This is a genomic window from Paraburkholderia sp. RL17-347-BIC-D, assembly GCF_046027915.1.
Classification (GTDB): Bacteria; Pseudomonadota; Gammaproteobacteria; order Burkholderiales; family Burkholderiaceae; genus Paraburkholderia.
The window spans coordinates 57,672-115,342 of the sequence record NZ_JARESS010000019.1 but is presented as its reverse complement, the minus strand read 5'-3'; the positions used below and the strand labels follow the sequence as shown (position 1 = coordinate 115,342).

Sequence of the window (57,671 nt, the reverse complement as noted above, 5' to 3'; positions counted from 1 at the left end):
CAGCGCTTACCTTGTCATCAATAACTTTTGAGATGCGAACGGCCATCGGTTCGTTTCCGCAGTCTCGCGCCATTCTCTCCGTCTGCATCTAACTGGCGGACATCTTCGCGGAAAGGACAACGAGCGTGAGCGTTACGGTTTGTGGAGGTGTCGGACGAGGACGCCGAGCTTGCGTTACGCGCTGCAGGGTTCGTTATCAGGGAGATTGGTTGGGCTCAATGATGGGCTTAGGCCCTGGCAGACGGTCGGATGGTTTGATGCCGAAACCTTTGCATTAAAGCTGAAGCGTTTGAAGTGGTGCGCTGTACTTTCCCGACTCGATGGCGCTCACGAGGCTCCTGCCGCTCCTCATCCGCTCCGCCGATTCCCATTGTTTCGGGCCCGCCTGCATTCGGAGAGTGCGGAATGGCGTTTGTTCGCCGGGGAGTTGTCCTCGAAACTAGCCGTCATTTTCTTTCAATCTCAGCACATCAAAGTATTTGTGATTTGCTGCAGTGTCGCGACGTTGCACCGTAGCGGCATTTGTATCGCCCAATTAGCGACGCGCGGCGGATTCGGCGTCGCTTAGTAATTTCGACGCGGGTACGCTCAACGCGTCAGCGATAGCGAACAACGAATCGAGCGCGATTTTGCTCTCCCCTCTCTCAACGAGAGAGATAAAGTTTCGATGGAGGTTAGCTTTCTCAGCCAACCCTTCCTGAGAAAGGCCCTTCGCGAGCCTCGCCTCCCGGACGGTTTGCCCAAAGGCGGCGATACGGTCCATCTGTCCCCCAGCGATTATCAATGGGGCAGTGTCCCGGCAGTGGGCCCAACAATCCACACAATATATTGTGCAGAGAGACGGAATCCTTTACAATTCACAATATATTGTGCAACCAATGCTGCCGAAGACACTTTCATTGCCGTCGAGCGGCTGGGAATGGCCATTACCCGCGAAGTCTTGCTCGCCTAGTTGTCAAATGGACTATGACGTGCTGTCCGGGTTTGGTGCGTACCGGGTTGCCAGGGAGGTTGCTACAAATGGAAGACGTTGAACCCGCTTGCGAAGACGCTGCGACGATGCCAAAGCAAACGTCAACATACTGTAAGAGTCGTCTAGCACTGGCCCAACTCGAGTGCAGGACTGTCTTTCTGGTCGACCTCGAACTAGCTGAGGCGGGCGACGACCTTCCATCATGGCGCCGAATTGCTACACATTCGCTACTCAATGTCGCGCACTTGGTTAACCAGCCTGAAGTCGTCAACAGCTTCGTAAGCATGCTGCCGTTTCGTGCTCACGAGCCCCAAGCATGCCTCCGAATCACTGAACTGCACGCCACCGAGGATGGCACATGGCACATCCGAACCGAAGACGGCGAGCAGTTTCTCAAGTTTGGATACTTAGAGCCGGTTCCTCTCCATCAGGTCGCCAGACAAAGTCATGGCTCTGAACTTGAGAACTCAACTTCTGCTACCGATGCGCTCCCGGAATGCTCGACAAATGGCATGACAGAGATGTCAGCAGAATGCAAATCGACTTAGACCTTGAGAACAATGAAGCTTGATGAACACGCGTCCTGCGACTGTCAAATTGGTGATTGCGGCGTCCTTTTCAACCTTCGCGAGAGGCCCAGCGATAAGCGAGCCCACACGGATGTTCCCTACGAAACCGCCTCGTGCATTCCGGCACCAATGATTGGGCTTAGCGACACAAGGAAAAAGTAATCATGCCGCTTTACATCTTAGACCCAGGTCATGTCGTGCTCGAAAGATGGTCAATTCGCGAGAGAGAAGATACCGGTGCACGTCATTTTGTCGGATTCGATACCGTTAACAACGACGGACGTGTTAGCAGTCCTATTCGCGTGTTTGACCCAGTCACCCGCACTGGGTCTACTGCTACCGGAAGCACCTATCAGCTCGTCGGACGCGCCGGTCGCGACAAGGATGCCGAGTATGTGTGGGCTCGCGTCGTGAGGGTTTGGGAATTAAAAAGTTGGCAAGACGTCACGCAAGTTTTGGTTCCCGATTGGCGACAGGGACTAGTGGTTGATAAGCCGGTTCGAGACGACTAAGCGACGCTCCGTCGACAGGGTTGACCCCGCGATTTGGCGTTTGGTCGGTCGTGCCGCAAGGAAGAACAGTGCTACAGAAGCATCCGAGGAGAGCGAACTGACCACGGCTGAGGAACGAACTCGCGCACTGTTGCGTGCGCGCGATTTGATGGTTGAGCTGTAGCTAGCCGAGTCGCCGACACAACTGGAGACTCTGCGTGACAAGGCCATAGCCGTGCTTAGGCATTACCCAGACCGGGGCGAGATTGAGCTAATCGCAAGGGACGCCCGATGGCTCGAATGGCCATGCTGATTGCATGGAAAGGGGTAATTGGCCCCGAGCGATGTTTGGTGGAAAGTGGATGGCAATGAGGCGTTGTTTACTAGGAGATAAGGGACTTGCACACGCAAGCGTTACGGCTGTGGCGGATGAGCCTCGTACCGACGTCCTCCAGTCGCATACCGTGAGGCAGATGGTGTTTAGGACATACCCTCTTCATATACTTCGGGTGATGTTCCCAATGCATCAAGGACCTTGACTGATTGCGCGCGATATCGAGCCCCAATAAAGGGGGGTTGCGATGCCGACGCGCGTACATTGGAAAACGGAATGAAAGTGCGTGAACTTCTCCTGATATTGCGCGAGGTCGACCCGGATAGTGTGGTGCTGTTTATGGACCCATACGCGGACGCGAACGAGTCGGACGAGATTCGGCATGTCTTTGCCCCCACGTTGCCGTGGATACTCGAGCGCGGGCACGAGTCGGGCATCGGATACGAATGTCGCTACCAAGAAGCCCGGCGATACGGGAGGAATCCTACGTAGATGTTAGTTTTTCTAATGAATGGTGGTCGTGCTTTCCCCCGCTCCTACGAACTTCCGGTATGGTCTACCCGATGAACGGCAGGGACGGAGTTGGGAGCGTAAATAGCCGAGGCTTGTCCATATGTCGCGAGTGAAGCGGGTCCGACTCAAGATTTTCGTCATCGATGAGCCGCGCGAGTTCAGGCGTTGGATAAGGGAGGGTCGACTGCTGACGGAGGACGAATTTCGGCATCGACGAGCAGTTACACCTGCGAGATTGGCGAGGTTAACGACGAGTGGCAGTGTATTTTCAGTAGTTGTGGATGGGCGCCCGTTCTATCCAACGTTCCTCGTTGACGCCGCTTACAATCGGCGACGCTTGGAATATGTATGTCGCATCCTCTGGCCCGCGCCCCCGAGCGAAAGACTCTTCTTTCTCACCCAACGCTACGGTTCACTCGGTGAGATTACGCCGCTGCAGGCATTAGCTGATGACAAGAATTTCAAACAGTTGCTGATAGTTGCGCGTGGCTGGGCGTCGGAATACTCGAGGACCGTCGTGAAAATCTGTGCGGGAGAATTTAGTCCGGGAACTGAGCTTCCGGTTGTGTGCACTGGAGTAGAGGAGATTGACCCGCGATTGAACCTATGGCGACGCGCGCGCGAAGCGCTGCACGACGGAGGTAATCTGCGGCCGGAAGGTCCGTATGCAAGGCTGTCTACGGCTACGGTGTTTATTACACGAGACACGGTGCCGGGACCGAGGGTGTTCGACGAAGCCAGGCTGGACATAGTAGTTGCCAGAGGCCATGCACATACAAGTGCAGTATTTGCGAACTATCCGCGCTGCGATATGCTGCCAGTGCGAGTGAGTAACAGTGACGACATAGTCACCGTCGTGCGCAAGGTTCTTGACGCGAACTAGCAGGCACCTCGCGGGCCAACGGTTTCAACTCAGATGGAATCGCCCTATGGGCCAGAAATGTCGACACCGCGTCATAGACCAAACGTGTTTGCCTCCGGCACGCAAGATTGTTCCAACTCAGCCACAGCAGCACTGCCGCTCATCCTTGAGCTTGACCGGCGAGACGTACGGCAGGGTAACTATCGCGACATAGAAGCGTTTCGGCGCGAGCTGGACCTAGAACGGTCCGATGAGCATGCGCGAGCCTTTGGGGAAAGGTGATGCGGCAACGACAAGTACTCTTCCTAGACATTGACGGCGTTTTGCACCGAGGCAATTCCTATATCGCGGGAAATCGCATCGTCAGCAGCGCGCCCGCCCGCATCCAGCTGTTCGAATATCTGCCCGTCCTTTGTGACCTGTTGGATTTGTACCCGCAGGTTGAAGTCGTCCTCTCATCCGATTGGGCGTATCGGTTCGGCATAGAGCCCACACGGAACATGTTGCCAGAATCATTGTTGCGTAACAGGGTAACTGAAGCGACGTACCAAGGCTGTGAATTTGATGAAATGCTTTGGCCGACTGTGACACGAGGGGCTCAGGTGCTTGATTACGTCCGACGTCACTCGCTGGACCAGTGGCTGGCCGTCGACGACCGCCGAGACGGTTTTGACGCCTGCCGCGACCGCTTAGTGCACTGCCAGACTGACGTAGGACTAGGCGACGCCGCTGTTGTCGCGTTGTTTCAGTCGCGCCTGCATGAACGATTTGGCAAGCCAACTACCTGAGTTTTGCGTCGGCCCACCCCATGCCCACAAACGACCCGACCGTACCGAATTCACCGGAATCGAAATGGATTGCCCGTTATTTCAAAATTCTCGATATCGTCGTCATATGAAAGATGTCGTCCATATGTGTTCAAAACGTCGACCGCTAGTTCTACAAAGTACTCCGCTTGGTCTGCTTCCGTGAAAAGAGGGAGAAGCAATTCGCGATTGGCTTTACATATCGATGCGGCATTTCTCACCGCACGGCCGCTTCGTTCCATCATGGCCTGGACTTTTTCCGAGGCTAGTTTCCCGTCGCTCGCCTGAACCTTGGAAGAACCTCTCGAATTCAGTTGAAAGCCGGCTGTGTTCAAAACGTCGACCAGAACTTCTGTGAATCTTTGCGGGCCTTCATCGGCATCTATGAACGCCGGTGATTTTTGCTTAAGGATGGCGACAAGCGCCCCTCGGTTGGAATCGCATATCGCCGCAGCCTGCTTCAAAACGAAGCCGTTCATAAGCCGCTGCTGTTCGATTTCTGCCGTGATTGGTTTTTGTTCGCTCATTTTTGCCCGCTCAATCGTAAGACCTGCGCCGTAAAAGCAGCGCGAATGTAGCATACCTACTGGCTGAACGGGAATGGATGCCATTGCAGTGTGTTCCATTGAAAGCGCACGGCATGGACGACGTGAGGCGCCGGCAAGGCGCTATCGAGCCGTTACTTGCAGCGACGCTATGCCGCGCATGTCCCGCACGCCGGATTCATTCACTTTCAGCCGTTCTTAACGTCGGAGCTGTAGAGCTCAGCCCCCTGAGAAATGGCAGCAAGCCCAGCCAACGCATCGCGAGCTCTAGCCTCTTGCTCGATGCGGTACGTTTCAATCGCTGCGGCCGCGATTCGCCGTTGCCCGTCTTCCCCTGTTTCCACTACACCCAACTTTCCGGAGTCAGCCAACATGACTGCGAACGGGCGAGAGACATTGAGAATATCTGCAATTTCCTGGATGGATAACATCCGGCAGGCCAAAATGGTGGGGTCAAAATCTCTTGTCATGGGGCCTCTGCGAATTCTGGAATCAAGCACCTATTGTGACGCAAAACGAACAATCCAAAGTGTGAGGAGAATTCAGTATCCCGTCGCAGCAGCACGCTTCAAATAGGTGGCAGTTGCTCGCGTTGAGTGCTTCCGGCGACACGACCACGCCCCGCACGGACCCGTTCAACATCGAATCGCGTTTTCTCGAGCAGCTTGTGCGACGTCGGGGTCCGGAACAGACTCTACGGCGGCAATCATACTGATGTATTCGCCGGGCAGTTTTGCGGCGACCGCGCCATCCAGGACGTGCTGCTTGTACCAGTCGTAAGGATGTAGTCCGTCTTTCTTGTTTGTTGCGATGTATGTCAGCGTGGTCACTGGCCCGGTCGTTGCGATGACCTCAATATTTATTGCATCATATCCATGGCCTTTTCCCTCGACGCGGTCGAGCGCGGCGCTATCACTGGTATGAATGGCAAAAACGACGCCGTACACGCGGTCGTTCAGGTCTCCGGTGTATTCACAATCGCATTTGGCAGACCCGTCTTTGCTTACTTTGTCGAATGTCAGTCGCCGACCTGTCGCGTATGCCGAACAGATAACCGTTGCGGATGGAGCTCTTCCGGGCGCGGTAAGCCGCCCGACACACATGTTCGACCCGTATGCGAAATACAGGAAATGGTCCGGTTTTGTGGTCAGAGGCATTTTTAATCGTCGAAATCAGTGTGGGTCATAGCGATTTGACCATACAGACAGCAGTTGCCGGACAAAGGTTTGCGAACTGTGAGCTCGTCTGAAGCTCAAGAGGGGCTAGACTGCGGTCCACTATCTCATATCCTTTTCGCTGGAAGAACTCGGCTGCCGTTGTTGTCAGCAGCCAGAGTTGCGTGATTCCGTTCGCGAATGCCATGCGTTCAACGTGAGCAACAAGCATGGCTCCGATACCAGCGTTTCGAGCTGGCTGCGCAACTGCCAATGACCGTAGCAATGAATTCTGCCCATACCGTTCCAAGCCGATGCTGCCGACTAATATTCCAGCGGTATTCTCGATAACCCAAAAATCGTTCAGCAGAGCTGCGCTAACATCGGTTGACGGTAGGCCATTCGCCACTAGCAGGTCTTTGATGACAACGAAGTCATTGCTTTGTGCAGCACGTATTCTCATGACTGACTCGAGAGCGGTGGACCAAGTCCGTCAGGCCACTTGTGTCGCCGCGTGGCGACCGGCGCGGACAGCGACAAAGAAGGCTATTGCGGACAGTATCGAGACCAGAAACACCGTCCATTCAACAGCGACGTAGCCGTGCGTAAAGCTCCAGATGCTCGCGGCGGCTATAGGCGCTATCCCCTTGGCGACATTCGAGGGAAACGAAAGCATTCCGCTTACCGCGCCATACCCCTCGGTCCACATGAGGTCCTGGACGATGGTACCTCGCAGGATTGTCATCATCCCGTTCGCGGCGCCATAACAGAGCGCGAACAACCAGAGCAGCGCAGCGGAGTGGCCTGCACATATGAGGACGATGGTCGACAGCGGGAACAGCGTCACGACAACGATGCCCACGGTGCTGAAGTGTAGCGTGCGGCCGAATGTGAACCACACCGCACGCGCGGCCACCTGGGCTGGACCGATAAGCGCCATGGTCGTGACGAGCACTGCATTCGACACGCCACGCTCGAACATCAGCGGCACCAGATGGAAAGTGAGCGCCGCGAACGTCGCATAGTAGGCAGTAAAGCAGACGGCAAGCGCCCAGAACGTCGGTGTACGCAGCGCGCGACGCGTGGCCGCATCGTTCGCAAGTTTCACAGCGCCATTATTCGGTCGGGAGCCCACGTCCACGCGCGAAGAGCGAATTGCCAGTATGTGAATTGGCAGGCAGATAATCAGGTTCAATGCCGCGAGAACCACCAGCGACGTGCGCCACCCGACCGAGCCCACCAGCAGCTGGGTCAACGGTATGAAGACCGTGCTGGCGAATCCAGCGACCAACGTGATGAGCGTGATTTTGGTTCGGAAGCTTCGTGGATAACGATGCGTGACGACGGCAAAGACGGGGTCGTAGAACGTGGCCGCCATGGAAATTCCCAGACCTATCCACGCGATGAAAAGCACTGTCAGCGACCCGGCGTCGGCCCAGAGCAGCAGCATGGATGCGGCGATGACTGAGCCGATAACCATCACGCGGCGTCCGAATCCATGGTCAATCCAGCGCCCAATGGGATAGGCCGCGAATCCGGAGACTAGCAGCCCCAACGAGAGCGCGGCATTTGTCGCCGTCCTGTTCCAACCCATGGTCTGTTCCATAGGTACGACCAGCAGTGAAAAAGAATAGTAGACGGAGCCCCATGAGACGAGTTGCGCCAGCGCCAAGGCCCACGTCACGAGCCTGTCGTGACTGTCCGCTGGTGTGCTCTTCTCGCTGGCGTTCTCGTCGCGACTCGACATCGTGCTCAATTTTTCAGCCTCTCATCTGGCTCAGTTTGTTGGCGGTGCTGTCACCGGTGCGAAAAGCGTTGCAACAAAAGAACGTTGTCGAAGCAAGTCTGTGCGCGATGACAGCGGCGACCCGCTCGTGAAGCGGGTCGATACCGCGTGTGCCTGTGGTTTGAGGTGCGACCTGTACGGACCCGAGAAAGCCAATTCCCTCCCGATTGCAATATCGCTGAACGCTTCCCGCAACTAGCCGCTCCCGCAGGCTTGCGAGTGGCTCGATGACGCCACTTGTCTCAGGATATGTGGTCAATGCGACAAATAACTTCGAGCCCTCGTCGGCGAGCCGATTGCGGACTCGCAGCAAAAGCGTTTTCCAGTTACGCGCCGGCCAGACGCGGCTCATGGCTTTCGTATCCATGAACAGGACAGCAGCCGACGAGCCATCTGCCGCCAAGAATTGCGCAAGCTCTAGTTTCTCGTCAACCGCATCTGTCAGCGCAATCGCCGAGGTCGCATACCCGGTCTCCATCTGAAACGCCCGCGCTACGTCTGCTGGGAGGGACGCACAGCCTGACTTCGTCGGAGCGCGCCCTCCGGCAGATTGCGTCGCTGACCCAGAAGTTCGCCCGTGTGCCATCAGCATGAGGAGTCCACGCGCAGAGCGGCATTGCCACCCTCCCGACACTGGCAACAGTGATTCAGTCGAAACTCGGTCTTCACTGTCCATAGCAGCCTCCAAACTTTCACATTTCCAGAATACCGGAAATGTCGTAGAATGCAAGTAACGAAGTAATGACAGTCGTGGTCCGCACGTGCTGCAAAGCGCCTTGAATCGACCAAACACCTCCATACAATTGGAAATGTCAAATAGCAGAGTAATGAGATGACAGTTCATGCAATCAATCGCGACCAGGGCCTCCCGGCCGCCAATACAGAATTTTTCGACACCGATATCGCGGCACGCCTCGGAATGGCGGGGCAGCCGCCGGTAAGGATTCTGCTGCTCTACGGTTCGCTGCGTGAGCGGTCGTATTCGCGGCTGCTCGTCGAGGAAGCCGCTCGCCTGTTGCAGACGTTCGGTGCGGAAACGCGGATTTTCGACCCGCGCGGTCTGCCGCACGCAGACGACGTCGACGTGAAGAATCATCCGAAGGTGAAGGAGCTGCTCGAGCTGTCGCTGTGGTCCGAGGGGCACGTCTGGTGCAGCCCGGAGCGGCACGGCACCATCACCGGTCTGATAAAGACGCAGATTGACCACTTGCCACTTGTCAGCGGCGGCATCCGCCCAACGCAGGGTCGAACGCTCGCTGTCATGCAGGTCAGCGGTGGTTCACAGTCGTTCAACTCGGTGAACCAGCTTCGTCAGCTCGGAAGGTGGATGCGGATGTTCACCATCCCCAACCAGTCGTCAGTAGCCAAGGCCTTTGAAGAATTCAAAGACGACGGCCGGATGAAACCGTCGTCCTACTACGACCGGCTGGTCGACGTCATGGAAGAACTCGTCAAATTCACGCTGCTGCTTCGAGGTCGTGCAGACTATCTCGTCGACCGCTACAGCGAGCGCGTGAAGGAAGAAAGGCCGCTCGACCTGGCGACTGACCTGGCCTCGCAGGCAATCGCTGACCATTCCCGGAAGGAAGCGCAGACGAATAACCAATAAAGGACAGTGATGGCAACCCTGGATTCGAAGTTAGCGGTCAAGGCGCTCGCAGCGCTCGCGCACGAGACGCGTCTCGCGGTGTTTCGCCTTCTGGTGACGGCCGGGCGTTCGGGTATGAGCCCTGGCGCCATCGCTGAAAAGCTGGGGCTCCCGGCGCCCACGCTGTCATTTCACCTGAAGGAGCTCGCCCACGCGGAACTCATTGAAGGCAAAAGTCAGGGGCGGTTCATCATCTACTGCGCCAGCTACGACCACATGCAGACGCTCATGGATTTCCTGATGGAAAACTGCTGCGCAGCGGAGCAAGCAGAACAATGCGGCTGCGCAACCAACGAAACGGAGGCATAAATGAAGCGATTTCATGTACACGTTATTGTCCCGACACTCGATGAAAGCGTGCGTTTTTATAGCAGCATGTTCGGCGCGCAGCCCACTGTACTCAAAGACGATTACGCGAAGTGGATGCTTGAAGACCCGCGCGTGAACTTCGCCATTTCGGCGCGTGGAGGTGAAGCAGGTGTCAATCACCTGGGCTTTCAGGTCGATACCGACGCGGAGCTAGCGGCTCTTCGCGAGCAGGTCGTCGCCGGCAGCGTCACGGTACAGGACCAACCCGGCGCGCAGTGCTGCTACGCAAGTTCGAACAAATACTGGACGCAGGACCCGGCCGGTGTGCCTTGGGAGACGTATCACACGCTCGGCGGCATCCCGATGTTCGGAGCGGACAGCCGGGAGTCGGCCGCTCCTGAATCGGGCGGGGCCTGCTGTGCCCCGGTTACCTCGATTCCAGCTGTAATTGAGAAAAAAGTCGGCTGCTGCTGATTTGCTCCGACAAAGGCAAAACGGCCGCCCAAGGTTACCAGGCGGCCGTTGCAGTTGGATACTGATGCGGATGATGGAAATGTGTTCCTTCGCGACCTACCGCGTTAAGCGCCTGTTCATGCGGTCACGGGCTTGCACTTCACTTTCTTGGCGGGCTTGCAAGCAGCGGAGTCCACTCCCTGGCAGCAGTTCTCGGTCAGAAAGCCGACCAGGTCGTTCATATGCTCGATTTCGGGCCCGTAGTACACGAAGCGCCCTTCTTGGCGAGACGTTACCAGGCCAGCATGCGTCAGCTCCTTGAGATGGAAGGAGAGCGTCGCGCTAGCGAGGTCCAGGTGCTCCTGGATGACACCGACGTTAAGACCGTCCGGCCCGGCTGTGACGAGCAGGCGAAAAATAGCCAGGCGCGTCGGCTGTGCCAGCGCGGCTAAAGCTTTAATGGCGTCTTTTTCCTTCATAAGGCTCTGTCTTCAAGGTTATGTGCTGATTCTAACGCGACGCCGCCGGCGCCGGGCGGAACTGGAGCCCACGAATGTTACGGCTGCTTGCGACGAACGCACATTGCGCCCGCGCTTGCTACGTCACAACAGTTCCATTATATTGGAGATATCGAGTTATACATTCCACCGCGACCAGATGTCGTCAGGAGAAGTCCGTGACAGAACACCGAAAGTACAACGTCTTATTCCTCTGTACCCACAATTCCGCGCGTTCCATTCTGGCGGAAGCGGCACTGAATGAACTCGCGAGCGACCGCTTCGTGGGTTATAGCGCCGGTAGCCATCCCGGGACGGCTCCGAATCCTTTTGCGCTTGACCTGCTGCGTTCGCAGGGGATTTCGACCGAAGGGCTGCGCAGCAAGAGCTGGGACGAATTCGCTGAAGATGGCGCACCGCAAATCGATTTCATTTTTACTGTCTGCGACAACGCAGCCGGCGATGTATGCCCGATTTGGCCCGGTCACCCTGCGAAAGCCCACTGGGGCGTACCTGACCCCTCGACGGTCGAAGGCTCTGACGACGCCAAGCGCAAGGCATTCCTGCAGGCCTACGTGCAGATGAAGAAGCGCATCGACCTCTTCGCGAATCTGCCGTTCGAAAAGCTGGACCGCGTTGCGGTCCAGCAGGAAATGCAGAACATCGGCACGTCGCTGCGTGAGAAGGGAGAGTAACGATGGCAGGCAGTCAAACAGTCGCGAAGGCAGCTCGGCGGCCGCCTGGCGGCATCGGTTTTTTCGAGCGCTATCTGTCCGTGTGGGTCGCGCTATGCATAGTGGTCGGCATCGTTCTCGGCAAGCTGTTGCCCGGCGCTGTCCACACCGTCTCCACGCTGGAGTTCGCCCACGTCAACATCCCCGTCGGGATTCTGATTTGGGTCATGATTATTCCGATGTTGTTGCGCATTGACTTCGCTTCGCTTGGCAAGGTGCGCACACAGCTGAAAGGCATTGGCGTGACGCTGGTCATCAACTGGGCGGTCAAGCCGTTCACGATGGCGTTTCTGGCATGGGTCTTTGTGCGGCACGTATTCGCGTCGCTGCTGCCCGCTGACCAGCTCGACAGCTACGTGGCCGGTCTAATTCTTCTGGCTGCGGCGCCTTGCACAGCGATGGTCTTCGTCTGGAGTCAACTGACGAAAGGTGACCCGTACTTCACACTGTCCCAGGTCGCGTTGAACGACCTGATTATGGTGTTCGCGTTTGCCCCGGTCGTGGGTCTGCTGCTCGGCATCTCGAACATTGCGGTGCCTTGGGATACATTGCTGACCTCGGTGGTGCTCTACATCGTCATCCCCGTCGTCATTGCGCAGGTTATTCGCAAGACTCTCCTGCGTCAGGGCGAGCAGGTGTTTCAGAAAGCGCTCTCGAAGATTGGCCCGTTCTCCATCGCTGCGCTGCTACTGACAATCGTGCTGCTCTTCGCTTTCCAGGGTGAGCAAATAATCGCGCAGCCCCTGGTCATTCTGCTGTTGGCCGTGCCCATCCTGATTCAGGTGATTATCAATTCGTCGCTCGCCTATCTGGCGAATCGTCAACTGGGCGTATCGCACGACGTTGCTGCACCGTCCTGCCTGATTGGCGCCTCCAACTTCTTTGAACTTGCTGTTGCAACGGCCATCAGCCTGTTCGGTCTGAAGTCCGGTGCGGCACTGGCAACAGTGGTCGGCGTGCTCATCGAAGTGCCAGTCATGCTGGTCGTAGTCAAGGTCGTTAACTCGTCCCGTAACTGGTATCAGCGGTCGTCGTGATTGAATCAGCCGCCTTCCGCTGCGAAGGCGGCGGTGCCGCGTGAATACGGAAAGACGCCCTTCTTTCGTCGGAGCGATTTGCTTGCCTTTACAGCGTGGGCAAACGCTCGAAGTTGTCAAAGCAGGCAAACGGCGGCGGCACCTCGGTTATCTCAAGCGCGTCGACAAGCGCTGCGGACATGCCCTCGCTCAGCCAGGCGCAAATGTCTGCCAGTTGCTCGGGCGAGCCCTGCAACATCGCCTCTACCGAACCATCCATGCGGTTGCAGACCCAGCCTGTGACGCTTAGCTCTCGAGCGCGGCGTACACAGGCTTCCCGATAGCCCACGCCCTGCACCTGGCCACGCACTTGCACCAGTCGGGTCTCGAGCGGCTCGTCCTTATCGTGAGATTCCATGGGTGTACTCCGGTTGCAGGTCCATGCGCCTGCGAGGGTGGTTCAATGAAGCGGTTCGGGCGTAATCGACTACTTGGGCACATCCTCCTGCAAGGATTTCAGTCGGATAGCAAGTCAGACGGGTACGCGAACCCTACAAAGGTCGTAGAACGTCCTCGAGGTCATCAAGCGACAGCGGCTCGATGAGATGGGCATCAAATATCCGTTCGTCAGTCTCGGGTTTGCTGGCGACATCGACGGAGCCTGTTAGGGCCACCAGCTTCGTCAACGAGCATTGCGCACGGAGACGAAACAACTGTGCCAACTCAGACCCGTCCATACCCGGCATCGAGATATCAATGAGGGCAACATCGGGTGCAAATGACTTGACTATCGAGAGCGCGTCAGTTCCACTCGTCGCCCGCTTTACGTCATGTCTTTGCCGCCGCTCGCCCCTAGGAAGTCCGGCGCCTCGGACGCGAATTGCTGCGAGACTACGCGGAAGATTCAAACCGAATCGCCCTCTAGCAGTCAATCGGTGAGAAAATACGTGTGATGAATGTGTTGCTGGGCCATCGATTTTGCCTTGCTATGGGCGATAGATAGATATCTTTCGTGCGTTCGTACGGTTCAGGCAAAATCGAGAATCCTTTGGGGGCTAGCACAGCTGGCCGTGCACACCCTGATAAGTACATTTGACGTCGAAACAAAAAACGGCCTCACCCACTTACATGTTTAGACTGAAAATGTACCCCGCCAAAAACGGCGATGCCTTCCTTGCCGACTTCGGCGGTACATACCTCCTCATTGATGCTGGCTTCGCGAGTACCTACCAAGACTTCGTTGCGGCGGACTTGGCGCAACTTGCAAAGGAGGGAGGACGGCTCGACCTGGTCGTCTGCACGCACATCGACGCCGACCACATCGGCGGCCTTCTAGAGTTCTTCTCGTGCAACGGCACTCCCGCCAAACGAGGCATTGAGGTCGACGCCGTCTGGCACAACAGCCTACGGTCGTTGCCTTCCCCGACTGCAGAACCTGACGGTTTTCATGACCGCATGGTTCTGGAAGCCATTCGCCGGCGCGGCTTTCAGGGAGCCCCGACATCGTCGCCGAACCCCATAAGCGCTCGACAAGGAAGTTCACTCGCCAAGCTCCTTCGACAGCATTGCTACACCTGGAACTCGGGGGACGGCTCGACCTGCATCAGTGAAGGTGGCTCACTTTCTTTGCCGCATGATGTGAGCGTCCACGTCATCGGGCCTACGACCACCCGTCTCGAAGAACTGCGCAACCTGTGGCTGAGAGAGGTCCGAAAGCTTGGCTACAAGGGTTCGTCTCAGCCAAGCGACCTCACGGACGATGCCTATGAGATGTGGTGCGCCAGAGCGCCGGACCCTTCCATTCCTCAGGCCACGCCCATAGCAGCCAACGGAGGTTTGCGACTCGCAGAAGTTTACACGCCAGACACCTCAATCTCGAATGGCAGCTCCATCACGCTCATCGTCTCCAACGGAAACAAACGAATTCTCTTCCTTGGAGATGCCTGGGCTGAAGATGTCGTAGCGAAGCTGCGGTCGCTTCACGCGCCGACTACGCCCATCATCTTTGATGCCATCAAGGTCTCACACCACGGGAGCCTCCACAACACAAGCGTAGACCTTCTATCGTTTGCAGACTCGCCCTGCTTCCTCATCTCATCCGACGGGACACGCCATGGCCATCCTGACTTTGAGGTACTAGCCGAAATCGTGGACCGACCGGCGCCATTCAAGAGGCATCTATTTTTCAATTACGAAACCGCTGCGTCCAAGCAGCTTGAATCACATACATCGAAGTCCGGCACAGCCTTCAGCGTCCATGTAGCTGAGAACGACTGGATTCAAGTGGGGGAGAACAACTATGACTGAGGACGAACTCAAGCAGGCCACCTGCCAAGTCATTGGCAACGACGAGTCCGGGACCGGGTGGCTTATCACGGCGGACCTCGTCCTCACGGCATATCACTGCGTCGAAACCGCAGTACGTGGTGGCGAACCCGTCATTGTTCGCTTTGGGGTTGGTTCATCTGCATCTGAGCACACGGTAGTTGTGGGTCCACATGACGAAGACCTCGATATTTGCCTGCTGCAGCTATCTACCCCCCTCGGCGTCGAACCCATACCCATTGACTCCGATGGTCTGCGTCCCGGCGAGAAGTGGTTCGCATTTGGATACCCGGCGGCAAAGCTACAACTGGGTCACGTCGTCAAAGGCGAAATTCAGCAAGTGTTGCCCGAGCGCGTGCATGGCGTAGACCTAGACCTGTCTGTAGAGCCAGGAACGCATCTGTCGGACTACCAGGGGCTCTCCGGCTCGGCGTTCATGGTCGGCAACGTCTGCAAAGGTCTGCTGCGACTCAACATAGACAGTGCCATCGGAGCCTTGAGTCTCTCGATGCTGAAGCCCTTCCTGGGGGCGAACGGCCTGCTACCTGACGAGCCGACGGACAGCGAAGACCCCGGACCAGTCGGAGCGCGGCCTGCCTTTGACGAACTCTTCGAGGCTGCCATCGTCAACAAGCGCGGTGGATACGTCTTTGTCGATGGCTCGCACGGCGTCGGCAAGTCTACGTATTGCCAAGAATTTAGGCCAGAGTCACCAGAGCTGGAGAAGCTCGGCGTGTATCAGCTTACTGAGCGCGTCCGTGGCTCAACGCCAGCGCACCAAGCCCAACCGGAGGTGTTCTTCGACTGGGCAAACTCCCTGCTCTCCATAAGGGCGACGGGCAAGCCAGCCAGGCTGATGGAGCTTTCGTACAGCCAACTCATTGAGAAGACAGACGAGGTACTTCAATCTTTGGCGAAGCGTTGTGCGAAGGCAGGAAAGGTGGGCGTGCTCTTCATCGACGGCATAAGTGAGGCTGCCGCTGCAGGCGAAGAAACCCTAAAACGATTCGTCAATCTGCTGCCGCAAAAGGTGCCTGACGGCTTGGTGGTGGTCATCACCGGCGTCGCACTAGATTCAATTGCCAGCAGCCTCGGGACAATCCTTCAGGGTGCGGAGCGTTTGACCCTTCCCAGCCTCGACCGCGACATCCAATACGGGGTTTGTGTCGAATTTCTCGACAGGGACAAGGCCACCACGGAAATCGTGGGGACCCTTTGCGACCGAGCAATGGGACACCCGCTCTACCTTCGATACCTCGCCGACTTGGTGAACAGCGGAGCCACCCAGGGTGACATTGCCGAGCTCCCAGTGTTCAGCGGCTCCATTCAGGATTACTACGAGACCATCTGGGCCAAGCTTGTGCCCAACGCTGACGTCGTCAACTTGCTTGGAATCATTGCCCGCCTGCGTTGGGGTATCCCGGCCAGAGATTTGACAAGCATGCTGACCTCTGCCGAATCGGGAGTGTTCCCTTCTACACTCCTACGCGTTCGGCATCTGCTGGCCAATCCGGAGAACACTGCGATTTATCACCCGTCGTTCTCAGAGTTCGTCGTTCACAAGACAGCACCCATCGGCGAATTGGTGGAGGCGCGTCTCGCAGGCTTTTGCAGCGCGACGGAGAGCGGCGACTACGGAGTTCTAAACAAGATCTACCACGGGCTCCGGGGGGGACGAGAGCCTCTGCTGCTGGCCATTCAAGGCTGCCAGCAGGCGTGGGTTGACGACTCTGTGCTACTCGGCGCAGAGCCAGACGTGCTGCTCGCGGATATTGATGAGACCCTCGCTGCGGCTACCAGTGTCGGGACAGCAACTGACATAATTCGCTTGCTGCTTCTTTCCCAGCGTCTGACCTTTCGGTACAACACCCTCTTCGTGCAGTCAGCTGAGCTCGTGGCTCTGGCGCTCATCTCACTCGGCAAAACTGAGAGCGCGCTTCGGCACGTCGTCCGAAACGGTCGCCTCGTCGTCTCGGCGGATGAAGCTTTTTCCGTGGCAAACGCCTTTACGCAGCAGGGCAGCCCTGGACAGGCAATAGAAGTTTTGGAGCTTGTTCAGCGTGAGATAAATGCAGTCTTTGAAAAACTGCACTCCGAGGACGGTGTCAGCGCTCAAGAACTCCTCAGTGCAGTGGACCTTCGGCTACATGCTTTTTCCCTTGCGCAAGCCGCAGGTGAAGACCCACCGTTCACCAGATTCCTTCGCGCCATCGTTGAAGGCATCCTGCGCCGCCCCGGTGGCAACTTCTCGCCAGATGAGGGGGACGAAGTTCTTCGGCAGTTGACCGGCGAGATGATGGGGGCGCGGCTTTGCCTCATAGGCAAGTATCAACCTTTCCTGAAGCTAGCCGTGCCGGCCGACGTGGATTTGCGCCACCAACTGCTTGTCTTTCTGCAGACCCTGGCGCATGGCGAAATGCACTCTGAGCACTACGGAGTCCCACTCAAGCGCGAGATGGTTGACCTCGTGCTCTCGGACGTCGAGAGAGCTATCGGCGCACCTCTGCGCCCCGAGGACCGGCGCTTCGTATTCACAGATACTTTGATTGAAGCGGGCGCAGCTCCCGGCCTCGTCGATACATACTCCGCGTGCGTAGATATGGGTGACGGGACGCTGCCCTTGTACGAGAAGAATCGAGCGGACTCTGACGAGGCCATCTTCGAGAGTGCAATGCTGCGTCTTAGAGCATCATCGTTCCTTGAGGATGGATATGCTGAGCCTTCTGTGCAAATGCCGCGCGCCGAGGATTGGGAAGGGGCCCTCGAGGTCATCGCACGAGCCGTTGCATGGTGCGACGGCAAGGGCCGGAGGGCCATGGCGGAAAAAGACCAAGCTGGCCTTGACGCAGTATGGTCGTTCGTGGCCGATGCTCTTCTTCCGTGCTTCGCGTTCGAGCTTGAATCGCGCATCCACTGGGAGTCAAGCTACTTCATTCCGGAGACCGTGGTTCCGCAGCTGTACCGGCGTGTCGCAAAGCTGGTGCTTGACTGTTTCCCGACGAAAGCAGTGGTCTTGCTCGACGCAATAGAGCGCAGGTTCGACGTGCAACTTGGCCTCTACAACGAAGGGTTTCGGCGGGCGCTCCAAGAGGTGCTGCGCCTCTTCATAGAGCGCGACCCTGAAGGACCGAACGCGGACAAGGTCTTCTCGCTCGCATTGCTCTGGAGGGACTACGTCGCAGCGAACGTGGAGAACAGATTTGAGCTCGTCCCAGAGCTTCTGCAAATTGTCCCGCTGCTGGCCAGGCTGAAAGCGCCCGAGGAGGCGCTTAGAACCTATAAATCGGTCCTGTCGTTCTCGATGGGGCCGAGCTGGTACAAGGAAGACCAGCTGTCCATGATGACCGGCACTTTGGAGACGCTACCCGCTACGTCGCCCGTTCAGGCTTCGTCGCTCGCCCAAATCGCAGGCCTCTTGGAGCGTGCCACGGGCGAGATGACGTTTCAACGTTTTGTCCGTGCCGACAAGGGCAATTTCATCGGGCAGCTCTGCCGCAGGTCGCTTTTCTCAGACGCAGTCCGATACTTCCAACATCAGAGCTGTGGAACCCTCGACGAGTTGTTCGCGCAGGCGACGAGTGGCAACCTCGACCGCGTTTCAACCCTTGTTGGTATGCGGTTCCCAGGGGTAGCACTGGAGGAGCAGGCTGCCTTGCTCGCTCTGTTGCACCACACCCGTGAACAGGCGAACTGGCAGTTGCGTTGGGCACTCCTCGAGGTGTACCAACATGGGGATGAACGGCACCTGTCCGAGTGGGGGAAAGAGTACGCGGCCATCATCTCGGAACTGGTGAATAGCCCTGACGACCTGGCGCGGGTGAAGGCTCGGGTCCTCTCGATTGCAAACTCATTGAACGCTGAGCGAGCCTGGCTGCTGTTAAAAGCCCTCGTCCCAAACCTACCGTCCGACCTTCGCCCCGATTTCGCGGGTCTCTTAGATGAGGTGAAGTCCAACCTTGACGAGCGCCAAATTGAACAGCTGACATCGAGTTTCGGTCTTCGATATGAGCAAGATGACGGAGACGAGACAGCGAAACTTGAAGCTGGCACCACGAAGCCGACCGATGACGTAGCCGAGGAGGATGCCGGGCATGACCGCTTGTTCATGCCCGGGACATTTGGCAAACGTTCAGCAATAAGGGATGCTCGTACGCAAATTGAAAGCGCACGCACACATCTGAACCGACGCAACTTCTCTGCGGCGACTCAAGAGTGCATCGGGGCACTGCAGACGCTGCAGGCAGGAGGATGGTCGGTCTGGTCGAACAACCATTCCGGCAGCGACGCCGACCGACTCATCAACGCTCAAGTCCAGAACGCCGATGAACTCGCCAGACTGTATGGACCATTGGCCCGCGAAGAGCGCCACACGCAACGCTGGGCGATTGCATCCCACCTCATATCTCTGGTTGGAAACAAGGTTAGCGCAGCCCAGCAGGCGGCATTGCTAGCGGTGGCCATTGACCACGTAAGGCAAATCGTGGGCGACGCCTCGCCGGCGCCGTTCGAATACATCGGTAGCTCTGCGGCTGGTGCTGCGTCTGAGGCCCTCCTTGAGCTACTGCTTTGGACATTAGACCATCCGGCTTGGGAACGCCGTGACAGCGGCGCGGCCATGGTGCTATGGCTTGCCCGTACAAACGGAGATTGGCTCTCAAAACTCGCCCAGCTTGCTGTCTCGATGGACAGACGAAACCGGGCAGATATCGCGTCTGCAACGCTGGACATCCTCTCCCGTGAAGACTCGGTTGGATTATGGCAACGCATTGAGCCGCACATTGAGCTTGCACGGGCTCTTGAGCAGTGTCGGCACGTGGGCCGGTTCGCAACGTTCATGCGAATTGCTGAGCGCGCGAGCAAGCGCGGTGTCGACTCGGCCACGACCGCGCTCAAGACGCTGCGGGACCGATTCCCCGAGGAAAATCCCATCTTTACTCCTGCTCAAGACAAAGGGCCGCCAAGTTTTGTGCCGCCGACGCTGCATGAGCTTTGGCGCGATTTATCGCAATTGGGATTCCTTACCGAAGACGACCTACGAGCGTTCTCCGCCCAGATGGTCGACTGCTGTTTGCCGCTGACAGTCGAAATGGCTTGTGCGTTGGAATCGCTCGTCGCGGAGGGGGGGCGAGAGGACCCGAGTTTCCCAACCGGCCGTTGGGCTTCAACCGTGCGCTTTGTGCTGAACACTGCGCTCTTTCAGCCCATGCCTGTCAGCAAGCTCAGAAGGGCTGAGGTCTTGCTCAGGGCTTACAACCCAGAGACGCTTCTAGAACCCGGGAACGGAGGGGACCTCCTGAAAAGCCTCGTCGCGTGCGTGGAAAGCGGCAGAGAACGAAACTACATGCCATCGTATGGAGACATGGTCTTCCTCGATTTTCAATGCATCCTAGAGATGGAACGGCGTACCGTTTACGTGGAGCTTACGTCGCATCTCGTGCCTCCTGGCCAGCCACAGCCAGTACCGCCTATTGCACCTACCTTCAAGGCAACCGAGCTGCCCCGGCCAGGCCCCGATGAACCCATCGCTATCTGCGGCAGAGCACTGCCGACCATCGCCTACTTCGGTTCCGTTAGTCCGGCTATCCCAACGCCTCGATTTCTGCAGCTCGTGGGGGCCCAAGCGTCGAACACCGTTCGGTACCATTGGAGAGATGGACGTACCGTGACGAGCTTGGCTTCAAGTCGTCGACATGAGACCACTTTACTTGCTGTTGAGCGGGACGCACTTGCATTGCCTGAAGGCTGGCAAATGCAATGGATTCTGCGAGTCAATGGTAAAGCCCGAGCGGTACTTCACAAATTCTAGAGAACAACTACGTATGCTTACGCCTATGCACACGCCCTACACTAGGGCCGAGTTTGAAGAGCGCATGAACTATGCGCGAGAACAACTGATAAACGGGAAGATGCATTTCGCCAAGGGCCTTCGAGGCCCAGATAGTCTGCTCAATGTGCGCTACCTTCCAAACGGTCGAATTGACCTTCTCAGTATCGACGAGTTGGCCCGGGTGAACGCAAACATGACCTATCAGATGCGCAACATGGACTTCGGCGAAATGCTCTTGGACGACAAGGGGCGGTGACGGGCCAACGGGTTTCCGAAATCAAGTCGAGCAGCGTATTGCCGCCGGTCGCAAGGATGCCCGCACGCTGAACACGTTGCTCGGGGAACTATCAAGACTTATCATTCAATAAGAATCTCAATAGATACTTCCCAAAATCTCAGGTTATGGTTCCCGCTACACCTGCGCCTTTCGCCTCAGGCGGTTTTTCTTTCGCTCGCCAACAACCCGACCGCCAATTTTGCAAGCCAGCGCCTGACTACTGTTCAGATTGGCACCTGCGGAGAATTGGCTCAATGAAGGGGGCCGGCTGCAATCGCATGCTTGCGCATCTTCTCCCAAAGACTCTTTCTGGAGATACCAAGGGCGTGGGCCGTCTCGGAAATGTGCCCTTGGTGCTGCAGCAGCGCCGCGCGGATGAACGCATTTTCGCACGCTGCCATGTAGCCATCGAGAGGAGCGTCCATATCCAGTGCCGCTGCGACCTGAGACCCGTCTTCCTCAAAAATATCTGACGAAAAGAGCATGTTGCGGGAGCACACGATGCATGCGCGCTCAAGACGATTCTGCAACTCCCGCACATTCCCGGGCCATCCATACGTCGCCAATCGCGCTTCGGCTGACGGATGAAACAGTTTCGTGGGTTCACCAAGCCGGCCCGCAATATCGCGTACGAACCGGTGCGCAAGCCACAGGACATCGTCGGGCCTGTCGCGAAGTGCCGGGACGCGTAGCTGAAGGATGTTGATGCGGTAGAAGAGGTCCTCCCGAAACTTTCCGACCCGGACCAGCTCCGCGAGGTCCCGGTTCGTTGCGCAGACCAGCCAAAAGTTGGTTTCGAACCCTCTCTCACCGCCCACTCGCGTAACGCGTCGCTCCTGCAGCGCCCGCAGCAACTTCACTTGCATCGACAGAGGCAAGTCGCCTATCTCATCGAGGAAGAGCGTGCCACCCTCGGCCTGCTCGAAGTAGCCTTTCTTTTGCCGTTCCGCACCGGTGAATGCGCCTCGTTCGTGGCCGAAAAATTCGGACTCGAGAAGCGTCTCTGGGACGGCGCCGCAATTAACTGCGACAAACGGTAACGCCTCACCAGGCGCATGCCGATGAATGAACCGTGCGAGCACTTCCTTGCCGACACCGGACTCGCCAGTAATCAGAATCGATTTGGCTCGACCCGCCACTCTCGGCACCAGTTCCGCAAGGCGCCGCATCGCCTCAGACACACCAAGCTCGCTCTGCGCGGGCATGGCCTGGTCAGGGATGCTCGTTCCTGTGAGAAGTCTGACCTTGTCGACCAGCGCGCCAATGTCGAACGGTTTGGTGATGTAGTCAGCCGCGCCGCTCTTCAGGAGAGAAACCGCCGTGTCGACTGAAGCGTAGGCTGTGATGAATACAAATGGCGGCACCGATACGTGCGTGGCCATTGAACGTGAAAACAGGTCCTCACCCGATATGTCGGGTAGCCGGATGTCGCTGATGACGGCCTGGTACGGCCGGTTCCGCAGGGCATCCAGGGCGGATTCGCCGTCGGTATGCCAGTCCACGTCGAAACCTTCCAGACGGAAGCGGTCGGCCAACGACTCCCCCATGATGGGGTCGTCCTCGACGACACAGATAAGCGTGGTCGACATGATGCTCTCCTGTTTCATGGAGAAGTAACCGGTAACAGCACTGCAAAACACGTTCGCCCCGGTGCGCTATCTACTGAAATTGTGCCACCAAGTTGCGTCGCGATTTGATAGCTTACCCACAGGCCAAGGCTGTACGAGCGTCGGCCCTCGGCTATCGCAACCGACCCGAACGGCTCGAATAGATGCTCCATGGCAACGCCGGATATGTGCTGACCCGTGTTCGATACCGTGATTTGTAGTCCAAGTCCGTTGACTGCGACCAGGCAGTCAACGCGTCCGCCAACCTCTACGGCCTTCACTGCGTTGAGCAGCAGATTGAGAACGAGCTGGCGCACCAGATGCGCTGGCAGTCCAATCGCCTCGTCCAGTTCAATTTCCCAATGAAACGCTGCCTGTTTTGCCTGTATTTGTGGCGCAATCAACAGCTTCAAATCCTGCCAGTCCGACAGGCTCATTGCCGGCGAGTCGAGGCGAGCCTCGAACAGTAACGCGCCGACCGTCGCGCGGATTTGTGCGAGACCGCGTTCGAGCAATCCCAACGTCTTTCTGGTTTGGGCGTCGGGTTCACCATGCGTGTTGAGTGTATCGATGGCGTTCAGCATGCCGCCCAGCGGGTTGTTGATTTCATGCGCGATGCCGGCCGCTACCTGGCCTACCGCCGCGAGTCTCTCGGAGACAACCACTTCGCGTTCCAATGCCTGTTTCTGCGCCAGTTCGGCGAGCATGGCCTGGAACTGCTGTTCCAGTTGACCTATCTCGTCGTTCCCTTGGGCTGTGATACCCGCGCCGACTTTTTCAGGGTGCTCCTTCCCAATGCGGCCCATTGCGGCTGCGAGGCGTAGGAGCGGTTTCGCCATCCGGTCGCCCCAGACCCAGCCCAACGGTATGAGCAGTAGCAAGGCCGGCACCGTAGCCACGGCTAGCTTGAGCAAGGTTGACCGTACACGGTCGTAAAAGGTGTTGGCGTCGTAGACCAGCACCACATAGCCGAGGCGGCTTCCGTCATCCGAATTCACCGGCATGCCGGCGGTGACGTCGCGGCTCGCGAGTAATCCCGGAAAGTCGAAAAAGAACGGGTCACCGGCGCCACCCAGATGGGAGATGACCGTACCGAACTGGGAAGGAAGCTGGGCGACCGGCCGCTGGACAGGTTCCTTTCGGGGAGAGGTCGAGGCGTACACCCGAGCCTTCGAGTCGAACAGAACGATTTCCTCCAGCGGATTCGAGGGCTCCCTGACCGCCACCGGCGTCCGAATCACTTCGAAGGCGCGCCACAGGTCGTCCTTGACCATTGGGTCGCGAACCGACAGTGCGAGAACTCGGCACAGATTCTGGGCGCTGCTTTCAAGGTCATTTCTGGCGTCCGAAACCGCTACGCTTACAAGCGCGAAGGTCACGAGTATTTCCGTTAGCAGGATAACTGCGCTCAGCGCAAGCGGAATCTTGTAGCGGTAGCTGAGATGGGACAGCATCTGCGCGGCCCTAAACCGGCCCGGAGTTCAGGATGGCAACCAGGCGGCGTATGCCGTCGAACACCTTGTCGTCGTCCGGCACGAAGCCATCAAGGTTCAATCGCTGCAGTACATCCCGAGCGGCAGGCCGGTCTTTCATCCCAAGCAATGCGCGCTGGATACGGAAAAACGATTCATCGTCGAGCGAGCGGCGCGCCACAATCGGTGGAAAACCATACTGGGGAGAACGCCACGCCACCCGGACGTCGCGAGTGCGTTCCGGGTACTGCTTCTCGATGGTGTCGTAGACGTACCCATCAATCTCGCCCGCATCCGCAAGTCCGGTCGTCACGGCGTCAACGACTTTTCTGTGCGCATATGTGAAGAAGGATTTCTTGAAAAAGCCGGTCGGCCGGATACCGGCACGTATCAGTTCGGTCGTCGGAACGAGAAAGCCCGAATTGGACTGTGGGTCGCTAAAGGCGAACACGCGGTTTCGAAGGTGCGTGATGTGGGTGGTCTGCGTATCGCTTCTGGGGACAATTAGATATGAACGATAAAGCGGATTACCCTGATAGTCCGGTATCGCCATCAAGCGCATCGTTTGTGAGTTGGTGACGTATGGAAACCCGCACACCCACGCCACATCGAGCCGGTTCTCGGCAAGCAAGTCATCAATCTCACGATAGCTATTGCGCTGCACAAACGTCACATCAGTGTTGCATACCTCGCCTAGCTCGCGGCCCCAACGGTCGAGCAAGCTGATTTCGTTATCGAGGAACACGGCAGTCGTGCCGAACGCAACCGTCGGGCCTTCGCCGGCAGTCGCAAGCTTGAAGGACGAGAGCAGTGGAAGGCCTAGCGCGAAGTGTAGGACTTGCCGCCGCCGGATGTTACGAATTGGTGACATAACGGCTCTCTCCCCCTCACGAACCGTTACCGAACGGTAATGGCGTCCATCAGGTCTGCTGAATTCAAATCGTCTTGGCGCAAGCCTTCCGGCGGACGTCGGACCGCGTGGCATACCTCTTGCCGTTAGCTCGATGCTAACCACTACACGAGCAAGATTCAAGCGAGGAGGAGACCATGTCAGAACTCAAAATCCGGCGTCGCACATTCCTTAAATTGGGCGGCGGCTCGATTGCCGCAACCGCAGCTTCTGCTCTGGTTCCCACCGTGGGCTCGGCCGCAAACCCCGTGGATACCAGCAAGACAAAGCTCCCTTACCCGAAAAAGGCCGTCGGACAGGTGGGACGCATGACGGTCAACGCCCCTGTTACGTTCACCTATCCGGATGCTGCATCACCCTGCGCAGCTCTCAAGCTTGGGAGCCGCGTTCCGGGTGGCGTCGGCCCCGATGGGGACATCGTCGCCTATAGCACCATGTGTACGCACATGGGCTGCCCCGTTGTCTATGAGCCGACGACGAAGGTTTTCAAGTGTCCCTGCCACTTCAGTATGTTCGATGCGGAAAAAGCCGGCCAGATGATTGTTGGGCAGGCCACCGAAAATCTGCCTCGGGTGCGGCTTCAGTATGACGAGAAGACAGGCACCGTGTCAGCAGTCGGCGTGGAAGGTTTGATATACGGCCGTCAGGCCAACGTTCTTTGAGTTCGAGGAGCTGAAAATGCCTACCGATAAGGACCGCATTGCGCTACCGCCGGTCACGGCCCAGCGAACCAACATGACCTGCCATTTTTGCATCGTTGGATGCGGGTACCACGTGTACAAATGGCCGGAAGACCAGGAAGGTGGCCGCGCTCCCAACCAGAATGCGCTTGGTGTTGATTTTCGCAAACAGGTGCCGCCACTCTCCCTCATCATGACGCCTGCCATGGAAAACGTGGTCACCGACCGCGATGGCTCGCGCCACACCATCATGATTGTTCCGGACAAGAGCTGCGTCGTGAACAGTGGCTTGAGTTCGACACGCGGCGGCAAGATGGCGATGTACATGTACGCGGCGGACGGAATCACCCAGGAACGGCTGAGACAACCGCGCATCTACCTAAGCGACCAGTGGGTGGATACGACCTGGGACCAGGCGATGGCGCTCTACGCGGGCCTGATGAAGAAGGTGCTCGACAAGGATGGTCCGAGCGGTATTGTCTTTTCTGCCTTCGACCATGGTGGTGCGGGTGGCGGCTTTGAGAACACGTGGGGTTCCGGCAAGCTGATGTTTACGGCGCTACAGACCCCGATGGTCCGCATTCACAACCGCCCCGCGTACAACTCGGAGTGCCACGCGACTCGCGAGATGGGTGTTGGCGAGCTGAACAATTCATACGAGGATGCCGAACTGGCCGATGTCATCTGGTCTATCGGCGCGAACTCATACGAAACACAGACGAATTACTTCCTGAATCATTGGGTACCGAACCTGCAGGGCGGGACGCTCGACAAGAAAAAGCAACGCTTCCCTGGCGAGGCGTTCCCGAAGACGAAGGTCGTGTTTGTGGACCCGCGACGCACGCCAACCGTTGCCATTGCCGAACAGGTAGCCGGAAAGGACAACGTGATGCACCTCGACATCCAACCGGGCACCGACATCGCACTGTTCAACGGGATTTTTACCTACGTGGTTCAGCAAGGGTGGATTGACAAAGACTTCATTGCCGCCCACACGAATGGGTTTGACGCGGCTGTCCAGGCCAATAAGTTGTCACTCGACGAGTGCAGCAAAATCACAGGCGTATCCGCTGAAAAAATCCGGACGGCGGCGGAATGGTCGTATATGCCGAAGGCCCCCGGCCAGATGCCGAGGACGATGCATACCTACGAAAAGGGCATCATCTGGGGCAACGACAATTATCTGATTCAGTCGTCGCTACTGGACGTCGCTGTGGCCACTCACAATGTCGGAAGGCGAGGTACGGGTTGCGTGCGGATGGGCGGACACCAGGAGGGATACACGAGGCCGCCGTATCCCGGCAACACGAAGATATACATCGACCAGGAACTCATCCACGGCAAGGGGCGGATGATGACGTGGTGGGCGTGCAATAACTTCCAGACGAGCAACAACGCACAGGGATTGCGCGAAGTGGTCTTGCGTCGCTCGCAGATTGTTAAAGATGCGATGCAGGGTGCCCGTGGCGCGAGTACGGAGCAGATGGTCGACATCATCTACGACGCGACCAGCAAGGGTGGTCTGTTCGTGACGAACATCAACATCTATCCGACAAAGTTGCAGGAAGCTGCGCACCTCATGTTGCCAGCTACACACCCCGGCGAAATGAATCTGACGTCGATGAACGGCGAGCGCCGCATGCGCCTGTCCGAGCGGTTCATGGACCCGCCGGGAACTGCGATACCAGACTGTCTTATCGCTGCGCGCGTCGCCAACACGTTACGCGCCATGTATCAGAAAGATGGCAATACGAAGATGGCCGCACGGTTTGATGGTTTCGACTGGAAGACCGAGGAAGACGCTTTCAACGATGGGTTCCGTCGTGCGGGTCAACCGGGTGTGGAAAAGATAGACAGTCAGGGCGGCGATACCGGAAACCTGGTCACCTACGAGCGGCTACGCGTTATGGCAAACAACGGGGTGCAATTACCAGCGAAGGCGTGGGAAGGAGGCAAGCTGGTCGGCACCGAAATGATGTACATGGACGGCAAATTCGATACGCCAGACGGCAAGGCGCAGTTCAAGCCGTCTCCGTGGCGAGGACTACCAAAGCTGGTTGCAGACCAGAAAGGGAAATACCGCTTCTGGATTAACAACGGCCGCACGAATGAGGTGTGGCAAACGGTGTATCACGACCAGTACAACGAATTCGTCCGAGCCCGTGACCCGATGGCCTACATCGAAATCAATCCGGACGATGCACAGGGGCTTGGAATTGGCGCGGGCGATATCGTCGAGGTCTTCAATGACTTTGGGTCCACGTATGCAATGGCCTATCCGGCAGCCGAACTGAAGCATGACCAGACCTTCATGGTCTTCGGCCATATCAACGGCATCCAGGACAACGTCACGACCACATGGACGGACCGCAACATCATTCCGTACTACAAGGGCACGTGGGCGAACATTCGTCGTGTCGGGTCGATGGAGGATTACAAGCAAACGGTCAGCTTCAAGAGTCGCCGTTATACATAGGTGACGACGGCCGGCGCATTGCCGGCCGGATTCTCTCTTTCTGGGTCGACGGCTATCCGCACGTGGGAGTGGAGCTGCGATGAAGGCATTTACTCTTGGGCGAGTCATTCCGCTTGTCGAAGTCGGCGCCGCTGACCCAACGGAACGTGGTTTCCGTACACACGACGTTACGGCCGCAGAGCTATCGGTTCGGGACACGCGTCTGCGGCCGTTGCGAGACCTGCGTATATCAGTCACGGACCGCTGCAACTTCCGTTGCGTCTACTGCATGCCGAAGGAGGTGTTCGGCAAGGACTACGCATTCCTGCCTCGACGTGAATTGCTTAGCTTCGAGGAAATTGAGCGCGCGGCACGGGTGTTCGTTGGCCTCGGTGTCGAAAAAATTCGACTCACTGGTGGGGAGCCATTGCTGAGAAAGGACCTTGAATATCTTGTCGAACGGCTGGCTCGACTGCGAACGCCTTGCGGCGCTGATATCGACCTAACGCTGACGACAAACGGCTCACTGCTCAGTCGCAAGGCACAGTCGCTGAGGAACGCGGGAATGAAGCGTATCACCGTCAGCCTCGACTCGATAGATGAGACTGTGTTTCAGCGTATGAACGGCGTAGGTTTTCCTGCCGCGCTCGTGCTCGAAGGAATCGGCGCTGCGCTGCGAGTCGGCTTCGCTCCAGTCAAGGTCAACATGGTGGTCAAGCGCGGCGTGAACGACGCACAGATTCTCCCCGTGGCCGGACACTTTCGTGGGAGCGGCGTGCAGGTCCGATTTATTGAATATATGGACGTCGGCACGAGCAATGGCTGGAATGTAGAATCAGTAGTGCCTTCGTCGGAGGTTGTCCGTTGCATTGACTCAGTATTCCCACTGGTTCCGACCGGTCGTGACAAGTCATCGGACACGTCGATGCGATTCCACTATGCCGACGGCCAAGGAGAGATTGGCGTCATCTCGAGCGTCACCCAACCTTTCTGCGGGGATTGCACGCGGCTACGGTTGTCTGCGGACGGTCGGCTCTATACGTGCCTCTTTGCCACACACGGCCTCGACATTCGGTCGCCCGTACGAGATGAATGCACTGATGAGACGTTGCGCCGATTGGTAGCTGAACTGTGGATGCGGCGTGCCGACCGCTATTCAGAACAGCGCGGCGAAAAGAGCGCCGCTCACGACCAGTCCAAAGTCGAAATGTCGTTCATCGGCGGCTGACGTAGCATCGATGAAGCCACCGCTGTCCGTCCTGCACTTAGAGTATGGAACATCGTCTCGTGCCGCCGTAGAGCCTGTTCCGCTATTTGACGCGGTGTCCGTGCTCATCAACTACAACCTCGCCATCCTCTTTCTTAAATGGCACGTTTTGGGCTTCGGGAAGGATGTCGAAAATGACCTCAGATGGGCGGCACAGCCGCACACCGTGGTCGGTCACCACCAGCGGTCGGTTGATGAGAATGGGATGCTCGAGCATTGCGTCAATGAGCTGGTCGTCGGTGACAAGTGGGTCATCTAAGCCCACGTCCACGTACGGAGTACCTTTCTGGCGTACGACTTCTCGCACACTCAACCCCGACCTGCGGATGAGGTCCAGCAGCGTTTCGCGAGTCGGTGGTGCCTTCAGATACTCGATAACAATCGGTTCGACGCCCGCGTTGCGAATCATGGCCAACGTATTCCGCGAGGTGCCGCATTCCGGGTTGTGATAAATCGTGACGCTCATGATGTCGATTCCTCTAGAGTTTTCAAATATTGGCCTATCTGCGTTGCTGCCGACCTCGCCGAGCGCATAACGCCGATAAGCGTCGCGGATGCGAAGCCGCACCATTCCCCGTATCCGACAAGCCAAAGTCTCGGCTCCTGCACTGCGCGACCATCAACGACATCTACGCGGCCGGCGTCGTTGAGGATGTGCAGTGGCCGTAGATGTTCGAGTGCGGGGCGAAAGCCAGTGCACCAGATAACGGCATCCACGTGAGAGTGAAAACCGTCTTTCCATACGACGCCGTCTACCGTGAAATGCGAGAACGGTCGTACAGAATGCAACACTCCCCGTTCGCGGGCTCCGCGTACGGGTGGCACCATCACCACGTCGCCCAGACCTCCACTCGGCGCCGGGTCCGGTCGTCCCTCCACACGCGCTTTCCATCGTTCGGTCGCACGCTCGAAGAGAACACGTCCGTCGACCTCGTCAGGCAGAAAGGTTGGCTGTTCCAACGTAACCCAGGTTGCGTGACAGAACTGCGACAGTTCGGCGAGTATCTGTGCCCCGGAATTGCCTCCGCCTACAACTAGGACATCCTTTCCGTAGAACGTATCCGGATTGCGGTAATGTGCTGAGTGCAACTGTTCGCCCTCGAAGCTGCCATGTCCTGGATAGTCCGGAATGTATGGGCGTCCCCATGTGCCCGTCGCACTAATAACCGCTTTTGCCAGCCATTCATCCTTGTCCGTCGATAGGAGCAGTCCCGTGTCACGTCGCGATACGGACGCCACGTCCACCGGGCGTTGAACCGGAATTTCATAGCGCTTCTCGTACTCAGTGAGATAGCGAATGACATGGTCGCGCGACGGATATTGCTCTGGGGGCGAAGGCATCAGCCAGCCCGGCAGTGAACTCCACTGAGCAGGAGAAAAGAGGCGAAGCGAATCCCACGCATGCTGCCATGCGCCGCCCGGAGCTGGTTGGTCGTCAAGTACCACATAGCCGATGCCGGCGCGGCGCAAAAAATAGGAAACGGCCAGAGCGGATTGACCGCCCCCGACAATCGCCACATCTATCTGGTTGGGTTCGGGAACGTTGGTATTGGACATGGAAGGTCGACCAAGTGATACTTCGATAATACCGGATATGTTGCGGTCAATGCGAACGTGAGGTGAGCAGTGATATCTGACTTGTCCAAGGTTGCGCACGGCCTCGGGCCGTCTGCTGCACGTTTGCAGCTGCTCATAGAACGTGCATCCGAGCTTCATGCCGACATGGGCACCATGTCACCCGCCGAGCAATGCATTGCTCGGCGGGAACTCACGAAGTTGTTGCCTCCGATAGCACAAGCGGCGCGTGAAACAGCCGATGGAATCGAGGCATTGGCCAGTCGCTGCCGGTGAGCGTGCCCAACGCCACGAAGGTATTAAGAGCTAGCTACGACGGTGAAACTGTACGGAGGTTCGGTGAGATTGCCGTGCCGACACTATCAAGAAGCTTTTCGCGGCGCACCCACATGTTTCTCCACGAACGCTCCGATAGGCGGCACGGGCCAAATCAACGATGTTTCAAGCGAGATGTTTCGTTACACACAAACACACTGTAAATGTGCGCGCTCTGTACACTAAAAAATAACACTTGCGACGTCGACAAGTGCCGGGAATGTTGCTGTTGCGCATGCGATTCCAGCGTTGCCCGTTCCCTCGGACAAAGGCTTGGAAACGTCTCCTGCAATTCGAGGGCTATCGTGTCTTGACCGCTAGCGACGGCCATAGCGGGCTTGTCGTCGCTAGGGAGGGAAGGCCCGACCTCATCATCACAGGCCGGACGATGCCAATAATGGGCGGCGTTGAGTTTTGCCATCAACTGAAGCTGGAGCAAGCGCTTGCGCGTATTCCTCTCATTCTAATCAGCGCTGGCCCGCTGAAGTCTGGCGACACGACGCAGTGGGATGAGTTCTGGCAAAAGCCGGTGGCTATCGATACGATATAGGCGTCGCTACTACGCCTCTTAAGCATTTCGGCATGACGAATCAGGGCCGCTCAGCTCGGTGGTCTGAGCGCCCGTTCCGTAGGGGGCAGCGGTAAGTCACTCGGCGTCCCCGAACAGGAGGTGACCCTTTGGCGCGCGGGATAACCGAGCCAATTCCGCTTCCTCTTCGGTGTCAAACCCACAGAGCCCGCCGGTGGCTTCAACGACTTTCGTATCCCTGGTGATTGTGCCATTCGCTACGTATCGCTCGGTCTGAAGAATGCCTTCCTGCTGGAGGATAGCGTGACCGCAAATGACATAACTTCTGTACTTTTCGCTCGACATCAGCGTTCGGCCTCGACACAGCTGTCTCATGTCCGGCAGGCAGAGTGCAGCATCAAAGAGAACGATGCGTCCCCCGAAAAGGTGACGGCGGTCACCGGTCCGAGAAAGTGCCCTACGGTCGCCTTCCGCCTGTCGGAAGTAGGCGGGAACACGGACCAACTGCCGTCATCTTGCCTGAAGAAGAACAACGCGCGCACTCCGGCTGGTGACGACGTCTCGACGCACACATAGCGATGCCCGCCCGACCCTGTGCGACTGAGTCTGGTCACATGAACGGGTGTCGCCGGAGCTGGTGCGAGCCACTTTTCCACCTGCCAGCGCAGGGACTGGTCGTGCCTGTTTTTCATAGTCCGCTCCAGCTGTTTCGTGTTCGGGCGATGGGTTGGCTTGATGCCGTACATCTCCTCAACGTCGCAGACGCCGGGATGGATGACCATGGATTCGTGAGTTCTGCAACCGAAAATTACGGCTTGAATGGGCTTCAGATTATTGCGGAGGTGGAAAGGTGAAGGCGAAGTCCCGCTCCGTGCGCGGACATTGAAAACCGCCTCTGGTTGCTCAAAGCGACGTTGTGAATGTCGTCAATCACGCCGGCCTCGCAGACAGCAGCGCCGTCTCCAGCGTTGTCCAGCCCCGTGAGCACCAGCAGGCCGCATGGCCCGTGTGCCCGAGCAACGCGTTGCCAGCCGGGACGGTTCCGCGCGCAGCCTCAGCGTGTATCATGGTTTGCATAGCCTCTGGCCTGACGGAGTGACGCTTGTGGATGTATCGTTCCTCATCGACCCGATTCACAAGACCGTCACCAACGTGCATGACGGCTATTCCCGTGCTGGCGAACTTATCGGCACGGATTTGACCGATACCGCGACCCTGTGGGGTGATGCTGCCGACTCGGATACCTCGGTACAAGTCATCGTCGCGGACGACAGCCTTACAAACAACACTATCTCGCGCGGCTTTTTCAAGGTTACGCTCGCGCTGGACAACGTAAGACTGGAACGGGTATTTGCGGGAAAAGCAGTACTGAATGCGTATGGCAGCCCACCTCCCGACATTAAGGAGCAAGTCAGAACGCTCAAGGCCGTGCGCGAGCGGGTCAGCTTTGTCAGCGTTGAAGACGCGTTTCAGTGGTTCGTGGAAAACACTGGCGGCTCACCGTTTTCACTAGAGGGCTAAAGCGGGCCGGAACGTCTCACGTTTCTCCATAAAGGGCTTGCGTACGCGAGACACAGTGAGGCCTATGCCGATTTCCGCAAACGGATGCCCTGTAGCCAAATTTCTGTTGGTCCTTTAGCCGCGCGTCCAGCTATCTTTTGGCTAGAGCGGACAATCGAAATCGCCCTTCTGAAAGAGGGAATGGCAAAGGCTCGCGCGGGTTCGTGGAGGCCAGCATCTGGGTTCGTGTTCCCAGGCGTTCGGAGTAGTATGGTCATCTCTACCTAACCGCCAGGAGGGAGACCATGACTATCTGTCAGAAATGTGGTGGCCAAGGAAAAATCAAGTGCGAAAAATGTGGCGGGAGGGGAAGGGTGCAGATAAATGAAAACGAGACTGTTTCAGACATGTCTCGCACGTCCAACACCATCACGTGCCCAAAATGCGACGGAGAGCAGTGGCAGCTCTGCACACGATGTTACGGTTCCGGAGAAGTCCATGATAACGAGACCTCCGACATTTTCGACCCTGAAGGCAGAGATACTTGATTTCATCAGGAGAGCGCCAGGAAGACTCGATTGGCAGTTGCAAGTCTGATAGAACGGTTGATGTATTGGCCGGCAGCATAAGACTGCTGCAAGAAGGCATCGAAAAGGCCGGTGATGCGAGCCGTCGCGACGTAGCGCGCGACAAAAAGATGGCCGCAGTGAAGAATGCTTCTCGTCGGGCGCACCTCACTGCAGGCCGGCGCGGCCTTGATGCCTCGGCCGGATTCGCATCCTCTGCGGCCCCCCAGCGTCGGTCTGGACGAGTGGGTCGACCGTCGCAGCTATCTCCACTCATTGCGTACTTGACTGGAAATGTTCCGTGTCGGCGCTCCACCTAGTTCCGGCGCACCTTATGCCGGCGCGTCTTCGTCGACCAATGGGTCATCGTCCTCTGACTGCAAAACGGGAGCAGCGCTGTCAGGAACTGGCGGACCAGACGACTGCGACGTGCCTCCTGGTCGGTCATCTTTATCATCTTCGCGGCCCGCCTCGCGTGTCTGTGCCTTTCGATGATTCGTCATGGTTTCCTCCTGAAGGAGTCAGCGACCCAGTGTACTGGGTGCTGCCGGTGCGGCTGTCCGGCAGGCGGCGGCCGCTTCGTATGCCGCCTGTCGGGGACAGAACTGTTAAATGTCAGTCACGTCTCCTTTGCTAGCAGCGCGGGTAGCAGCCCAGTACGGGTCCCGGTTGTAGTACTGATGGACCGTGGCGCCCCATTGTGCGTCCGCCATGGATGGCCAGTGGTCCTTGTCGAAACCGGGCTCGTTCTTGATTTGTTCGGCCGTTATGTCGACGAAGAAGCACTTTTCGTCGGTGTCCAGCGTCAACGCGCTCCACGGAATGGCGTGCAGCGTGCTGCCCATACCTAGAAAGCCGCCCTCTGCGAGAACAGCGTATGCGACGCGGCCGCTGCGCACGTCGAGCATGATGTCTGATATTTTTCCGATATGTTCTCCATCAGACGACATCACCTTGGTGCCATCCAGGGTTGAGGCGGCCATTACATCCGGCCCCGGCCCATCGCCGATTCCGCCGCCAACTATGTTCGCACCTGTGCCACCTGTCTGGGACTGCGTTTGGGGGTCAAGGATTGTCATGGCCTGCTCCTGAAAAGGTGGATGCCTCGGGACGCGCAACGCGCATGCCACGATTTTGTTCGCGCCTTGCATGCGGTGCATGCGATGGCTGCCTGCTGGCTCGTGCCCCGGCAGTCGAAGTCCAAGGTTCAGCAGGGCTTAACCGGTCAGCAGATTGATATGCCATCCGCCCGTCGTCTGTGGACAATCTCTTCTCGCCAGCGCACTTCCGTTCTGTAGACGAGATGTCGTCCGCCTTGAAAACCGACAGCAGCGGAACCTCCCTCTGTGCGGCGAAGCGGCATCCGCGTGTCAGTGCGCGGGCCGTTGCGGTGCTCGCAATAGTTCCTGGGGGACGGCGAACGGCGAAGGCTGAAATCGAGGTACCTTTGCGAGGGCCAACAGCGGCACAGGAATTGCGCGATTCAACGCAGCGAGGGCTGCGCCGACCCGGGTCGCAACCGGTCGCTTTGCACACGAGGGAGACCATCATGCGAGTTGCTACGAAAGGTTTAGTGTTATCGGCATTCGTTCTGAGTCTGTCTGGCATCGCCTATGCGCAGGGCGCGGGCACAAGTGGTGGTGGGGGCGCTGGTGCAGGCCAGGGCGGCACCGGAATGGGAACGCCGAATGCAACCGGAACGACGGAGTCACCGTCTGGCGCATCCGGCGCGAACACGATGGGGAAGTCGGGCGACATGTCGCAAAAGCAGATGAAGCCCAAGACGCAGAAGAAGGGTGGAATGGATGCACCTGCTTCCGAGGGTGGCGGCATGAAGAAGACCTACTGACGGCGGTGCTGCTGCAGAAGCGTCCCGCGTAAATCGCAAGGTCAAGGTCCGGAGCGTTATGCGGTAGCGTGACGCAACCGGATAGCATCCGGCACGTCGGGGGCGGCCCGTGCTGGCCACGCAAGGGCGCGCCGCCGAACGGCTCGTGGGCCAAGAGTCATGGCTCCGCCGGGCGGTTGACGGCGCGGCTCTTCTCTTCAGCGTTCGTTTTCCATCACCTGGGCAGCCGGCTCTCTGGGTCAGCTTTTCGAGCTTCTACTGGTATGCGAGGCGACGGACACGAAGCTAGATACAAAAAAACCTCCACAGCTTCGCGCGTGGAGGCGGAGTGTGGCGTGCGATAACCTGGTCAGAGCTCGAGATTCAACGGTTCTGGTGAGCATTGCTCCCTGCGACCGGACAGACTCTCCATTGCATCGTATGAACGGAGAACTCGCAAGCTGACCGCAAGTTGCGTCGCACACAGCCAGCCGCACAGCTGGACAATCAATGGCTGCGTGGAAACGCAAAGGCGGCCTCGAAAAATACTATGACCGCATCGTCAACGGGATGCTTGAACGCGGCTACGAACGGAGTTTCGCCGAAAGTCTCGATGCGCTCGGCCGCTCCGTCTTTCATCCCTCTAAGCAGCGAAAGCCCCAGCCGAACGGAAGGACGCTGCGTCCCTTCATGTCGTTCAAGCACCGAATCCCATCCACTGGTAGTCACGTCCACTGGTAAAACTGCTACTCCGTGGCGCTGTGCATCTTGGACCAACTGAGAGGGTGAATAGAATCCCATCGGTTGCGAACACAGCATTGCGGCGAGAAACGCTTCAGGCTCATGGCACTTCAGCCAACTGCTCGCGTAGACGAGCAGAGCGAAACTCGCAGCATGAGACTCGGGGAATCCATATTCGCCGAAGCCCTTAATCTGCTCGAAAATAATTCTCGGGCCGTTCGCCCTTTCAAGAGCGTCATCGACCTCGCGCGTCGAGCGCAACTTGACCGCAAGGACCTTCATGTTCTCGCCGACGCCAATGCCCTGGCCGCACTCGCGGGCAATCGTCGTGAAGCGCTATGGCAATCCGTCGCGGCCGTGCCTGACAAGGATATGCTTGCTCAGGCGGCTGTATCGGACGAAACACCTGAACTCGCCGCTCCGTCGGAAGCTCAAGACGTAGTTGCAGACTACCGGTCGGTTGGTCTCACGCTTGGTCGGCACCCCGTTGAATTGCTGCGTCCGCAATTGATGGCAAACAAGCTGATGCCCGCGTCTACGCTGCGTACGTACCGCGACGGGCGACTTGCTCGCGGCTGCGGCATCGTCACTGTGCGCCAGCGGCCAGGCACAGCTAGAGGCGTGATGTTTGTCGCGCTAGAAGACGAGACCGGCAACGTGAATGTGATTATTTGGCCGAGCCTGCTCGAAAAGCAGCGCAAAGAGGCGCTGGGCGCCTCCTTGCTAGCAGTGTACGGAGTCTGGCAATGTCAGGGGGAGGTCCGACATCTAGTCGCTCACAGACTCGTTGACATGTCGCGTCTGCTCGGCGAGTTAAAGTCACCCACAAGGAACTTCTGTTGAAGGTTGAGACGACATGACCGAAAAGACGTCTCTTGGCCTGACTCAGTCACTTTTGTGAAGGTTCCACCGCTTGTATAAATGCATGCAGCATATGAGCACAAGTATGCTAAGCACATAGATTCCGACCACCCAGTTATGCTCGGGTTTGTTCGACATCGTGTAGACCGCCGCCGAAGAAATACAGAGTAACAGCGGCGTCAGGGCCTCGTCAGGGCCATCGGTGAAAAGCATGTAGCCGAGGTCGATGCCAGCGGAAATCGCCAAGGCAGCAGCGATGTATCCGAAAGTTTGGATGCTGACAATATGCGTGACTAAAGAGTTTAGGCTGTCAGACGCCTTCCGGTCTTCCTGAACAATGTCGAATGTCTGGAGCACTTCTACGACGCCTTTGACAACTAGTACGCATATCAGCAAGAACCCAATTGTGAACTGAATCACCGTCTTGAGAAACGCCGCGTACTGGGGAAGCGAACTCTTATATAGGTCCTGCTTTAGAAAGCTACGCAGCTTTGAAAAACGGTCGTTGTTTCCCTCTGACTCGCTGCAGGGCTCGATATTCTCGGTCATGTTCGCTAAGACCCCTGGTTGTCGCATTTCTAATTGTACGAATTGGCCCGCCACTCAAGGTACGTTAAGAAGAGACGAGACTTGCCTCCATTATCGGCCGGCCGAGTGCAAACTTGAGGCAAATCTCGGCAGTCTCCCTCGTAGTTTTTTTCCCGCGTAAGCGACGTTCGGAGACAGTGATTTCCCGCACTCTCATTGCCTGCTGCCTGCTGCCTGCTGCCTGCTGCCTGCTGCCTGCTGCCGGCTCTGACGAGTTTGCCATCTCTCCGAATTGCCGAACTGGTCAAACCCTGCTCGCGTCCGCCCGCGAGATTCCTTCCTTCGATTTGCCGGGGCACGGAGGTAAAATCTCGGGCATTTCATGCCGTTAACTACGGTAACGCCAAATCACCGCCCGACTGGGGCGGCCGAAATGCCAACAAGTGGTAGCGGGTATAGGTATCGTAAAAATGAACCATCAGGCCCTATCTTCTTTCATCTGGTCCGTAGCCGACCTTCTGCGCGGCGATTACAAGCAGTCGGAGTACGGACGTGTCATTCTGCCGTTCACCGTACTGAGACGTCTCGATTGCGTACTTGAGCCGACCAAGGCGGCCGTGCTTGCTGAATTTGAAGCCAAGACCAAGGCGGGGCTGAATCCGGACCCGTTCCTCACGCGCAAAGCCGGACAATCGTTCTACAACACCTCACCGCTTGACCTCGTCAAACTGCTGGGCGACCAGGACAACATCCGGCAGAACCTGTACACCTACGTTCAGGCGTTCTCGCCCGCTGCACGCGACATCTTCGAACGCTTTGATTTCTATACCCAGGTGGAGAGGCTTGCAAAGGCGAACCTGCTGTACCTCGTCACCGAGAAGTTCGCGAATATCGACCTGCATCCCGAAAAGGTCGACAACAATCAGATGGGCCTCGTGTTCGAAGAGCTCATCCGCAAGTTCGCCGAAATCTCGAATGAAACTGCTGGGGAGCACTTCACGCCTCGCGAGGTCATCAGGCTCATGGTGAACCTGCTGTTCATTGAGGACGACGACGTGCTCACGCCCGGCAACGCGGTGGTACGCACGATTTACGACCCGACCGCAGGGACAGGCGGCATGCTCTCGATTGCAGGTGAATATTTGTTCGAGCACAACTCGGCCGCCCGTCTGACCATGTTCGGCCAAGAGCTCAATGACGAATCGTACGCCATCTGTAAGGCGGACTTGCTCATTAAGGGGCAGCCTGTCGAGAACATCGCCGCTGGCAACACGCTGTCGGACGACGGCCACGGCGGACGGAAGTTTGACTACATGCTCTCCAATCCGCCGTTTGGCGTGGAATGGAAGAAGGTCGAAAAGGCAGTGCGCAAGGAACACGAAGAAAAAGGCTTTGATGGCCGCTTCGGTCCTGGCCTGCCACGCGTATCTGATGGTTCGATGCTGTTCCTGATGCATCTGCTCTCGAAGATGCGTCCGGCGCAGGAAGGCGGTAGCCGCTTCGGTATCGTGCTGAACGGTTCGCCGCTCTTCTCGGGTGGCGCGGGCTCAGGAGAATCTGAAATCCGCCGCTATGTGCTTGAGAACGACCTGGTTGAGGCCATCATCGGCCTGCCGACTGACATGTTCTATAACACCGGCATCGCGACGTACGTCTGGATTCTGTCGAACAAAAAGCCGCAGAATCGCAAGGGTTACGTGCAGCTTATCGACGCGTCCAGTTTCTGGCAAAAGATGCGCAAGAGCTTAGGCAGCAAGCGCAAAGAAATGTCGGACGAGCAAATCGCGACCGTTACCCGGCTCTTCGGAGATTTCGTCGAGGCTGAATTGGCAACGGTGATGGATGCCGAAGGCAAAGAGCATTCCCGCTGGGTCGTGCCTGCAGGCGGTCATGGGCCGGAAGTGCCCATTGGCGGCAAAATGAAGTCAGCACCAATTTCTCGAGTATTCAGGAACGAGGATTTTGGTTACATGACCATCACTGTCGAGCGACCACTATATGACGAGAACGGTAAGGCAGTGCTAGGCCTAAAGGGCAAGCATAAAGGCAAGCCACAGGCGGATAGTGCGCTACGCGATACCGAGAACGTGCCACTTTCCGACGATATTGCTGCCTACTTCCGAAGAGAAGTGTTGCCTCACGCGCCGGACGCCTGGATTGATGAAGAGAAGAGCAAGGTCGGCTACGAGATTCCGTTCAACCGCCACTTCTATGTGTTCGAGTCGCCGCGCGACCTGCACACGATAGACGAAGAACTGAAGACGGTTTCCGCCAACATAATGAAGATGCTCGAGGAGTTGGCGGAATGAGCTTGCCGACGTATCCGGAGTGCAAAAATAGCCGCGTGGAATGGCTTGGGAGTGTGCCAGCACATTGGGGTATTTCCCAAAGCAGACGAATGTTTGCTGTTCGAAGTGAACCCGCTTTGGCTTCAGACAGAATGCTTACTGCTTCACAGAAGTATGGTGTCCTGTTTCAGTCCGACTTTGTCGAGCGAGAAGGTCGCAGAGTCGTGGAAGTAATACTAGGCATCGAGAATCTGAAGCACGTCGAGCCGGACGACTTCATCATAAGCATGAGGAGCTTTCAGGGGGGCATTGAATGGTGCAAGCTGCGTGGCTCAACCAGTTTCCACTATGTGATGCTCAGGCCCATCAAGTACGTTTGGCCGCCCTTTTTCGCGCACCTGTTCAAGTCTGCTCAATACATACAAGCTCTTCGCAGGACAACAGACCTGATTCGCGACGGGCAGGAACTGCGGTATTCGAACTTCGCTCAAGTTGACCTGCCGATAGTTCCGATAGAGGAACAGAAAGCTATCGCGGCCTTCCTCGACAGCGAAACCGCGAAAATCGATGCGCTATTAGCAGAGCAGGAAAAGCTCCTCATCCTGCTGGCAGAGAAGCGCCAGGCGACCATTTCGCACGCGGTCACGCGCGGCCTCAATCCCGGCGCGCCGATGAAGGATTCGGGCGTGACTTGGCTGGGACAGGTGCCTGCGCATTGGGCGGTAGACAGTGTCCGTCGCCATCTAGTTAAGAGCCTGTCAAACGGCATCTTTAAGAAAAAAGATGAATTCGGACAGGGCACTCTGCTCGTCAACGTGTTTGACGTCTATCGGCAGGATTTTCGCATCGACTACACAAGCCTAGAACGCGTTACGTGTTCGAGTGGCGAGCAGGCGGCCTATAAGGTAATGCCAGATGACATACTCTTTGTAAGGTCATCGCTCAAGCAGGAGGGTATCGCAGCGGTTGCCATCGCCGGGCACATGCCGGAAAACGTTGTCTATGAGTGTCACCTGATTCAGGCGAGGTTTGTTCCGACCTCGGTCATCGGCCGATTTGCCAGCTACGTGTTCAACTCTGCAGTGTATCGTGCCCATATGGTCAGGTCGGCAAAGGTAACTACCATGACGACGATTGACCAAGAAGCGATACTCGGCACGCCGCTGGTCTTGCCCCCGATTGAAGAGCAGACCGCCATCGCCGCCTTCCTCGACACCGAAACCTCAAGAGTTGAGGACCTCAAGAAAGAAGCCGCACGGGCTATAGACCTACTAAAGGAGCGCCGCAGCGCTTTGATTGCCGCCGCCGTCACTGGGAAAATCGACGTCCGTCACGTGGCCGCACTTCGGGAGCTGGCCGCATGAGCGACATCCAGCTCTTCCGTTTGTCCGATGGCGCTGCGAGCGAATTGCCTATTCGCGCAGCCCCGATGGAACGGCAGCTCCAGCGCCTGATTGAAGCGCAAATGCCTACTTTCCTCGGCGTGCGCTTTCTCGCCACCGAGTACGTCACCGGCAGGAGGCACAGGGGTCGCGTCGATTCGCTCGGCCTTGACGAGAACGGCTGTCCCGTCATCATCGAATACAAGCGCCACAGCAACGAAAACGTCATTAATCAGGGCCTGTTTTACCTGGACTGGTTGCTGGACCATCAGGCTGAATTTCGTTGGCTCGTCATGGAGAAGCTGGGCAAGGACGCCGCCGACCAAATCGAATGGCCGGGCACGCGTCTGCTTTGCATTGCGGTCGACTTCACGCGCTACGACCAGCACGCCGTACAGCAGATTCCGCGCAACATCGAGTTGATTCGCTACAAGCTGTTTGGTGAAGACCTGCTGCTATTGGAGCTGGTGAACGCCGTCAGCGTACCGGATGCCACAGCGGGGAAAGCGAGCACATCTGACAGTTCACCGGAACCGTTCGCCGAATCGGATGGGCCGAAGCCAGTAGGCAAGGACAGGTCCTTGGGAGAAAATCTTGAAGCCGCCTCGTCGGAGATTCGCGACCTTTACGCTCAAACGTGTAGCTTCCTGCATTCGCTCGGCGACGATGTGCAGGAAAAACAACTAAAGCTCTACACTGCGTTTCGGCGACTGAAGAATTTCGCATGCGTCATTGCCTATCCGAATCGCTTGCTCATCACCTTAAAACTTGTCCCTTCCTACGTGGCGCTGGAAGATGGCTTTAGCCGTGACGTTAGCGGTATCGGCCACTGGGGCACTGGGGACCTCGAACTCTGTCTGCGCACTGTCGCCGACCTCGAGCGCGCCAAGCCGCTGCTGGAACGCACCTACACGGAAAACTGAGCCAGCAGCCGGCCACGACAAACGAAGCACTTCGCATTCAAACGGTCCAGTATGAGCAACCTTCACCAGGAACACCACTTCGAAGCGGAAATCTGCCAGCACCTCGCCGCCAATGGCTGGTTGTACGCGGATGGGGACGCCGCGCTGTACGACCGCACCCATGCCATCTTTCTGCCCGACCTGCTGGCCTGGATTGAAGCGACGCAGCCGGACACCTGGCTGCGCCTGTCGAAGACCCACGGCCCGGCCGTGAGCGAGCGCGTGGCCGAGCGCGTGCGCAAGAGTATGAACGAGCGCGGCACGCTCGACGTCCTGCGACGCGGCGTAGAAATGCTCGGCCTGAAAGAGCCGCTATCGCTCGTGCAGTTCAAACCGGCGCTCGCCATCAACCCCGTCATCCTCCAGCGTTACGCCGCAAATCGGCTGCGCGTTGTGCGCCAGGTGCGGCATTCGCCGAACAACACGCTCGAAGAACTGGACCTCGTGCTTTTCGTCAATGGCATTCCGGTCGCCACGGTCGAACTAAAGTCGAACTTCACGCAGAGCGTGCAGGATGCAGTGGACCAGTATCGCTTCGACCGACATCCGCATCCTAAGGCAGGCTTGGCTGAACCGCTGCTCAGTTTCCCCGGCGGTGCGCTGGTGCATTTTGCCGTCAGCCAGAGCGAAGTCATGATGTGTACGCGACTGTCGGGCCCGTCGTCAGTCTTTCTGCCTTTCAATCGTGGCAACGATGGCGCGGCCGGCAACGCTCCGAACCCGAACGGCTTTGCTACCGCCTACCTATGGGAGGACGTCTGGTCCCGCGAGAGCTGGCTTGAGATTCTGGGCCGCTATTTGATTGGCAAGCGGGACGACAAAAAGCAGCCCAAGAGCGTCATCTTCCCCCGATACCACCAACTGGATGCAACCCGCAAGCTGGTTGCCGACACGCTGGCTAGGGGCGCGGGTGAGCGCTACCTTATCCAGCATTCCGCCGGTTCAGGCAAGACCAACTCGATTGCGTGGACGGCGCACTTCCTTGCTGACTTGCATGATGTCGAGCACAACAAGATATTCGACAGTGTGCTGGTCGTGTCGGACCGTACGGTTCTCGATGCGCAGTTGCAGGAAGCCATCTTCGACTTTGAGCGCACCACCGGCGTGGTCGCCACTGTCACAAACGAGCACGGAAGCAAGAGCGCCCAGCTCAGCCAGGCGCTGAAAGAAGGCAAGAAAATCATTGTCTGCACTATCCAGACTTTCCCGTTCGCGCTGCAGGCCGTGCAGGAACTGGCCGCCACTGAGGGCAAGCGCTTTGCCGTCATCGCCGACGAGGCGCACAGTTCGCAGACGGGCGAAGCGGCCTCCAAGCTCAAGCAACTGCTGTCCGCCGAGGAGTGGAACGCGCTGCAGGACGGCGGTGAAATCGACACGGAAGCGCTGCTTGCTGCGCAGATGGAAGCGCGCACCGGTGCAAAGGGCCTGACGTATGTAGCCTTTACTGCCACGCCCAAACAGAAGACACTCGAACTCTTCGGCCGCCCCGGCCCCGACGGCCTGCCGCAACCATTCCACGTGTATTCGATGCGCCAGGCAATCGAGGAAGGCTTCATCCTCGATGTCCTCAAAAACTACACGAGTTACAAGCTTGCCTTCAAACTCGCACATGACGGTCACGAGCTCGACGAGAAACAGGTCGAGCGTAGCACTGCGATGAAAGGCATAATGCAGTGGGTCCGGCTGCACCCATACAACATATCGCAGAAGGTTCAGGTCGTTGTCGAGCACTACCGCGAGAATGTGCAGCCACTACTCGACGGCCGCGCGAAGGCGATGGTGGTTGTGGCCAGCCGCAAGGAAGCGGTGCGCTGGCAGAAGGCGATTCGCGCCTATATCGAAAAACAAAATTATCCGCTTGGCGTGCTCGTTGCATTCTCCGGCGAAATCGATGACCCTCAGAGTTTTCCAATCCCGGTGTCCGAGACCAGCAAGGAACTGAACCCCGGGCTCAAGGGTCGCGACATCCGGGACGCGTTTGGCGAACCGAACTACCACCTGTTGCTCGTGGCCAACAAGTTCCAGACCGGCTTCGACCAGCCGCTGCTGTGCGGCATGTACGTCGACAAGATGCTGGGCGGTATCCAGGCGGTACAGACGCTCTCGCGCCTGAACCGCGCGCATCCGGGGAAGGACACCACCTACATTCTCGACTTCGTCAATGACGCTGGCGAAATTCTGAAGGCGTTCAAAACCTACTATGAGACCGCAGAACTCGAAGCGACGACAGACCCCCACAAGGTCTACGACCTGCGTGCCAAGCTAGATGCGAGCGGCAACTATGACGACTTCGAGGTCGAGCGGGTGGCAAAGGTTGACCTCGACCCGAAAGGAACTCAGGCGCAGTTGGACGCAGCAATCGCGCCCGTCGCCGACCGGCTGCTAAAACGATACAAGGCCGTCTGGCGGGAGCGAACCAATGCCGAGGAGCAGCATGACGACAAGGCCGCTCAGGCCGCGAAAGATGCGCTCGACGCGCTCGTTCTCTTCAAAAATGATATGGGTGCATTCGTCCGGCTGTACGGGTTCCTGTCGCAGATTTTCGATTACGGCAATACCGACATCGAAAAGCGCTTCTTGTTCTTTAAGCGACTGATACCATTGCTGGAGTTTGGCCGTGAACGCGACGCGGTCGACCTTTCGAAAGTGGTGTTGACTCACCATAACTTGCGGAACACCGGGAGACGACCGCTGATTCTCGGGCACGGTGAATCGCCAAAGCTGCCGCCCATGGATGCAGTCGGAAGCGGCTCCGTTCAGGATAAACAGCAGGCGTTTCTCGATGAAATCATCGAGAAGGTCAATGGTTTATTCGAAGGCGAGCTCACGGACGACGACCAGCTCGTGTACGTCAACGGTGTCATCAAGGGCAAGTTGCTCGAAAACGCTACCTTGGTGCAGCAGGCGATGAGCAATAGCAAGGAACAATTCGCCAGCTCGCCTGACCTGAAAAATGCGTTGCTTCACGCCATCATGGATGCGTTCGAAGCGCACAGTGCGATGAGCACTCAGGCACTTGGCTCAGAGCGAGTGCGCGAAGGGCTCAAGGACATTTTGCTCGGACCAGCGCAGCTATACGAAGCATTGCGCGCGCGTTCGCCGCAGTCCTCGAGCATGTAGCACTTGCGGCGCGTGCGTGCTTTGACTGTCATATAAAAAGGAGGACGTGCGGGTTACCGGGCTTCAACCCTCATGGGCGATGCCAATGAAGAGTGGTCAGTGCCTTGAGCACCATGTTGCGGCCTGTACCCTCCGTTAAAATTCATAACAAGTGAAAAATCCCTCGGGAGGGTCTTAGTGCCAGCGCTCGACCAAGAAGTTATCGATGACCTGCAGGCGAGGCTTACCTCGTTTCTCGACAAAAAAAGCGGCGACTATAGTGCCCCGGAATTCGTTGACGCAGGTGGGTCCGCAGCAGTGTTCAAGGTAACCTGCAACGGTGAACCTCGTGCGCTGAAGGCGTTCGACCCGAAATTCCTCAGTGGACCGTCGGGTGCGGCCGAGCGCCGCCGTATGGAGGTTCAGCGGAAGCTTATTGGACACGATTGTCCGTGTCTGGTGCGCATGTTCGATATTGTCGAGGCCGAGGGGACGGCTTTCACGGAAATGGAGTTCCTTGAATGGCCGCAACTTGGCAAGTCGCTTGTAGATGTTCCCGACAGTCAAGTGACTGCTCTCATTGCGCAGTTGGTGGATGCGGTTCGATATCTCGAAGTTCGAAATATTGTTCACCGAGATATCAAGCCGGAAAACATCCATATCTCGCCAGATTTCAAACAGCTAAAGCTACTTGACCTCGGTGTCGCAAGAGAAATAATCATCGCGGACGGCGAAGACGCGACTCTAACTGACGTCGGCAACCGTAGGCCATTCGTCGCGACCGCCCAGTACAGTTCGCCTGAGTATCTCTTCAGGCTTGACGCCCCGGATGGAAAGTTGTGGAAGGGCCTCAACATCTATCAAGTTGGTGCAGTTTTGCATGACCTCATCATGAAGCGACCGTTGTTTGCGGAAGAGGTCGCAATGGATAACCGTTGGCTGGTAGCGCGCGCTGTTCTGACCAAGTCCCCGTCTTTCGCTGAGCCAAATGTCGGTCGGCTGGCCGGCCTCAAGGCACTAGCGTCCCGGTGTCTAGCTAAGGATGTCGACGTGCGTCTACAGACTGTCGATTGGAACGATTTTTCGTTCGGACATGTTGTCGACCCGATTTCGCGTCTAAAAGAGCGACTGCACAAGGTCACCGCAAACGTCTCCGGGCTTGCGCAACAGGCCTACGACGCCAAGTTGTCGGTTGATAAGGAGGCGTTCGAGCGACGTTTTACGGAGTCTTTGCGCTCGGGCCTAATAGATGCCTGCGCCGGCAATGTTCGAGTTGCACTTCGGCCACCGCAACCTCAAGGTGAGCAGGCATATCGCTTCGAATTTTCTATAAGTGAGGCGGCTCGTGTGTATTGCTTCGTTGCGATAGAGTGGCTATCGGGCTTGGAGAACCGCACGGCAAACATCCGATACTGGGCTTTCATTGCTGACGCACAAGCGAGCATGGCAACGGTTACTTGTGTGCCACGTGTTGCCTGCACTGCGACTATAGAAAGTACGGAAAGCGAAGCTGAGTATACGACCAGCTCTGCCCTCGCAGCAGCATTTATCGCTGGGCTCGATTTGGTTGAAAGTGGAGCAGACATAACTGTGCTCCACGGAAAGGATTTGGTCGCCTAAGGTGTTACGGGGGAGAACTTAGATGAATTCAACGTGGTGGCGTAAGCCAGAGCAGCTTGATGACGCGCAGCGAGCGTTCATTCAGTTGCCAATTTCCGGGCGATATCTACTCGAGGGACCACCCGGTTCCGGAAAGACAAACCTATTGCTACTCCGCGCGCAATACATTGCCGGTGCTGGCGAGAAGAACGTGCTAATTTTGACGTTTACAAAGACGTTAGCTAATTTCATTCGCAGCGGTATCGCTGTGAGCGGGCTCATTTCCCCTACGCAAGTTCGCACGTTTCATTCATGGGCCTATGAGCATGCGCGTGACCATGATGCAGTGCTTCCGATGGGAGCTGAGGATGACTTTGGCTCGGAAACACGTGAGAAAATGCTAAAAGCAGTTTGCGAGGCGAATAAAAAGCTTGTGACGCCCAAACCGTACAGTGCAATCTTTGTCGACGAAGCTCAGGATTTCTCTGTGGAAGAACTCGAAGCTCTTCTATGTTTGAGCGACAAAGTTTGCATCTGTGGGGATGTTCGGCAAGGTATATACAAACAGGACGGATTGGACGTCGCGGTAAAACTTAACCTTGAGCGGCACGTATTGACTGCACATTATCGAATCGGACAAGCAATCGCGCACGTCGCTGACCGCCTGATAAGCCCAGAAAGTGACAAAGCAGGCTTGGAAGAGCTGTCAAATTACAACTCCAAAGTACAGGGAAAGTCTAGCGCGGAGATGCACGCGCTTCCGGACCGTGACGCTCAATTCGTGAGGATGGTGGAGTTGTTGCGTATTCAACTGGATGCGTTCAAAGGGGAACCGATTGGAATTCTCTGCGGAAAACGCGAAACTTTACTGGAGCTGAAGCAACGTTTCGAGATGACCGACCTCGCGCAACTAGTATGCGTGCATGGTCTCGATGCGGATGCGATGTTTGGTGACGGGCGACTCGTCCACATATTGACGATGCATTCTGCAAAGGGTACGGAGTTTCGTGCCGTCCACCTGTATGGAACGGAGGAACTGAAGGGATTCGGATTAAACCATCGACAACTCGGATATACGGCAATCACTCGCGCGCGAACGGCGCTGAACGCGTACCGGACCGGTGATACAAACAAACCCCTAGAAACCGCATTTGCAACCCCTTCGGTTATGCCGCTAGCTGGATTGTTCCCGGAGTGATTATGAACCAACCAAACTTTCATTGGTTCGCTGTAAGTAGGTCTGAGCTATCGTCGGTGGTGTTTGGCCGGGATATCCCCCGAACTGAGGGCGATACTGAGCTGAGCGCTTGCATGCGAAGCACGGGTATCGCTCTAGCAATACCAGAGAGGCACGGACCATCGAACTACACGCCCCCGACTCAGGTCGTCATTCGCGATGACTATCTAGTCGAAACGCTCGCGTGGATGAGGGCTTACGCGCCAGAGTTGTCACCACTCAGTCAGTTCTGCCGAGTTATGCTGTGGTCCGATTATGAGAACTGCCGGGAAGACACCTTAAGGGTCAATGTGTCGGGTAGTTCACCCCTCAATGGGGAAGTGGACCGGTGGGCATCTGTTGTTTTGGGCGAATTGTTAGCCCAAGGTGATACCGATGTGGAGCTACGCTCAGTAGCCTTAACTCATGCAGCGTCGTGTTTTTCCACACCTTACTTGAAGTCATCCCAACTCTATTCAAGACGAATGAGCGGCGTCTTTGTCGATAGACTTCAGTTCTTGGCTGGAGAGCGTCGATTTGCGCGTAGATTACTGACGGTTGATTCGTTAGCGCCAGTATGGACGTTGCTTGATGGGTTCGCGCCAGATGGGGATGCGCAAATGGTTGTCGAAACAGCCATTTCCCGGCTCTCATACAGCCATCTCGCGATAGATGGAGTCGGGCAATTGAGCAGGTCGCTAAGCACCCAAGTGGGGCTGCTTAGCGATTCGGTGGAGGAGCGCGTCAAGGCGTTTCAGCAGCTTTTATTGCGTCTGAACGCAGAGTACGGAGAGCCCTTGCATCCCGTGCCGAATGTGTTGGCTGCTGCTGGTGCATTCTTGGTTGGACGTGGAACTTCACACCTGTTTCTGCTCCGGCGCGCGGCGAAAAGGTGGCCAGCATCTCTAGCGTGGTTTGGAGCTTTTGCCGCGCTTGGTGGCCCTAGATTTTGGGACGCCGACTGGATGCGTGCGTCCAAAGGAGTTGAGCGTGCGCTACGTCTGCCGTCGCAGGAAGGGAGCGTGATGACAGCCGACTTGTCTTGGGTCGAGTTTGAATGGCTCGCAAAGGTCTTTGAGGGGCCAGAGCTTTTTGGAAGCGTCCCGAAATTGCTGCCCAAAAATCTGTCTGTGGAACTTCTTCCCGGTGTAGTTTGCCAAATGCGATTGGCAGCAGAATCATCGGGGGCGACTACCGGTGAGTCTGAGAGCGACTACGTTAAGTTCTTGTCCTCGCGAATTCAGGAGCTCGAGACGCTTCTAGGGGAATTCGTGACGCTAGCTTCGAAAAGCCGTCACTTTCTCGAAGACACGACGCCAACGCGGTCTGCCTCGCAGGGAACCTTTGGCTTTGATGAGGCTGGGCGAACTACTCGAGCATCTCGGAGAGGTCGAAAGTTGCCCTAGCAAGCGAGACGCGTGGAAATGGGCCATGCGTCTCCATTCTTCGCCCGTGCTTGCCGCAAGTCTCGTTCCGTACAGATTTGATGACAGTGATATCTGACCTGTCCAAGATTGCGCACGGGCTCGGGCCGTCTGCTGCTCGTTTGCAGCTGCTCATAGAACGTGCATCCGAGCTTCATGCCGACATGGGCACCATGTCACCCGCCGAGCGATGCATTGCTCAGCAGGAACTCACGAAGTTGTTGCCTCAGATAGCACAAGCGGCGCGTGAAACAGCCGATGGATTCGAGTCATCCCTCGGACTGCACCAATGAACTCGTCCCGGCGCCGCGACAGCGCCGGGGCTCCGGACACGACAAGCACATTGTGCGAACAAATCGCTCGTCGGACCTTGGGCGTGGAGGCGTCATGTAGCCCTCACGACGAGCGCCTCCACGCCAATAGTTTCCGGGATGTGGCAGTATTCAAACCGAAAGACAATCGGGCGCTCGTCCGTCTACTGACCATCCGGGGATATCGCCAGTGCATATTGAGTGCTTGTGGATAAGTCATTTTAGAGGCATCGAAAGCTTAGGCTGGCGACCCGCGCGGGGCATCAACTGTTTGGTTGGTCCAGGGGACAGCGCCAAGACAACCGTCCTTGATGCGTTGGAACTTCTGTTTGCTGAGCGCCAGAACGCGACCTTCGATGACCTCGACTTCTACGACACCGACACCTCGAAGGCGATTTCGATAAGTGCAGTCTTGTCTGGGCTTCCCGCCGAGTTCCTGCGCGACGACCGGTACGGCCTATTGCTGTCGGGATGGAATGCGGCCACCGGACAGTGGACTCCTGAACCGGCGGAACATCTCGGAGTCCAGCCAGTACTAATCCTGCAGCTTGACGTCGATAGTACGCTCGAGCCGTCGTGGTCAATCTACGTTTCGCGTAGCGGTACAGTGGACAAGTCCCGGCGTTTGAGCTTTGCGGACCGCAAGGCAATGGCTCCGGCAAGGCTCGGCGTGTACGCCGACCGCCATCTTTCTTGGGGTCGGGGCTCGTCCCTTCAGCGGGTTGGCTCGCACCCGGAGCAACTACCAGCGACGCTCAACGGCCTGCTACGCTCAGCACGCGACAACTTTGCAACGGATAGTGCCACGGCGTTCTCCGATGTAGTGAACGCAATCGCGCCCGACATCGCCAAGCTAGGTGTGAGTGTTCGGAGCGGGTTGGTCGCAAACCTTGACCACACCAGCTTCTCGATGAATGCGAGTGGTGTAGCGTTGCATGATGGAAATGTGCCGATGCGTTGCATGGGAACAGGTTCGTCTCGTCTGGCGGTGGCCGCATTGCAGAGCGCTGAATCTGCGGGCAGACAGTTCCTTCTCGTCGACGAGCTCGAGTACGGCCTAGAGCCACATCGTATTTCACTTCTTGTCAGCCATTTACGTCAACGCGTCGCCAGTAGCGGGCAGGCGTTTATCACAACTCATTCGACGGCGGTTTTGCGCGAAGTGCGCTTTGATGAAGTGTTTGTCTGCCGAAGGAATGCGCAGGACGGCACCGTGAAAATTGCTCAGGCCGCGACGACTACCACGCCAGTCCTTGACGCGAAGCGGTACGTTCGCGATAAGGGGGAGGCTTTGCTCGGAAAGACTGTGCTTGTTTGCGAGGGACAAACGGAAATCGGCCTGCTGAAAGGTTTTGCCGAGGGTACGGATAGAAATTTCCAGGCAAGCGGCGTTGTCTTCGTAGATGGCGGCGGCGACCCAGCAGTCTTCGCCGTCGCACTGCATTTCGCCAGACTCGGCTATCGCACTGCGGTGCTGACAGACAGTGACCGGCCGATGGACAAGAAAACGTTCGAGGAACTCGGGGCATGCGGAGTCCTCCATTTCTCATGGGGCCAGTCGCGCTGCACTGAAGAGGAACTGTTCTGTGGACTGCCTGTCGCTCTGTTGGGCGACCTCCTGGAGCTGATTGCCGAAAGTATCACCCATGCCCGGTTGCTGCAGGAGCTTTCGCGGTTGGCGCAAGTCACGTTCAACAACCTTGATGAAGTCACGCCCTACCTTTCAAATCCGGGGTTCGTGCAGGCAATTGGAATCCAGGCGAACAGGTCGAAGTGGATTAAGAACCACTTCGACCTTTGCTTCGAAATCGGTTCGAAGACTCTGTCCACGGGCGACCTGCTAGGCGACGGCAGCCTCGACGGCCATCTGCAGGTGCTCACCAACTGGTTGACGACAAATGATTGAGGTCGCCGTCGGGCAAATGCTGGCAACGCGAAAGGGAGCCATCGAGGCTCCTGCTGGTACGGGGAAGACCGAACAGATTGCGCTTGTAGCCGGCACCCTTCCGGGGCGCTGGCTCGTGCTTACGCATACGGTCGCGGGCGTTGACGCAATCCGGAGGCGACTGAGGAAGTGCTCAGTGCCTGACATGAAGGCTCAAGTCGAAACTATATCAGCGTGGTCGCACCGCTGGGCGCGCGCATTTCCCGAGAATTCGCATCTATCGGCTCAATGGACGGCAAAGGAAAACGATTGGTCGACAGTTCAGCAGGCTGCCGCTGACCTCGTCGAGAGCGGTGCGGTCCAGAGCGTCCTCACTGCGTCTTACGATGGCGTGCTGGTTGATGAGTATCAGGACTGCGCGGAGTCTCAGCATCGACTGATATGCGCACTAAGTCGGGTGATGCGCTGCTACGTGTTCGGCGACCCTTTGCAAGCCATATTTGGCTTCACTCGAACCGACCGCGTCGTTGACTGGCACATGCGCACACTTCCCGAATTTCCCCTAGCCGGAAAGCTCGCGACTCCGCACCGCTGGAATGCCGTTAACAACGGAGAGCTGGGCGCCTGGCTGCTGTCAGCGCGCCCCGGAATCCAGGCCGGCATCATTGACCTCACGAGTGCGCCGCGCTGCGTCGAGTGGGTCAAGTGCGAGGCTAGGCAGCCAGTCACTGATTTGGGCAAATTCTGCTCTGTTCGCTCGCAGCAAGACGGGCAGACGATGGCGGTGCTCGATTCGAGCTTCGACGCAGTACGTCGCGCGAAACTGGCGAAAACCATTGGCGGTACCACCGTTGAACCAGTCTCCGGAAGATGCGAGCGGGACTTCTACGATTCCGTGCGAAACACCTTGGGCATCGAGCGTGTGACAGCCATCCTTGGTTTTGCAAGCTCAGCATTCGCTGGAGCCGAAGCTGCACCGAAAAGGAAACGAGTCGAAAGTCTGTTGGCAAATCCGGGGCGCCAGCGCATTCCTGCCTCTCCTGCTGAAATTGCGCTTTGCGCGGTCGCGCGAGATGCATCCTACCGTCACGTAGTCGATGCGTTGCAGTGCATCGAACACGAAGCGGGTGTTACGGTCACCCGGCCGGAACTCGTTTACGGGATTAAGGCCTCTTTACGCCTTTGCGTCGAGAATCCCGGTCTCTCACTTGAAGATGCGACATGGCAAGTTGCCAACGCGCGGCGCGAACGCGGCCGAATCGTGCGAAACCGTTCCGTCGGAAGCACGCTGTTAGTGAAGGGACTGGAATTTGACCACGTCGTTATAACGCCGGACGCGTGCCGAACCAAGCTCGAATGGTATGTTGCGTTGACACGGGCGACCCGGTCCGTGAGAGTGCTCTCGCCACATCAATCATTCGCAGTCGGCTGACGAGTCAGCCCGCTGAACGTTTCTTGTACGAGGCTCTGGCTTTTGTGCTGCACACCAGGCGGTGCATCCGTAGTGGACGTCCGTCGGGCGATACGGTGGGGGCGACGTGCGAACTGCATTGAGGGAAAGCCATACATGGCTCTTGGCCAATGCCGACCACACCGCCAACATTATCTGGGGGCATGTGATGTTGACCCTCATGGCGTCATTGCGAAAGAAGGCCTGCCAAATCGCGCCACGACTTACGTGTCCGCATGCTTTTATCTGAATCGGCAAGCGCATCCAATATCGCGCCCAACTGATATGGAACATTGGACGAGTTGAGACGGATGGTCTTCGTCAACACGGCAAGGGTTACCGACCGTGAGCTAATGAGTCTGGGTGTACCACAGGAGTTTCTGGCCACCGTACGTACCATTGACGCTGAAGCCCAACTGGACGCCATCCAGGCGAAGCTGCCAATGGAGGACGCCTCGTTTAAGTCCATCGAACATATCTATCCGCAGACACCAAAGGACCCATCGTGGACCAGCCGCTTCGTGTTCGATGGCCGGCAGGAGCGGACGCGGCAGATGTGGATGAACTCGCTGGGCAACCTTCTGTTACTTTCCTGCGAGGTCAATGCATCCTTGAGCAATCGACGATTCTCTGATAAGAAGAAATACGCGACCGGCAGTTACAGCGAGAACAAGGTTGCCCAGAACCATGTTGTGTGGTCTCCAAGCGCGGTTATCAGAAGGGGGGTCACGTTACTGGAGTTCGTCGAGGAGCGCTGGGGTTTCAGCTTCGCCGACTGGAATATCAGGTACGAAGACTGCTTGCGGACGGACAAAGGTCGAGTCCGTATAAAATTGCTGCAATTATTCGTTCCGCTCGGGTCGCTTGAACTCAACGATTACGGTTATTGCGCAAACGAGTGAGTTATTGTCGGCGGCAAGAGACGGTGGAGGGGGTTACGAGAGCTATTGACAACCGGATGCCAGATATGGCCGCTCTGGCGAGAAGAGAAGCATTCGCTTCCGCGTTCGTCACCTAGGCGTTGGACGGCCCGGACGAGGCGTTGCGTAAAGATGACCCAGAAGATTAGCCCGAATCGCATACATGATTCGCATGCTCGCATCGCAAGAGGCTAACGCCGCTTTCGAGCTGCCATCGCGACGCGTTGGCCATATGTTCAAGGCGAAGCTGCGCCGAACACCAAAAGAATTGCGCAATCGACGCTTCCAGCGCCGCACGGCAAGATGTGTTCTTCGCATGGACCATGGATTCACTCCAGTGCAATTTGCTCGATACGCGGCTCGTTCGAGAAGGACCGCTGATTGCGGAGTCCGACGAAGTATGACGTGAAGCGCCCCACACGTGCACTCGTATGGAAAAAGTGTCATATCATTCGCAAGAAACTCCAACACTGCTGCGCTAACCGCGCGCGATAGGAAACGTCATGACGACAGGGAAGGGGGGCTTCCTCATTTCTTTTGAGCCGGAGCGCTCGCGTTTGTTCGAAGACCGGGCTCGGGCGGGGCACTACTTCTCCCTGGAGCTTTCGCGTTTGGATAACTCGGCCAAGACCCGAGAGTTCTTCTTCGTGTGCTTTGATGGCGCGGGAAAGGAAGTCTCCGCTGCTGCGATGGCTTCCTACAAGGCGGGTCCCCAAAATACCGGGGCGCGGAACTACCGATTCTCTGACTTTGTGTTTTTCGAGCCGTTTTTGTTGACTCAGCTGGAAAGCAAGGTCTCAGCCGCAACGAAGAGGGCGCTTCTCAAGAGCGTTGGTGGCGTCGCACGGAGGATGCCGCCTGTTGCCTGGGAGGAGGTGCGCAAAACGGTATCAGAATTGCGCCCCTCCGTCGCGAGCGAGCTTGGAGCACTGTGGGAAAGGGTTTGCCAGCCCGAGCGGATTGAAACTTCGAGCAACTTGCAAACACTTGCCTTGCAACGAGATGCCATCGGCCTTGCGCTGGATTGCGCGAAACTTGGCGACAGTCGTCGCGCGATGTTTCGAAGAGCTAAACCCGTAGACGAGGCCGCAAAAGAGGACTCGTTTATCGCCTACCTCGAAGAGGTTGCGCCAACTCAAGAGCGCGAACTCGTTGACTATGACCGAAATGCCTTCGCCGGTCTCAAGTTGCCAGACTTCTCGGTAACCGGCGACCTCTCCATAGGAGAAGGTTCACGCAAGCTGCATGTGCAAACGCTCGACAAAGGGCCACTCGAAACTGCCTTAGGTGTCGACTTGCTCATCTACTTGAGTGACCTGGCGTCGCTGGTCATGATTCAATACAAGTGCTGCGAAAACAAGAACTCTGAATGGACTTATCGTCCTGATGGCAAGTTCCTTGACCAAATGGAACGCATGCAGCAAGCCGAGACTGCATTTGAGGCGATGCGTAATTCGAGAACTAACGGATACCAGGCACCGAAAGTACAGATGCATCAAAGCAGGCTCTGTGCCGCTCCGTTCTACGTAAAGTTCTGCAAACGTCTGCCACTACAACGGCAAGACGGTGAGCTATGTGAGGGTCGCCTGTTGCGCAGAACCGATGTCGCTACGTTGCTTGAACTAGAACAAACCCAAGGACCACGGTCCGGGAAAATTGTGAAGTACGACTCGATACCTCGCCATATGTCGAACAGCGATTTTTCAGGATTGGTGAGTGGGGGCTGGATTGGTACGAGCCATCTTACGCCTGAGGACCTGTCTGCCGTAGTTGGTAGCCTTCTGGCGACGTCATCACGAGTCATTCTTGCAGAGGCTCAGAGCAGCTGACCGTGTCATCCATTCCGAAATCAATACGACAAGTGCGGATGCTACGTGTCCGCCTGTTCATGTAGCGGGCTCAATATGTGGCGGGGAGAGCAAACGAGGCCCTGCCAAACACAGCGCGAGTTCACATGCCATACGTCCATCAAGACTTCGAACGCGAAAAGCTGTACGAGGAAATCTGGCGCGAACCGGTCAATAAGGTTTCGAAGAGGTACGAAATCTCAGACGTGGGACTTCGCAAAATTTGTGTAAGCCTGGATATTCCTGTCCCTCCCAGAGGCTACTGGGAAAAACTTGCCGCCGGCAAGGCCATGAAAAAGCCGCCGCTTCCACCTACCAAGGCTGCGACAAGTTACAGACGTTCCGTCTTCAAAAACCCACAGGACGACGAGCTGTCACTGCGCACGCAGGCTCGTATTGATGAGGACGCCGCAGGTGCCCCGGATGTACCGGCCGTCATCATACGCGGCTCCATCGACGAGTGCCTGCCGCTAGTCAAACGGATGGCGAAAAGGCTCGAGGGCAAACGTCGCGATTCGCGAGCATGGCCATATTGCGACGGTGCCGGACTGATGCGGGTTGCTGTGTCCCAGCAGAACTTACTGCGAGCGCTCCTCGTGCTGAACATGCTTCTCGAGACAATGACGGGCGCAGGATATACGGTTTCCTCAAGCGGCAAAGAAGAAGACCCGGCTTACGTGACGTTGCTTGATAACAAGCTAACGTTTCGCGTGAGGGAGCGAAGCCGCCAAGAAAATATCCTCCTAACCCGGGAGCAACTGGCAGAAAACAAACGCGCCGGGTACAGCCTGAACAGCCAGACCTACGTCTACCATCCTACGAACGAACTGGAGATATCGGCGTTCGACGTTGGAAGCAACTATGCAACGGCTACCACTGCCGACAGTCGGAGCGCCTCAGTCGAGACGAAGATTCACGCGTTCGTTGGCAAGCTTCGGCATCGGATTATTCGCAATTCCGTCCAAGCTGAGATGCGGGTCGAGCAGCGACAAGTCGCGGCTGTGCAAGAAGCTGAGCGCGCGAGGCTTGCTGCGATTCGCCGCTCCGCAATTGAACAACTCAAGCGCGTCGAGGAATGGGCGTTGAAGCTCGAGCGAGCGAACCGCTTGCGAGTGCTTGCGACTGAATTTGAGGTCAAGAAACTGAAGTCGTCCGACGATGCCGTCGATGCCGCATGGCTACGGCGCGCCGCAGACTGGTTAGACCCAACTGTCGAATGTCGATGGGACGACATGGACAACGCTCCAGCTGGATACGGTGAATTCTAGCGATTGGCTTCCCCCACAGGGCGCATGCAGAGACCTCGATTGAGCGTCTTGATTGGCGCATCCAATG

At 57.2% G+C, this 57,671-nt stretch carries 45 protein-coding genes and 2 pseudogenes; 29 read left to right on the top strand and 18 right to left on the bottom strand.

Features of this window, described 5'->3' with window-relative positions:
• Positions 1 to 535 precede the first annotated feature (535 nt).
• Positions 536 to 763 carry a helix-turn-helix domain-containing protein gene (locus P0D96_RS24650; protein WP_408315857.1) on the bottom strand — a complete coding sequence of 76 codons (228 nt, stop codon included), beginning with the start codon at positions 761 to 763 and terminating at the stop codon, positions 536 to 538.
• 943 nt (positions 764 to 1,706) lie between these two features.
• On the opposite strand from P0D96_RS24650, the gene P0D96_RS24645 reads away from it, so the two are divergent.
• Entirely contained in the window at positions 1,707 to 2,054 is a 348-nt protein-coding gene (locus tag P0D96_RS24645; protein WP_408315854.1) for a hypothetical protein, read from the top strand.
• Positions 2,055 to 4,023: 1,969 nt separating this feature from the next.
• The gene (locus tag P0D96_RS24640; RefSeq protein WP_408315851.1) at positions 4,024 to 4,530 is read left to right on the top strand and encodes an HAD domain-containing protein; all 507 of its coding nucleotides are present in this window, start codon (positions 4,024 to 4,026) and stop codon (positions 4,528 to 4,530) included.
• A gap of 50 nt (positions 4,531 to 4,580) precedes the next feature.
• Here P0D96_RS24640 and P0D96_RS24635 read toward each other — a convergent pair whose 3' ends face one another.
• The 6 genes from P0D96_RS24635 to P0D96_RS24610 form a co-directional block, all read right to left on the bottom strand.
• Positions 4,581 to 5,159, bottom strand: a complete 579-nt coding sequence (locus tag P0D96_RS24635) for a hypothetical protein (protein WP_408315849.1) — start codon at positions 5,157 to 5,159, stop codon at positions 4,581 to 4,583.
• A gap of 122 nt (positions 5,160 to 5,281) precedes the next feature.
• Positions 5,282 to 5,563, bottom strand: a complete 282-nt coding sequence (locus P0D96_RS24630; RefSeq protein WP_408315846.1) for an excisionase family DNA-binding protein — start codon at positions 5,561 to 5,563, stop codon at positions 5,282 to 5,284.
• A 165-nt stretch (positions 5,564 to 5,728) separates the two neighbouring features.
• Positions 5,729 to 6,250, bottom strand: a complete 522-nt coding sequence (locus tag P0D96_RS24625) for a gamma-glutamylcyclotransferase family protein (protein ID WP_408315843.1) — start codon at positions 6,248 to 6,250, stop codon at positions 5,729 to 5,731.
• A 25-nt stretch (positions 6,251 to 6,275) separates the two neighbouring features.
• A complete protein-coding gene (gene arsN2, locus P0D96_RS24620) occupies positions 6,276 to 6,710 on the bottom strand; it encodes an arsenic resistance N-acetyltransferase ArsN2 (RefSeq protein WP_408315840.1) in 435 nt (144 codons plus the stop codon).
• 30 nt (positions 6,711 to 6,740) lie between these two features.
• Positions 6,741 to 7,994, bottom strand: a complete 1,254-nt coding sequence (locus P0D96_RS24615; protein WP_408315837.1) for an MFS transporter — start codon at positions 7,992 to 7,994, stop codon at positions 6,741 to 6,743.
• Positions 7,995 to 8,007: 13 nt separating this feature from the next.
• The gene (locus P0D96_RS24610) at positions 8,008 to 8,511 is read right to left on the bottom strand and encodes a hypothetical protein (protein ID WP_408315834.1); all 504 of its coding nucleotides are present in this window, start codon (positions 8,509 to 8,511) and stop codon (positions 8,008 to 8,010) included.
• 354 nt (positions 8,512 to 8,865) lie between these two features.
• Here P0D96_RS24610 and arsH point away from each other — a divergent pair, with 354 nt between their 5' ends.
• From arsH to P0D96_RS24595, 3 genes are read left to right on the top strand one after another with little or no spacing between them, the layout of a single operon-like run.
• On the top strand, positions 8,866 to 9,642 hold the full coding sequence (arsH, locus tag P0D96_RS24605; protein ID WP_408315831.1) for an arsenical resistance protein ArsH: 777 nt from the start codon (positions 8,866 to 8,868) through the stop codon (positions 9,640 to 9,642).
• Positions 9,643 to 9,651: 9 nt separating this feature from the next.
• A complete protein-coding gene (locus tag P0D96_RS24600; protein ID WP_087645399.1) occupies positions 9,652 to 9,990 on the top strand; it encodes an ArsR/SmtB family transcription factor in 339 nt (112 codons plus the stop codon).
• Positions 9,991 to 10,464 carry an ArsI/CadI family heavy metal resistance metalloenzyme gene (locus tag P0D96_RS24595; protein ID WP_408315828.1) on the top strand — a complete coding sequence of 158 codons (474 nt, stop codon included), beginning with the start codon at positions 9,991 to 9,993 and terminating at the stop codon, positions 10,462 to 10,464.
• A gap of 116 nt (positions 10,465 to 10,580) precedes the next feature.
• Here the strand turns inward: P0D96_RS24595 and P0D96_RS24590 are convergent, their stop codons facing one another.
• Positions 10,581 to 10,922, bottom strand: a complete 342-nt coding sequence (locus P0D96_RS24590; RefSeq protein ID WP_408315825.1) for an ArsR/SmtB family transcription factor — start codon at positions 10,920 to 10,922, stop codon at positions 10,581 to 10,583.
• Between the two features lie 197 nt (positions 10,923 to 11,119).
• Between P0D96_RS24590 and P0D96_RS24585 the strand changes: the two genes are divergently transcribed.
• Positions 11,120 to 11,635 carry an arsenate reductase ArsC gene (locus P0D96_RS24585; protein ID WP_408315924.1) on the top strand — a complete coding sequence of 172 codons (516 nt, stop codon included), beginning with the start codon at positions 11,120 to 11,122 and terminating at the stop codon, positions 11,633 to 11,635.
• A gap of 2 nt (positions 11,636 to 11,637) precedes the next feature.
• The gene (gene arsB / locus P0D96_RS24580; RefSeq protein WP_408315822.1) at positions 11,638 to 12,711 is read left to right on the top strand and encodes an ACR3 family arsenite efflux transporter; all 1,074 of its coding nucleotides are present in this window, start codon (positions 11,638 to 11,640) and stop codon (positions 12,709 to 12,711) included.
• Between the two features lie 88 nt (positions 12,712 to 12,799).
• Here arsB and P0D96_RS24575 read toward each other — a convergent pair whose 3' ends face one another.
• Positions 12,800 to 13,108: an acylphosphatase gene (locus tag P0D96_RS24575; RefSeq protein WP_408315819.1), complete on the bottom strand. Its 309-nt coding sequence runs from the start codon at positions 13,106 to 13,108 to the stop codon at positions 12,800 to 12,802.
• A gap of 133 nt (positions 13,109 to 13,241) precedes the next feature.
• Positions 13,242 to 13,598: a response regulator gene (locus tag P0D96_RS24570; RefSeq protein WP_408315816.1), complete on the bottom strand. Its 357-nt coding sequence runs from the start codon at positions 13,596 to 13,598 to the stop codon at positions 13,242 to 13,244.
• A gap of 235 nt (positions 13,599 to 13,833) precedes the next feature.
• On the opposite strand from P0D96_RS24570, the gene avs1a reads away from it, so the two are divergent.
• The 3 genes from avs1a to avs1c are packed head-to-tail and all read left to right on the top strand — an operon-like array spanning position 13,834 to position 21,098.
• Positions 13,834 to 14,997, top strand: a complete 1,164-nt coding sequence (gene avs1a, locus P0D96_RS24565) for an AVAST type 1 anti-phage system MBL fold metallo-hydrolase Avs1a (RefSeq protein WP_408315813.1) — start codon at positions 13,834 to 13,836, stop codon at positions 14,995 to 14,997.
• The gene (gene avs1b / locus P0D96_RS24560) at positions 14,990 to 20,821 is read left to right on the top strand and encodes an AVAST type 1 anti-phage system protease Avs1b (RefSeq protein WP_408315810.1); all 5,832 of its coding nucleotides are present in this window, start codon (positions 14,990 to 14,992) and stop codon (positions 20,819 to 20,821) included. Before avs1a ends, avs1b begins: the two co-directional genes overlap by 8 nt.
• Positions 20,706 to 21,098 carry an AVAST type 1 anti-phage system protein Avs1c gene (gene avs1c, locus P0D96_RS24555; protein WP_408315807.1) on the top strand — a complete coding sequence of 131 codons (393 nt, stop codon included), beginning with the start codon at positions 20,706 to 20,708 and terminating at the stop codon, positions 21,096 to 21,098. The genes avs1b and avs1c overlap by 116 nt, the downstream gene beginning before the upstream one ends.
• Before the next feature lie 272 nt (positions 21,099 to 21,370).
• On the opposite strand, the gene P0D96_RS24550 is transcribed toward avs1c, so the two are convergent.
• The 3 genes from P0D96_RS24550 to P0D96_RS24540 are packed head-to-tail and all read right to left on the bottom strand — an operon-like array spanning position 21,371 to position 25,069.
• Positions 21,371 to 22,708 carry a sigma-54-dependent transcriptional regulator gene (locus P0D96_RS24550; protein ID WP_408315804.1) on the bottom strand — a complete coding sequence of 446 codons (1,338 nt, stop codon included), beginning with the start codon at positions 22,706 to 22,708 and terminating at the stop codon, positions 21,371 to 21,373.
• Positions 22,709 to 22,722: 14 nt separating this feature from the next.
• A complete protein-coding gene (locus P0D96_RS24545; protein ID WP_408315802.1) occupies positions 22,723 to 24,180 on the bottom strand; it encodes a sensor histidine kinase in 1,458 nt (485 codons plus the stop codon).
• A 10-nt stretch (positions 24,181 to 24,190) separates the two neighbouring features.
• Positions 24,191 to 25,069: a substrate-binding domain-containing protein gene (locus tag P0D96_RS24540; RefSeq protein WP_408315799.1), complete on the bottom strand. Its 879-nt coding sequence runs from the start codon at positions 25,067 to 25,069 to the stop codon at positions 24,191 to 24,193.
• 176 nt (positions 25,070 to 25,245) lie between these two features.
• Here P0D96_RS24540 and P0D96_RS24535 point away from each other — a divergent pair, with 176 nt between their 5' ends.
• From P0D96_RS24535 to moaA, 3 genes are all read left to right on the top strand, one after another.
• Positions 25,246 to 25,770 carry an arsenate reductase (azurin) small subunit gene (locus P0D96_RS24535; protein WP_408315796.1) on the top strand — a complete coding sequence of 175 codons (525 nt, stop codon included), beginning with the start codon at positions 25,246 to 25,248 and terminating at the stop codon, positions 25,768 to 25,770.
• Positions 25,771 to 25,786: 16 nt separating this feature from the next.
• The gene (locus P0D96_RS24530; RefSeq protein WP_408315793.1) at positions 25,787 to 28,264 is read left to right on the top strand and encodes an arsenate reductase (azurin) large subunit; all 2,478 of its coding nucleotides are present in this window, start codon (positions 25,787 to 25,789) and stop codon (positions 28,262 to 28,264) included.
• A gap of 79 nt (positions 28,265 to 28,343) precedes the next feature.
• Entirely contained in the window at positions 28,344 to 29,471 is a 1,128-nt protein-coding gene (gene moaA / locus P0D96_RS24525; protein ID WP_408315790.1) for a GTP 3',8-cyclase MoaA, read from the top strand.
• An 82-nt stretch (positions 29,472 to 29,553) separates the two neighbouring features.
• On the opposite strand, the gene arsC is transcribed toward moaA, so the two are convergent.
• Positions 29,554 to 29,976, bottom strand: coding sequence for an arsenate reductase (glutaredoxin) (gene arsC, locus P0D96_RS24520; RefSeq protein WP_408315787.1), 423 nt, complete (start codon positions 29,974 to 29,976; stop codon positions 29,554 to 29,556).
• A complete protein-coding gene (locus tag P0D96_RS24515) occupies positions 29,973 to 31,067 on the bottom strand; it encodes an ArsO family NAD(P)H-dependent flavin-containing monooxygenase (protein WP_408315784.1) in 1,095 nt (364 codons plus the stop codon). Before P0D96_RS24515 ends, arsC begins: the two co-directional genes overlap by 4 nt.
• 553 nt (positions 31,068 to 31,620) lie before the next feature.
• Between P0D96_RS24515 and P0D96_RS24510 the strand changes: the two genes are divergently transcribed.
• The 3 genes from P0D96_RS24510 (at position 31,621) to P0D96_RS48815 (ending at position 33,977) form a co-directional block, all read left to right on the top strand.
• Positions 31,621 to 31,950, top strand: a complete 330-nt coding sequence (locus tag P0D96_RS24510) for a response regulator (protein WP_408315781.1) — start codon at positions 31,621 to 31,623, stop codon at positions 31,948 to 31,950.
• A gap of 978 nt (positions 31,951 to 32,928) precedes the next feature.
• Positions 32,929 to 33,450: a hypothetical protein gene (locus P0D96_RS24505; protein ID WP_408315778.1), complete on the top strand. Its 522-nt coding sequence runs from the start codon at positions 32,929 to 32,931 to the stop codon at positions 33,448 to 33,450.
• Positions 33,451 to 33,734: 284 nt separating this feature from the next.
• The gene (locus P0D96_RS48815; RefSeq protein ID WP_494478615.1) at positions 33,735 to 33,977 is read left to right on the top strand and encodes a hypothetical protein; all 243 of its coding nucleotides are present in this window, start codon (positions 33,735 to 33,737) and stop codon (positions 33,975 to 33,977) included.
• Between the two features lie 626 nt (positions 33,978 to 34,603).
• Here the strand turns inward: P0D96_RS48815 and P0D96_RS24500 are convergent.
• Positions 34,604 to 35,074: a PRC-barrel domain-containing protein gene (locus tag P0D96_RS24500; RefSeq protein ID WP_408315776.1), complete on the bottom strand. Its 471-nt coding sequence runs from the start codon at positions 35,072 to 35,074 to the stop codon at positions 34,604 to 34,606.
• Between the two features lie 470 nt (positions 35,075 to 35,544).
• Between P0D96_RS24500 and P0D96_RS24495 the strand changes: the two genes are divergently transcribed.
• Positions 35,545 to 35,844 (top strand): hypothetical protein, encoded by a 300-nt coding sequence (locus P0D96_RS24495; RefSeq protein WP_408315773.1) that lies wholly within the window; start codon positions 35,545 to 35,547, stop codon positions 35,842 to 35,844.
• Positions 35,845 to 36,432: 588 nt separating this feature from the next.
• Here the strand turns inward: P0D96_RS24495 and P0D96_RS24490 are convergent.
• A pseudogene (locus P0D96_RS24490) lies at positions 36,433 to 36,768 on the bottom strand (helix-hairpin-helix domain-containing protein); the annotation flags it as partial.
• On the opposite strand from P0D96_RS24490, the pseudogene P0D96_RS24485 reads away from it, so the two are divergent.
• Positions 36,769 to 37,407, top strand: a pseudogene (locus P0D96_RS24485) (error-prone DNA polymerase); the annotation flags it as partial. It abuts the pseudogene before it with no gap.
• A gap of 42 nt (positions 37,408 to 37,449) precedes the next feature.
• On the opposite strand, the gene P0D96_RS24480 reads toward P0D96_RS24485, so the two are convergent.
• The gene (locus tag P0D96_RS24480) at positions 37,450 to 37,974 is read right to left on the bottom strand and encodes a hypothetical protein (RefSeq protein WP_408315771.1); all 525 of its coding nucleotides are present in this window, start codon (positions 37,972 to 37,974) and stop codon (positions 37,450 to 37,452) included.
• 449 nt (positions 37,975 to 38,423) lie between these two features.
• On the opposite strand from P0D96_RS24480, the gene P0D96_RS24475 reads away from it, so the two are divergent.
• The 11 genes from P0D96_RS24475 (at position 38,424) to P0D96_RS24425 (ending at position 57,604) form a co-directional block, all read left to right on the top strand.
• Entirely contained in the window at positions 38,424 to 40,262 is a 1,839-nt protein-coding gene (locus P0D96_RS24475; protein WP_408315768.1) for a type I restriction-modification system subunit M, read from the top strand.
• On the top strand, positions 40,259 to 41,605 hold the full coding sequence (locus tag P0D96_RS24470) for a restriction endonuclease subunit S (protein ID WP_408315765.1): 1,347 nt from the start codon (positions 40,259 to 40,261) through the stop codon (positions 41,603 to 41,605). The genes P0D96_RS24475 and P0D96_RS24470 overlap by 4 nt, the downstream gene beginning before the upstream one ends.
• Entirely contained in the window at positions 41,602 to 42,546 is a 945-nt protein-coding gene (locus tag P0D96_RS24465) for a DUF5655 domain-containing protein (RefSeq protein ID WP_408315763.1), read from the top strand. The genes P0D96_RS24470 and P0D96_RS24465 overlap by 4 nt, the downstream gene beginning before the upstream one ends.
• Before the next feature lie 51 nt (positions 42,547 to 42,597).
• The gene (locus tag P0D96_RS24460) at positions 42,598 to 45,705 is read left to right on the top strand and encodes a type I restriction endonuclease subunit R (protein ID WP_408315760.1); all 3,108 of its coding nucleotides are present in this window, start codon (positions 42,598 to 42,600) and stop codon (positions 45,703 to 45,705) included.
• 177 nt (positions 45,706 to 45,882) lie between these two features.
• Positions 45,883 to 47,304 carry a protein kinase domain-containing protein gene (locus P0D96_RS24455; RefSeq protein WP_408315758.1) on the top strand — a complete coding sequence of 474 codons (1,422 nt, stop codon included), beginning with the start codon at positions 45,883 to 45,885 and terminating at the stop codon, positions 47,302 to 47,304.
• A gap of 22 nt (positions 47,305 to 47,326) precedes the next feature.
• Positions 47,327 to 48,481: a UvrD-helicase domain-containing protein gene (locus tag P0D96_RS24450; protein ID WP_408315755.1), complete on the top strand. Its 1,155-nt coding sequence runs from the start codon at positions 47,327 to 47,329 to the stop codon at positions 48,479 to 48,481.
• Between the two features lie 2,069 nt (positions 48,482 to 50,550).
• Positions 50,551 to 52,140, top strand: a complete 1,590-nt coding sequence (locus P0D96_RS24445) for an ATP-dependent nuclease (protein WP_408315752.1) — start codon at positions 50,551 to 50,553, stop codon at positions 52,138 to 52,140.
• A complete protein-coding gene (locus P0D96_RS24440; protein WP_408315749.1) occupies positions 52,133 to 53,551 on the top strand; it encodes a UvrD-helicase domain-containing protein in 1,419 nt (472 codons plus the stop codon). The genes P0D96_RS24445 and P0D96_RS24440 overlap by 8 nt, the downstream gene beginning before the upstream one ends.
• 329 nt (positions 53,552 to 53,880) lie before the next feature.
• The gene (locus P0D96_RS24435) at positions 53,881 to 54,471 is read left to right on the top strand and encodes a GmrSD restriction endonuclease domain-containing protein (protein ID WP_408315746.1); all 591 of its coding nucleotides are present in this window, start codon (positions 53,881 to 53,883) and stop codon (positions 54,469 to 54,471) included.
• Positions 54,472 to 54,992: 521 nt separating this feature from the next.
• The gene (locus P0D96_RS24430; RefSeq protein WP_408315743.1) at positions 54,993 to 56,318 is read left to right on the top strand and encodes a hypothetical protein; all 1,326 of its coding nucleotides are present in this window, start codon (positions 54,993 to 54,995) and stop codon (positions 56,316 to 56,318) included.
• Positions 56,319 to 56,443: 125 nt separating this feature from the next.
• On the top strand, positions 56,444 to 57,604 hold the full coding sequence (locus tag P0D96_RS24425) for a hypothetical protein (RefSeq protein ID WP_408315741.1): 1,161 nt from the start codon (positions 56,444 to 56,446) through the stop codon (positions 57,602 to 57,604).
• Positions 57,605 to 57,671 lie beyond the last annotated feature (67 nt).

Excerpts from the sequence above, each read along its gene's own strand:
- P0D96_RS24535 (WP_408315796.1), top strand. The coding sequence starts at position 25,246 with ATGTCAGAACTCAAAATCCGGCGTCGCACATTCCTTAAATTGGGCGGC.
- P0D96_RS24435 (WP_408315746.1), top strand. The coding sequence starts at position 53,881 with ATGGTCTTCGTCAACACGGCAAGGGTTACCGACCGTGAGCTAATGAGT.
- P0D96_RS24430 (WP_408315743.1), top strand. The coding sequence starts at position 54,993 with ATGACGACAGGGAAGGGGGGCTTCCTCATTTCTTTTGAGCCGGAGCGC.
- avs1c (WP_408315807.1), top strand. The coding sequence starts at position 20,706 with ATGAGACCACTTTACTTGCTGTTGAGCGGGACGCACTTGCATTGCCTG.
- P0D96_RS24550 (WP_408315804.1), bottom strand. The coding sequence starts at position 22,708 with ATGTCGACCACGCTTATCTGTGTCGTCGAGGACGACCCCATCATGGGG.
- arsC (WP_408315787.1), bottom strand. The coding sequence starts at position 29,976 with ATGAGCGTCACGATTTATCACAACCCGGAATGCGGCACCTCGCGGAAT.
- arsN2 (WP_408315840.1), bottom strand. The coding sequence starts at position 6,710 with ATGAGAATACGTGCTGCACAAAGCAATGACTTCGTTGTCATCAAAGAC.
- P0D96_RS24475 (WP_408315768.1), top strand. The coding sequence starts at position 38,424 with ATGAACCATCAGGCCCTATCTTCTTTCATCTGGTCCGTAGCCGACCTT.
- P0D96_RS24635 (WP_408315849.1), bottom strand. The coding sequence starts at position 5,159 with ATGGCATCCATTCCCGTTCAGCCAGTAGGTATGCTACATTCGCGCTGC.
- P0D96_RS24450 (WP_408315755.1), top strand. The coding sequence starts at position 47,327 with ATGAATTCAACGTGGTGGCGTAAGCCAGAGCAGCTTGATGACGCGCAG.
- P0D96_RS24460 (WP_408315760.1), top strand. The coding sequence starts at position 42,598 with ATGAGCAACCTTCACCAGGAACACCACTTCGAAGCGGAAATCTGCCAG.
- P0D96_RS24610 (WP_408315834.1), bottom strand. The coding sequence starts at position 8,511 with ATGGAGACCGGGTATGCGACCTCGGCGATTGCGCTGACAGATGCGGTT.
- P0D96_RS24575 (WP_408315819.1), bottom strand. The coding sequence starts at position 13,108 with ATGGAATCTCACGATAAGGACGAGCCGCTCGAGACCCGACTGGTGCAA.
- P0D96_RS24470 (WP_408315765.1), top strand. The coding sequence starts at position 40,259 with ATGAGCTTGCCGACGTATCCGGAGTGCAAAAATAGCCGCGTGGAATGG.
- avs1a (WP_408315813.1), top strand. The coding sequence starts at position 13,834 with ATGTACCCCGCCAAAAACGGCGATGCCTTCCTTGCCGACTTCGGCGGT.
- P0D96_RS24505 (WP_408315778.1), top strand. The coding sequence starts at position 32,929 with ATGGCCCGTGTGCCCGAGCAACGCGTTGCCAGCCGGGACGGTTCCGCG.
- P0D96_RS24440 (WP_408315749.1), top strand. The coding sequence starts at position 52,133 with ATGATTGAGGTCGCCGTCGGGCAAATGCTGGCAACGCGAAAGGGAGCC.
- P0D96_RS24645 (WP_408315854.1), top strand. The coding sequence starts at position 1,707 with ATGCCGCTTTACATCTTAGACCCAGGTCATGTCGTGCTCGAAAGATGG.
- arsB (WP_408315822.1), top strand. The coding sequence starts at position 11,638 with ATGGCAGGCAGTCAAACAGTCGCGAAGGCAGCTCGGCGGCCGCCTGGC.
- avs1b (WP_408315810.1), top strand. The coding sequence starts at position 14,990 with ATGACTGAGGACGAACTCAAGCAGGCCACCTGCCAAGTCATTGGCAAC.
- P0D96_RS24630 (WP_408315846.1), bottom strand. The coding sequence starts at position 5,563 with ATGACAAGAGATTTTGACCCCACCATTTTGGCCTGCCGGATGTTATCC.
- P0D96_RS24480 (WP_408315771.1), bottom strand. The coding sequence starts at position 37,974 with ATGACCGAGAATATCGAGCCCTGCAGCGAGTCAGAGGGAAACAACGAC.
- arsH (WP_408315831.1), top strand. The coding sequence starts at position 8,866 with ATGACAGTTCATGCAATCAATCGCGACCAGGGCCTCCCGGCCGCCAAT.
- P0D96_RS24515 (WP_408315784.1), bottom strand. The coding sequence starts at position 31,067 with ATGTCCAATACCAACGTTCCCGAACCCAACCAGATAGATGTGGCGATT.
- P0D96_RS24600 (WP_087645399.1), top strand. The coding sequence starts at position 9,652 with ATGGCAACCCTGGATTCGAAGTTAGCGGTCAAGGCGCTCGCAGCGCTC.
- P0D96_RS48815 (WP_494478615.1), top strand. The coding sequence starts at position 33,735 with ATGACTATCTGTCAGAAATGTGGTGGCCAAGGAAAAATCAAGTGCGAA.
- P0D96_RS24590 (WP_408315825.1), bottom strand. The coding sequence starts at position 10,922 with ATGAAGGAAAAAGACGCCATTAAAGCTTTAGCCGCGCTGGCACAGCCG.
- P0D96_RS24495 (WP_408315773.1), top strand. The coding sequence starts at position 35,545 with ATGCGAGTTGCTACGAAAGGTTTAGTGTTATCGGCATTCGTTCTGAGT.
- P0D96_RS24500 (WP_408315776.1), bottom strand. The coding sequence starts at position 35,074 with ATGACAATCCTTGACCCCCAAACGCAGTCCCAGACAGGTGGCACAGGT.
- moaA (WP_408315790.1), top strand. The coding sequence starts at position 28,344 with ATGAAGGCATTTACTCTTGGGCGAGTCATTCCGCTTGTCGAAGTCGGC.
- P0D96_RS24595 (WP_408315828.1), top strand. The coding sequence starts at position 9,991 with ATGAAGCGATTTCATGTACACGTTATTGTCCCGACACTCGATGAAAGC.
- P0D96_RS24640 (WP_408315851.1), top strand. The coding sequence starts at position 4,024 with ATGCGGCAACGACAAGTACTCTTCCTAGACATTGACGGCGTTTTGCAC.
- P0D96_RS24650 (WP_408315857.1), bottom strand. The coding sequence starts at position 763 with ATGGACCGTATCGCCGCCTTTGGGCAAACCGTCCGGGAGGCGAGGCTC.
- P0D96_RS24425 (WP_408315741.1), top strand. The coding sequence starts at position 56,444 with ATGCCATACGTCCATCAAGACTTCGAACGCGAAAAGCTGTACGAGGAA.
- P0D96_RS24465 (WP_408315763.1), top strand. The coding sequence starts at position 41,602 with ATGAGCGACATCCAGCTCTTCCGTTTGTCCGATGGCGCTGCGAGCGAA.
- P0D96_RS24545 (WP_408315802.1), bottom strand. The coding sequence starts at position 24,180 with ATGCTGTCCCATCTCAGCTACCGCTACAAGATTCCGCTTGCGCTGAGC.
- P0D96_RS24625 (WP_408315843.1), bottom strand. The coding sequence starts at position 6,250 with ATGCCTCTGACCACAAAACCGGACCATTTCCTGTATTTCGCATACGGG.
- P0D96_RS24615 (WP_408315837.1), bottom strand. The coding sequence starts at position 7,994 with ATGTCGAGTCGCGACGAGAACGCCAGCGAGAAGAGCACACCAGCGGAC.
- P0D96_RS24530 (WP_408315793.1), top strand. The coding sequence starts at position 25,787 with ATGCCTACCGATAAGGACCGCATTGCGCTACCGCCGGTCACGGCCCAG.
- P0D96_RS24540 (WP_408315799.1), bottom strand. The coding sequence starts at position 25,069 with ATGTCACCAATTCGTAACATCCGGCGGCGGCAAGTCCTACACTTCGCG.
- P0D96_RS24510 (WP_408315781.1), top strand. The coding sequence starts at position 31,621 with ATGTTGCTGTTGCGCATGCGATTCCAGCGTTGCCCGTTCCCTCGGACA.